Genomic DNA, 54066 nt, shown 5'->3' on the forward strand with positions numbered 1-54066 from the left:
CCTGCAGCTGCCGGACCCGGCTCCCGACGCGGTGCGCGGGGCCGTGCAGCTGCCGGACCCGGCTCCCGACGCGGTGCGCGGGGCCGTGCAGCTGCCGGACCCGGCTCCCGACGCGGTGCGCGGGGCCGTGCAGCTGCCGGACCCGGCTCCCGATGCTGTGCGTGGGGCCGTGCAGCTGCCGGACCCGGCTCCCGATGCCGTGGGCGGTGAGACCCGGCCGCCGCCGGACGCGGCTCCCGATGCCGTGGGCGGACCCGGCCGGCCCCTGACGGTTGGGCAGCTTGATCCGGTGCGGGCGGTGCGCGGGGCCTTTCTGCCGCAGTCGGCGGGGGACTGGCTGGCCGGCCTTTTCGCCCTGGCGCGGGAAGAGGTGCTGCACACCCCCGCCGTGATCGGGCTGCTCGACGAGCTGCTGTCCGGCATGGCCGCGGACGACTTCCTGATCGCCGTGCCGTCGCTGCGCCAGGCGTTCGAGTTCTTTCCGCCCCGCGAGCGGGAGATCATCGCCGGCCGGTTGCTGGAGCGGCGTGGCCTCGGTGGCACCGGGCGGGACCTGCTGCGTGGCGTCGCGGATCCGCAGCTGGTCGCCGCCGGGATGGTGCTGGACGACCGCGTCGACACCGTCCTGCGTCGTGCCGGACTGATGGGTGGGGCACATGACTGACCCGGATCTTGAACGGTGGCGGCTGGTGCTCGGCGCGCCGGCGGCCTCGTTGGGACAGCTCGGGCCGGAGGGAGCCGCCCGCGATGCCGCGCTGGACTGGCTCTACGGCCGCGACGGCGACCTCGACAAGCGGGACGTGCGCCGCGGTGACGGTCGGACCGGTGGCGACGGCCCGTCGGCGCTGACCACAGTGGACTGGCTGGACGACGTCAACCGGCTCTTCCCCCGGGAGACGGTGGAGCGGCTGCAACGCGACGCCATCGAGCGGTACGAGATCACCGACATCGTCACCGACCCGGCCGTGCTGGAGCGGGTCGAGCCGAATCCGGCGCTGCTCAAGGCGGTTCTGCAGACCAAGCACCTGATGAATCCCGAGGTGTTGCGCCTGGCGCGGCGCATCGTGGAGGCTGTCGTCCGCGACCTGATGGCCAAGCTGGCAACCGAGGTGCGGGCCTCGTTCACCGGCACCCGGGCGCGCCGGCCGAGCCGGTGGAAGCAGGCCCGGGACTTCGACATGACCCGGACGATCCGCGCGAACCTCGGCCACTACCGGCCGGCCGAGCGGCGCCTGTTCATCGAGACGCCGCACTTCTTCTCCCGCACCCGCAAGCAGGTCGACCAGTGGCAGGTGATCCTGCTGGTCGACCAGTCCGGTTCCATGGTCGACTCGGTGATCCACTCGGCGGTCACGGCGGCGTGCCTGTGGGGGCTGCCGGGCGTCCGCACTCATCTGATCGCCTTCGACACCAGCGTGGTCGACCTGACCAGTGACGTCGACGACCCGGTGGAGCTGCTGATGAAGGTGCAGCTGGGCGGCGGCACCGACATCGCCCGGGCGGTCCGCTACGGCGCCGACCTGATCGAACAACCGCGCCGGGCGATCGTCGCCCTGATCACGGACTTCTACGAGGGCGGCTCACCGGCGCTGCTGATCCGCACGGTCCGCGAACTCGTCGAGCAGGGCACGAAGGTCCTCGGCCTGGCCGCGCTGGACCGGGACGCCAACCCCAGCTACGACCGCGACATGGCCCAGCGGCTCGCCGACGTCGGCGCCTCGGTGGGTGCGATGACTCCCGGCCAGCTGGCGGCCTTCGTCGCGGAACAGGTGGGCCGATGAGGCGGACGGGAGACACGATGCGGGCCGACCTGCGGGCGTTGACGCCGGAGACGTTGGCGGAGCTGACGAACCGCGGCCTGGTCAAGCGCGCGAGCCGGGAGCTCGAGCGGTCGGTGCCGGCGATCGACGAGAACGGCGACGGCACGGTGCGCGCCACCTACGACGACGGCGTGACGACGGAGCTGCCGGTCGGCGGCCTGGAGCGGGGCACGTGCAGCTGCGGCGCGGCCGGTGTGTGCCGGCACATCGTCGGGCTGGTCCTCGCCTACCAACTCACCGCCGACGATCCCGGCTGCGCACCGAGCGATCCAGAACCAGAGCGTCCCGGGGAGGAGGTCGCGGCTCCGGAGCAATGGTCTCCGGGCGACTTCACCGACGCCCAGCTGGTGGAGCGCATCGGTGAGCGGATGATGGCCGTCGCCCTCCGGACCCAGCGGACCGGTTACCTCGCGCAGGTGCATCGGGCGCGAGCCGGAGATCCGGTGTCCAGTGTGGAGCTGCCGACCGCGACGGTGCGCTTCCTCGTGCCGCGTGACCTCGGCTTCGCGCGGACCGACGCGGTCGCCGGGGTACGCGACGACGTGCTGGCCCTGGCAGTCTGGGCGTTCCGTGAGGCGGACGCGCGCTTCCCGGCCGAGCCCGACGTACAGGTGCAGGTCGGCGGTGGCGGGACGGCGGCGGGCGGCCCGGGTCTGGAGGCGGCCGTGGCGCTCGCGGGCGTCGTGCTGAGCGAGGGCGCCGTGCACGTCGGAGCCGGCATCGCGGCGGACGTGACCACGGTCCGGCGTGCGCTCGAAGCCGGCCGGATGCGGTGGCCCCTGCTCGCCGTGGACGACCTCGTCGCGCAACTGGACGCGTACCGGGATCGCAGCGCCCGCTATCGGCCCGAGGCGCTCGCCGATCACGTGGCCGAGCTGTTCGCCCGCCACCGCTCGGTGACCAGCGCCCCCGCCGAAGCCGAACCCGATCGGCCAGCGCCCACGTCCCATCGCGCCCTCCGATCCCGCGTGCTCGGCACCGACGAAGCCTCCGAGACCCCGCTCCGCCGCGCACGCCTCGACGGCCTGGGTGCCCGGGTGTCGGTCGTCGGGGAGGAGCGGGTCGTCGAGGTTTTCCTCGCCCATGCCAACAGCGCGACCGTGCTCGTCCTGCGGCGTTCCTACGAGACTGCCGACACCGGTCCGCAGCTCGCGGCGCGGCGGGTTGCCGGGGTCAGCATCGGGTCGTTGGCCGGCGGCGCGGTGGTCACCGAATCGGCGGCGCGCAGTGCGAGCCGTGCCGTCCGGCTCGGTGCCCGGCGGTTGAGCCGTACCGAAGCGATGGTCTCGCGGGGGTCCTGGCAGGACCTGCCGCGGGTCCTGCTGGTCGACGACCTCGCCGCCCTCGCCGGGGAGCTTGATGCGCTGCCGCCGCGGCTGATCCGGGCCCGGGTCGAGGCCGAGCTGGTCCGTGTCGTCCCGGTCGCCGCCGTCCACTCGGTCAGCTACGCCCCCGGCGCCCAGCGGCTTGATGCGGTGATCGCGGACGCCGCGGGGGTGACCGCCGTGGTCTCCGCGGTGCACGCGGCCTGTGCCCCCGGCCGGCTCGACAGCATGGCCGCCGCTCTCCGCGCCGATCTCCGGTACGTGGCCGGCAGCGTCCGCCGGGCCGGTGGCGGCATCGTGATCGACCCGGTCGGCTTCGCGCTCGACGGTGCCGTGGTGGTGCCGGATCTCGCCGCCGCCGGTCGTGGCACCGACCCCGACGACGCCCCGGCCCGCACCACGGACGCGCTGGGCCAGGCCCTGGACGAGGCGGCTGCCCTGCTCGCCGAGCTGGCCCACCGCGGCCTGCACCACGCCCCGGCCACCATGCCCGGGCGGCTGCGCGGGTCGGCCGGCCGGTTGCGCAAGGCCGGCCTGCGCCGGGTGGCCGAGACCATGACGGGCCTGGCGGGACGGCTCGGCCCCGATCCCGGCGACGCCGCGACGCAGGCCTGGGTGGACGCCTACCTCCGCGTCAACCTGGCATCCGACATGCGATGAGCACCCCCGGCTGTCGCGTTACATTGCTTCCATGGAATCTAATTCTATGGAAGCGATCGTTCTGGACGCTCCGGGCCCGCCCGAGGCCCTGCACCTTCGCCGGCTCCCCGTCCCCGATCCCCACCCGGGCCAGGTGCTGATCAGAGTCAAGGCCTTCGGCCTGAACCGTTCCGAGCTGCACACCCGGCTCGGTCTCGCCGAGGGCGTCACGTTCCCCCGGGTCCCCGGCATCGAAGCGACCGGCGTGGTCGCGGCCGCACCCGGCGGTGAGTTCGCCGTCGGGCAGCAGGTCTTCGCGATGATGGGCGGCATGGGCCGCACCTTCAACGGCGGCTACGCCCAGTACACGTGCGTCCCCGCCGCCCAGGTGATCGCGTTCCGCAGCGACCTGGACTGGGCCACCCTCGGCGCCGTGCCGGAGATGATGCAGACCGCCTACGGCGCGCTGACCGAGGGGCTCGACGCGCAGCCCGGCCAGTCCCTGCTCATCCGGGGCGGCACGTCGTCCGTGGGCATGGCCGCCGCCATCCTCGCCAAGCGACGCGGCATGACCGTGCTCTCCACCACCCGCAGCCCCGCCAAGGCCGGCGCCCTGCGTGCCATCGGCGTGGACCACGTGCTCATCGACGACGGTGCCGTGGCCGAGCAGGTCCGCGCGATCCTCCCGGGCGGGGTGGACAACGCCCTCGAGCTGGTCGGCACCCCGACCCTGCCCGACACGCTGCGGGCGGCCTGCCGGTTCGGGGTTGTCTGCATGGCGGGCATGTTGTCCAACGAGTGGACCGTTCCTGACTTCTATCCCATCGGTTACCTCCCGCGGGGTGTCCGGCTCACCGGCTACGGCGGCGATGCCGACGATCTGCCGCCGGCCGTGCTGCAGGACTTCCTCGATGCCGTCGCCGCCGGTGAGGCCGTGGTGCCACTCGACCGCACCTACCGGTTCGACCAGATCGTCCAGGCGCACGCGGACATGGAAGCCGGTGTCGCCGTGGGCAAGTTCGTGGTGCTGACCAACGAGGGCGGCTGAAAGAAGCGAACAGAAGCGCGAAATTAGTCGACAGGCTCTTGTGGAGTTCGTCACAGCCGACCTAAGGTCACCTCACCCTCACGGCGTCGTCCCGCCGTGCGCTCGTCCCCGGTCGCGCTCCCGAGAGAAATGAGCTCCTCGATGTCACTGCCTGCGAGGTGGCCCGCCCTGGCCACCGCAACCGTCGTCGGACTGGCCCTGCTGTCCACCGCGGCCGTCCCGGCATCCGCAGCCGGCGAAACCAAGGCCGCAGCCGGCGAAACCAAAGCCGCAGCCGCCGAAACCATGGCCGGAGCCGCCGAAGGCGCAGCCGCCGTCGTGACCCGCGCCGCCCTCGACCCCGCCCTCGTCGCCGGCCGCGGCGCCACGGTGAACTTCGTCGAGCAGGAAGCGGAGAACGCCCGCTTCACCGGTTCCGTGATCGGCCCCGACCGCGCCGCCTACACGCTGGCCGCTGAGGCCTCCGGCCGCACCGCGGTCAAGCTGACCCCCGGCCAGTACGTCGAGTTCGTCCTGCCCCGGGCGGCCAACGCCGTCACGGTGCGGTACAGCATCCCGGACGCCCCCACCGGCGGCGGGATCACCGCGCCCCTCGACGTCGCGGTCAACGGCAAGCGCACCGGGAAGCTGACCCTCACCTCGCAGTACGCGTACCTCTACAACCAGTACCCGTTCACCAACGATCCGACCGCCGACCTGCTGCACCCGGACTGGTGGATCGCCGAGTGTGCCTGCGTGCCGTCCGCCACCACGCCGACGCCGCAGATCGACAAGCCGTTCCGGCCGATGCACTTCTACGACGAGCAGCGGTTGCTGCTCGGCCGGACCTACCGGGCGGGCGACCGGGTGCGGCTCACCGCCTCGGCCGGCGCCGCGTGGACGGTCATCGACCTGCTCGACTCGGAGCTCGTCGCCCGGCCGCACGTCAACCTGGCCGCGGCCAACGTGCTGCTCTTCGGCGCCGATCCGAGCGGACGGCGGGACTCCGCGGCCGCGTTCGACAAGGTGATCGCCTTCGCCAAGCGGGCCCGGCTCAAGGTCTACGTGCCGCCGGGCACATACCAGGTGAACCGGCACATCCTCGTCGACGACGTCACGATCGAGGGCGCCGGCAGCTGGTACACGATCATCAAGGGCAAGCAGGTCACGCTCCCCGAGCCCGCCCCGGACGGCTCGGTGCACACCGGCGTCGGCTTCTACGGCAAGGACGCCGCCGCCGGCGGCAGCCGCAACGTGCACCTCCGGGGCTTCGCGATCGAGGGTGACGTCCGCGAGCGCATCGACACCGATCAGGTCAACGGGATCGGCGGCGCGTTCAGCGACTCCACCATCGACGGTCTGCACATCCGGCACACCAAGGTGGGCATCTGGGTCGACGGCCCGATGCGCAACCTGCGGGTCGGCAACACCATGATCGTCGACCAGATCGCCGACGCGCTGAACTTCCACACCGGCGTCACGGATTCGGTGGTGCGCCACACCTTCGTCCGCAACACCGGCGACGACGGCCTGGCCATGTGGTCGGAGCGGACCGCGGACGCGGGCAACACGTTCGACCACAACACCGTGCAGACGCCGACCCTGGCCAACGGCATCGCCATCTACGGCGGCACCGACAACACCGTGTCGAACAACCTGATCGCCGACCCGATCCGGGAGGGCAGCGGCATCCACGTCGGCTCCCGGTTCGGCGCCGAGCCGTTCGCCGGCGCGCTCACGATCAAGAACAACACCGTGGTACGGGCGGGAACGTTCGAACTGAACTGGAGGATCGGCCTCGGCGCCATCTGGTTCTACGCGCTGGACAAGAGCATCACCGCGGCCATCCGGGTCACCGGCGACCACTACCTGGACAGCACCTACAACGCGATCATGCTGGTCAGCGAGTGGGGCGTGAAGGACCTGTACTCGATCAGCGGCGTGGCCTTCGAGGACATCCGGGTGGACGGCACGGGCACCTCGGTGGTCAGCGCCCGGGTGGCCGGCGGCGCCTCGTTCGCCAACGTCGACGCCCGCAACGTCGGCGCGGTCGGCATCAACAACTGCGGTGCGTTCAACTTCAAGCCGACCGGCTCGGAGTTCACCGTGACGGACCTGGGCGGCAACGACGGCGGCGGCACGACCGGCCCGTGGCTGGCGCCGTGGGAACTGCCGAACACGATCACCTGCGACGACCGCCCGCCGGTCGTCGCGCCGCCGGCACCCAGCACCTGGTGACGGTCGGGTAGGGCACAGGGCGGGCGCCACGGGGCGCCCGCCCTTCCCGTTGTCCCCGCCAGCGTTATTGAACTCATCGGTTCAGTGTCGTAAAGTGAACCACATGGTTCAGCAAGACGTTCTCGATCGGGTGTTCGCCTCGCTGGCGGACCCGCACCGGCGGCAGATCCTGGTCCGCCTCGGCACCGGCCCGGCCACCATCGGTGAGCTGGCGGAGCCCGCCGGGATGAGCCTGACCGGCATGAAAAAGCACGTCCAGGTCCTCGAGGACGCCGGCCTCGTCGTCACGGAGAAGGTCGGCCGGTCGCGGCAGTGCCGGCTCGGGGCGGCGCCGCTGGACGAGGCCATGGCGTGGATCAGCTTCTACCAGCGGCTCTGGGCCCGGCGGCTCGACGGCCTCGACGCCTACTTCACTCTCGAACGCGGCACGGAAGGACACCAGCCATGACCCTCGACATGCGGATGACCCGGCGGCTCCCGGCGACGCCCGACGATGTCTTCGACGCGTACACGGACGCGGAGAAGCAGAAGATCTGGTTCAGCATCCTCGACGAGAAACCCGGCATCGTCGAGATCGAGGTCGACCTCCGGGTGGGCGGTCAGCAGACCGCTGTCTGGGGGCCCGACCCCGACAACCTGTTCCGCGAGACGCAGACGTTCCTGGAGATCGACCGGCCGCACCGGCTGGTCACCGACTCCACCGGGATGAGCCCGGACGGCCGGACGATGACCACCCGGGTCGAGATCACCTTCGAGGCGGTCGACGACGGCACCCTGATGACCGTGGTGCACAGCGGCTTCCCGGAGCCCGAGGTCCGGGACTTCTTCGTCAACGAGGTCTGGGTGGGTGCCCTCGACCGGATCGAGGCCTTCCTGGTGCGGGGCACGGAGCCGGCGGATGCGTGACCGGCTCCTGATCCTCGCGGCCGGCGTCGGGACGGCGGTCGTCGTCAACGAGATCCTGTACGCGGTGGGCCGGGCCGCCGGTGGCACCTTCCGCTTCACTTCGTCCGGTGCGGCGGCGACGGTGGACGGTGTCACAGTGGCCGCCTTCGGCGCCGTACCGTTGCTTGTCGGTCTGGTGGCCGTGGCCCTGCTGTCGCCGCTCGGCGAGGGGGTGGTCCGCACGGCGCTGGTCGTCGGTCCGCTGCTGGCGATCGGCACGATCGCCCTGATGACGGTGCCCACCGACCTCGACGTCACCAGCAAGGTGACGCTGGCGTTCTGCCACGTCACGCTGGTGCCGATCATCCTGGTCGCGGTCCGGGCGCTGGGCCGCCGCACCGCCGCGCGGAGCCGGGCCCGGGTCGGCGCGGGGTGACGACACAGCGGATCCAGGTCGGCCAGCCGGTGCGTCCCGGGTAGGGGCAGACTGGCCGGATGAGTCGAGAAGCGCTCGGGGTGGCCGTCGCCGGCTTCGGTTGGATGGGACGCGTGCACACCCAGTCGTACCTGCGGGTGCTGCACCACTTCCCGCAGCTCGGCGTCCGGCCCGAGCTGGTCGCGGTCGCCGACGAGGTGCCCGGGCGGGCCGCCGAGGCCGCCGCGCAGTACGGCTTCACCGCCGCCACCCTCGACTGGCGTGAGCTGGCCGCCGACCCGCGCATCCGGGCCGTCAGCATCGCCGCGCCCAACTTCCTGCACCGGGAGCTGGGCGTGGCGCTGGCCCGGGCCGGCAAGCACATCTGGATCGAGAAGCCGGTCGGCCTGGACGGGGCCGACGCCCGGGCGGTCGCCGCCGCGGTCCACGAGTCCGGGGTGCAGGGCGCGGTCGGCTTCAACTACCGCCACGCGCCCGCGGTGGCCGCCGCCCGCGAGCTGATCACCGGCGGTGAGCTGGGCACCGTCACGCACGCCAGGTTCCGGCTCCTCAGCGATTACGCCGCGCATCCGCAGGGCGCGCTGAGCTGGCGCTTCGAGCGGGCCCGGGGCGGCACCGGCGTGCTCGGCGACCTGGCCGCACACGGCGTCGACCTGGTCCGGCACCTGCTCGGCGAGATCACCGCGCTGGTCGCCGACACCGCCACCTTCGTGACCGAGCGGGCCCGGCCGACGGGTGCGACCGCCGGGCACATCCGGGCCGCCGGGGGAGAGCTGGGCCCGGTGGAGAACGAGGACTACGTCTCCAGCCAGCTCCGGCTCGCCTCGGGTGCCCGGGTGGTGCTGGAGGCCAGCCGGGTCGCGGTGGGCCAGCAGAACAACTACGGCTTCGAGGTGCACGGCACCCGGGGCGCGGTGGCGTGGGACTTCCGCCGGCTGGGCGAGCTGAGCGTCAGCGTGGGGGACGGGTACCAGGACCTGCCGACCCGGACCGTCCACGTCGGACCGGGGGACGGGGAGTATGCGGCGTTCCAGCCCGGTGCGGGGATCGCGATGGGGTACGACGACCTGAAGGTGATCGAGGCGTACCACTTCCTGCGGTCGGTGGCGGAGGGCAGGCCGTACGGGGCGACCCTGGACGATGCCGTGCACAGCGCGCGGGCGCTGGACGCGATGGCCGAGTCGGTCGGCACCGGCGGCTGGGTGCGGCTGCGCTAAGTGGCGATCCGGCCCAGCCACTCGTCGAGCAGGGCCCGCTCGGCGGCCGACAGCCCGGCGAGCCGCGGCACCGCCGCCCGTAACGCGATCGCGTTCCCGGTCACGCCGTCGGGGCCGGCGGCGGGGGCATCCGTCGTGACCGCGGCGATGACCGACTCGCGGGCCAGCGCCGACAGCTCGGGGTCGCGCTGCTCCGGCAGCAGGCCGATCAGCTCGAACGTCAGGCCCGCGCCGGCCGAGTGGATCAGGTGGGCGGCCCGTTCCTCGCTGACCCGCAGGCGGCCGGCCTCGGCGATCCGGCGAACCTGGGCGGCGAGGATGGCCGCGGCCTCCGCGGCGGCCGGGGACCGCACGCCGGGCCGCGGCTCGCCGTAGATGAGGGTGTAGCACGCCGGGTGTTCGACCCCGAAGCCGACGTGCAGATCCCAGCCCCGCCGCAGGTCCTCGACCGGGTCGGCGCTCTGCGCCAGGGCCGCCTTGCCGCGCAGATAGGTGCCGAAGCCGTGGCTCGCGACCGCGTCCAGCAGGCCCTGCTTGTCGCCGAAGATCCGGTAGATGGTCGGCGCCTGCACGCCGGCGGCCGCGCCGACCGCGCGGGTCGACACCGCCTCCCGGCCACCCTCGGTGAGCAGGGCGGCGGCCGCCTCGATGATCCGGTCGCGGGTGGTCGCTGTCATGTAACGACGATAACACTCTGCCGTTAGCGGCTTGACGGTAGCGATGCTAACGTGATGACGTTATCAACGTCAGCACCTGAGTGAAGGAGTCACCATGACCGGCAACCAGCCCCGCGTCGCGATCGTCACCGGCGGATCCCGCGGCATCGGCCGCGCGGTGGCCGAGCGGCTCGCCGCCGACGGCCAGCACGTCGTCATCGTCTACGCGGGCAACAACACCGAGGCCGAGAGCGCGGTCGCGGCCATCGAGGCCGCCGGCGGGTCCGCCGCCGCGATCCAGGCCGACGTGGCCGACGAGACCGCGGTCCGGGCGGCCTTCGACCTGGCCGAGCAGCGGTACGGCGGCATCGACGTGGCCGTCAACGCGGCGGGCATCATGCTGCTCGCCCCGGTCACCGAGCTGAGCCTCGTCGACCTGGACCGGATGCACCGCACCAACGTCCGCGGCACCTTCGTGGTCGACGGCGAGGCCGCCCGCCGGCTGCGTCCGGGCGGCGCGATCATCAACTTCTCCACCTCGGTGACGCGGCTGCACCTGCCGACCTACGCGGCGTACGCGGCGAGCAAGGCGGCCGTCGAGGCGATCGGCCCGATCCTGGCCAGGGAACTCCGCGGCCGCGACATCACCGTCAACGCGGTGGCGCCCGGCCCGACCGCGACCGCGCTGTTCCTGGACGGCAAGGACGAGGCGACGATCGAGCGGATGGCGCAGCAGAACCCCATGCAACGGCTGGGCCGCCCGGCGGACATCGCCGAGGTCGTCTCCGCGCTGGCCGGCCCGGCCCGGTGGATCAACGGCCAGACGATCTACGTCAACGGCGGGGTGGCGTGACGCCACCGGCCCGCGCCAGGATCGCCTCGGCATAGGCGGCGCACTCGGCGGGGAAGTGCGCGAAGAACTTCACCGGCGCGACCATCTCGACCTCGAGCAACAGCAGCCCGGCCGGCGAGTCCGGCGCGATGATGAAGTCCAGCCGCACCGCCAGCGGTTCCCGCGTCAGCAGCCCACGCAACGCGGCGTAGCTCCGGGTGATCACCTGCTCCTGCCGCGGGGTGAAGCTCCGGTACGGCTGCGGATCGGGATGGAAGGCCCGGGTGGCGTCCCCGGGCCGGAGGATGGCGGCCTTGGTGATCGCGTGCGAGACGCGCCCGTCCAAGGTCAGCACGCCGAGCTCGCGGTGGGTGTCGATGGCGTGCACGTACGGCTGGATGATCGCCGTGCCCAGCTCCGCGGCGTAGGCGACCAGCTGGGGCAGCTCGTTGATGGTGAACTCCCGGGCGCCCAGCGCGCCGCCGGCGGCCACCGGCTTGGCGACCACTGTCCGCCGCGGCGAGCCCGCCGGCGGGAAGGCCTCCCGCAGCTCGCCGGCCGTGGGCCGTTCGACGACCAGGGTGGGCACGATCGGGACGCCGGCCGCACCGAGGCGGGGCAGATACCGCTTGTCCGAGCCCAGCGCGACCGCGTCCGCCGGGTTGAGCAGCCGGGTGCCCTCCGCCTGCCGGGCCCGCAGCCAGGCCGCGAACCGGGCTTCCTGCCGCCACATGCTCCACGGCGACTGGAGCACCACGGCGTCGTAGCCGGCCCAGTCGACCGATTCGTCGCCGTCCCAGGTCACCACCGCCGCCGTCGCCCCGCGGGCGGTGAGCTGCTCGGCCACCAGCGGGGTGTCACCGTCGTGCCAGTTGGCCTCGGGGAAGGACCGCGAGGTCACCAGGGCGATGCGCATCGGTTCAGACGGCGGCGGGCACGCGGCGGGCGTTCGGGGCCTGGCGGACGCCGGCCGGCAGGGCCTCCCGGGCCGATCCGGCCAGCGCCTCGGCGGCGGCGACCTCCAGACGCAGGCTGCGGACCGCCGCGGTGGCGATGTCGGAGGCCTGCCAGGCGGCGTTCTCGGCGTCGAGGCTGCGCTGGTATGCGGCGAACCGGTGGCTGACCGCCGCCCGGGCCAGCACCAGCTCCTGCTCGACCGGGTGCAGCGCCGGGTCCCAGCCGTTGCGGTGGGTCAGCGCGTCCAGCAGCTGGGTGTCGGAGAGGTTGCCCCGGCGGTACGCGGCCTGTGCGGAGCGGCGCAGCGCCTGGGCCCGGTCGGCGCGCTCGTCGTCGGAGACCGGGGTGGCCGGGACGCCGTACGCGGCGGCGCGGCGGGCGCGGGCCAGGGTGGCGTCCGCCTGCTGGTACGCCTGCCAGGCGTCCTCGACGGCGGCCTGCGCCCACTGGCACTCGTCGCGGCGGCGCTCGGCGGTGTTGGCCGCCCCGCTGGCCGCCACGGCGATCTCGTCCGCGTACCGGATCGCCTCGGCGGCCTCCGCGGCCCGGCGCTCGGTCTCGGCGCGCTTCTGCGCCGCGTTCTCGGCCAGCCAGGCGGAGATCTGCCGCGGGCGGTGCACGCCGCGGGGCAGGGCCAGCGCGAAGAGGGCGACGACGGCCAGCACGATCAGCGCGAGCCAGATGGCGGCCACCCGGCCGCTGTTGCCGACGAGAAGTGCCACAGCAAAGTTCATGATCTATCCCTTGTCCACCGCGAGAGGTCGGTAATCGAGCACCCTCGAACTTCCGTGAGGGCGTGACGAGACGTTCAGGCGGTGCGGGGCGGACCTCGCGGCGCGGTGGCGGCACTGCTGACCTGGTCGGTCAGGAGGGGAGCGGCGAGCCGGACCGGCCGGGCCGACGACGCCGGGGCGGCCGGCGGCGCGGTGACGATCGTCTCGGCGACGGCCGGCGCGGGAGCCGAGGCGGCCGGGGCGGCGACGGCGGCGGCGGTGGGCACCGGAAGGGGATCGGTGACCGGGCCGGCCGCGGTCGGCGCGCCGAGCAGCGCGGCGAGGAACAGGGACACGACGAGCGGCAGCCGCGTACGGCGAACCACACCCCTCATATCCACACCGGACAACCTATCGGGGAACCGGACCCCGACGCATCTCCGCGGCTCGATCAGGTGACCGAGGCAACTCCCTAGAGTTGTTCCATCCGCCGGATCTCGCTGCCCTGCTCGACGGCCATCTCGTTGGCCACCTCGTGCAGCGCCTGATCGGTGCCGCCGGCCAGCACGTCGCCGGCCATCCGCAGGGCGCCCCGGTGGTGTGCCGTCATCATCGTGACGAACGTGTGGTCGAACTCGGCGCCTCGGGCCGCGGTGAGCGCCGCCAGCGCGGCCGGCGTCTGCATGCCCGGCATGGTGCTGTGGTCGTGCCGCGGGTCGGACTCGGGCAGCTTGCGGGCCCGCAGCCACTGCTTCAGCCAGTTGATCTCCGGTGCCTGGGCGGCGTCCATCCGGGCGGCCAGGGCGCGCAGCCCGGTGCCACCGGCGCGTTCCGGGGCCAGCCGCGCCATCTCGACCGCCTGGGTGTGGTGCACGATCATCATCTGCACAAAAGCGACATCGATCGTGTTGTAGGTCGAGCCGTCGGGTGCGCGTACCTGATCCGAGTCGGTGACCCGGGCGGACTCGCCGGGCCTGCCGGGCAGCACCACCCGGACCGGCGGCGCCGAGCTCACGGCCGGCCGCGGCGCGGCGGCCGGGTCGCCGTCGCCCGAGCGGGCCGCCCAGGCCCCTCCGCCGGCGGCCAGCAGCACCGCTGCCACGGTGACCAGCGTCAATGTCCTCTGCCGAGTCATCGGGTCCTCTCGTGCGGATAACTGTGCCCCCGCGTGCCGCCTCCGGCCACTACTGTAACGACCAAGGTGAATGCGCACCGACCGTGACAACATCCTGCCCCTTGGTGCGCGAGCCGGAAGGAGCTCCATGAAGCACACTGCCTCACGAGGGCGGCAGCTCAAGCGCACGGCATGCCTCAGCGCGGCGGCAATCCTCATCGGACTGTTGGCATCCCCCTCCAGCGGTGCGGCACAGAGCCCCGTTCCCGACCCGGGCACACCGCCCGGCGTCGACGAGGTCGCCAGCACCCCGAACCTCAACCAGGTCGCTTATCTGCCGAAGACGGGCCCGTTCGCGAACTCCACCAACTCGGACTGGGCCTTCCAGGGCGATTACGCATACGGCGGTAACTACAACGGCTTCACGGTCTACGACATCAGCAAGCCCAAGGCGCCGACCGTCGCCGCGCAGGTGCTCTGCCCCGGCTCGCAGAACGACGTGACGGTCAAGGGCAACCTGCTGTTCCTGGGCACCGACTCACAGCGGACGAACGATTCCTGCGACAACGTCGGCTCGACCAACGCCGCTCCCGGCGACCGCTGGGAGGGCATCAAGATCTTCGATATCAGCGACCCGCTGACGCCGAAGTACCTCAAGGCGGTCAAGACGGACTGCGGCTCGCACACCCAGACGCTGATCCCGGGCAAGCGCGGCGACAACTCGATCTACCTGTACGTGTCGTCGTACAACCTGGCCGGCACGGACCTGCCGAACTGCCCGCTGCCGCACGACAAGATCTCCATCGTGCGGGTGCCGGTGGGGAACCCGGCCGCGGCCGCCGTGGTGGCGACCCCGGTGCTGTTCCCGGACGGCGGCTACCCGGGTGGCGCCGAGGGGCAGTCGCCGACGACCGGCTGCCACGACATCACCGCGTACCCGGAGAAGGACATCGCCGCCGGCGCCTGCATGGGTGACGGGGTGCTGTTCGACATCTCGGTCCGGAGCGCGCCGAAGGTCATCACGAGCGTCCGCGACACGGTGAACTTCTCCTTCTGGCACTCGGCCACGTTCAACAACAAGGCCACCAAGATCGTCTTCACCGACGAGCTCGGCGGCGGCGGCGCGGCCACCTGCAACCCGGAGATCGGCCCCCACCGCGGCGCCGACGCCGTTTACGACATCGTCGGCAAGGGCAAGCGGGCCAAGCTGGAGTTCCGCAGCTACTTCAAGATCCCGCGGACCAACACCGACTTCGAGAACTGCGTGGCCCACAACGGCTCGCTGATCCCGGTGCCGGGGCGCGACATCATGGTGCAGGCGTGGTACCAGGGCGGCATCTCGGTCTGGGACTTCACCAACTCGCGCAAGCCCAAGGAGATCGCGTACTGGGAGCGCGGGCCGCTCTCGGCCACCCAGTTCGTCGGCGGCGGTTCGTGGTCGGCGTACTGGTACAACGGCTTCATCTACTCCAACGACATCGTCAAGGGCGTGGACGTGCTGGAGCTGAAGGACCGGCGGACCAACCCGGCCCGCCGCGCCGAGACGGACGTTTTCAACGCGCAGACCCAGGACGACTACCGCAAGTGGTGATCCGGGAATGAGTGTGGGCCCGGTCTCTTCCCGAGACCGGGCCCGTTCCGTCTGGCAGTGTGCTGTCACGTGGACAACCTCTGGCTGCAGCAGATCGCGGCGAACCCCGGCCATTCGCAGTGGTACATCGAACGCTTCCGCACGATGGCCCGCAACGGCGCCGACCTGGGCGGCGAGGCACGGCTGATCGATAGCATGGTGCCGCGCGGCGCCCGGATCCTCGACGCCGGCTGCGGCGCCGGCCGGGTGGGCGGCCGGCTCGCCGCGCTCGGCCACGAGGTCACCGGCGTTGATCTTGATCCGGAGCTGATCGCCGCGGCCGGCGAGGACCACCCCGGGCCCGACTGGCGCGTCGGTGACCTGGCCGAGCTGGACCTGCCGGACCGCTTCGACGTGATCGTCTGCGCCGGCAACGTGATGACCTTCGTCGCCCCGGACACCCGGGCCGGGATTCTCCGCCGGATGCGGGCCCACCTCGGCGAGCAGGGCCGGGTGGCGATCGGCTTCGGCGCCGATCGCGGGTACGCGTTCGACGACTTCCTCGCCGACGCGACCGCCGCCGGGCTGAACCCGGACGTGCTGCTGGCCACCTGGGACCTGCGCCCGTTCGGACCCGGCGCGGATTTCCTGGTCGCCCTGCTGCGGGCCGCCTGATCAGCGGTCGTTCATGCTGAAGTGCATGTCGTCCTTGAGGCTGCGCCACCGCCCGCCCCAGTAGAAGCCCTGGTCGGTGAAGGCCCGGACGGCCCCGGCGGCGTGCATCATGCCGCGCCGGTAGACGTCGCGCCGGAGGAACGCGCGGCCGCCCACCGGGTCGATGGACGAGCCGCGGACCATCGGGTTCTGCACCGGGTTGACGTCGATGGCCAGCCCGTACGCATGCTGCGACCAGGTCTTGCTCCCACCCACGACCCGGCAGTTGTACCCCGAGGTCACCGCGCCCATGTCGGAGATGTACGGCGCGTTGAGCGTCATCGGGCTCATCCCCTGGATCCGGAAGCGCATCCGGTACAGCGCCTGGAAGGCCCGCTGGGTCCGGGTTGCGATGGTCCGGTGCACGACGATGCTGCCCTGCTGGGCGGCGCCGTAGAAGTCGATGTAGGTGACCCAGACCTTGCGCAGGTCGGCCGGCGGCACCGGGCACTTCTTCGCGACGGTCCAGTTCACCGCCCCGGCCGTGACGGTCTCGATCCGGGAGCGCCAGCCGGTCAGCCCGCCGGTGACCGGCCGGGCCAGGTTGAGCACGCCGTCGGTGCTGGGCTGGTGCGGTTTGCGGAGGCCGTTCCAGGCCCGCAGGTCACGCCGCCGGATGCCGTAGGCCGCGGCGATGCTCTTGATCGTCTCGCCGGGCCGGACCACGTGGTAGGCGGGGGCGGCCTCGGCCGGGGTCACCGCGGCGGCCGGGGTGGCCGGGGCGAGAGCGGGGGCAACGGTCAGGATCAGGGCGCTCAGGAGCGCGGACAGACGTTTCACATGGCCTATTACGCCCGAGAACGGCCCGGCGAATCAGGCGAATCCGGAAAAAGTCTCGCTTTTACCGATGGCCCGCCCCGGGACCGGGACGGGCCGTCTCGCATGTCGGGAGGTCAGCGGCGGCTGCGGCGGATCAGCACCAGCGCCACGGTGGTGGCGGAGGCGACCGCCGCGATCACGGCGACCGGCACCGGGCGGCGTACCGCGTCGGCCAGGGCGGCGGCCCGTCCCCGCAGGCGGGCCCGCACGTCGGTCCTGGCGGCCAGGGCGGCGGCGGTCACGCCCAGGTCGTCGCGGGTGCGGGCGATCTCGGCCCGGAGCTCGGCCGGGTCGGCCGGCGCCACGCTGCCCGGCCGGGTGGTGGTGTCGCTGCTCATCCGTGCCTCCCGTGCCGGACGGCGGCCTTCACCGCGTCCACGTCACGCCTGGCGCTGTCGACCGCGGCCGTCGGCGCCGGCGGCACGGCCTGCTGCACCTGCTTCTTGCCGAGCAGCGCGGCAACCGCTGCGACGGCGAAGACCACCACGGTGACCACGAGCGCGGCCAGCCACGTCGGCCATACGGTGGCCAGGGCGGCGCCGATGGTGACGAGCAGGGCGCCCACGCCGTACATCGCCAGCACGCCCGCGCCGCCGAGCAGCCCGGCGCCGGTGCCGGCCCGCTTGCCCTTCTCGACCATCTCCACGCGGGCGAGCGCCAGCTCGTCCCGGACGAGGGTGGACACCTGCTCGGACATCTGACTCACGAGCTGCGCGGTTGACGCCTCCGCCGGCCATGCGGTGCGCGACTGGGTATCGGTCATGATCATCTCCGTTCCTCATCCGACGCCGACCCGTTCCGACCAGCGCGTCTCCCTCTCCGGTACCCATCACCCCGGCGGCTATGCGAAATGCCGCCAACCGTCCCTGATCGGGTGTGCGCCCGCCCCGGCGGGCCGGCGCGCTACCGTTCGGAGGGCTGCCGCTGGAGAAAGAGGTGTTGACGATGACCGCCGAGAAGGCCGTGCTCGCCGGAGGCTGTTTCTGGGGGATGCAGGACCTGATCCGCAAGCGCCCCGGGATCCTGGACACCCGGGTCGGCTACACCGGCGGTGACGTGCCGAACGCGACCTACCGCAACCACGGCAGTCACGCCGAGGCGATCGAGATCAGCTACGACCCGGCCGTGACCTCGTACCGTGACCTGCTGGAGTTCTTCTTCCAGATCCACGACCCGACCACGCTGAACCGCCAGGGTGGCGACATCGGCCTCAGCTACCGGTCGGCGATCTTCTACCTGGACGACGAGCAGAAGCGGGTCGCGCTGGACACGATCGCGGACGTCGAGGCGTCCGGGCTGTGGCCGGGCAAGGTCGTCACCGAGGTGACCGCCGCCGGGCCGTTCTGGGAGGCCGAGCCGGAGCACCAGGACTACCTGGAGCGCATCCCGAACGGCTACACCTGCCACTTCCCGCGGCCCGGCTGGAAGCTGCCGCGCCGTTCCGGCTGATCCCTCGCACGCGCGCGCTCTGCCGCGCGGGCCGGCGCCCGGCGGGCGGATAATCTGCCTTCCGGATTCCCGCCCGTGCGGTCAGAGTGGAGAGCTGTGAAGCTGAGTCTCAACAAGCGTCAGATCATCATCGGGGCCGCGGTGATCGTGGTGGTCCTGGTGGGGCTGGCGGTGGGCAGGTCCGCCCGCGACGAGCAGGGCGCCGGGCCGCTCGACGCCCCGGCCACCCAGGCCTGTGACGACTTCGCGGACGGCTACCCGCAGGCCCGCTCCGCGGCCACCCGGCTCGCGCTGGCCGACACGGTGAGCAAGTCGGCCGCCGGCACCGACAACGAGGTGATCGCCGACCGGGTCCTCGCGGTGGGCCGCAGCGCCAACGACAGCACCACCGAGTGGAAGTCCGCCGCAGACGCGCTCACCCAGGCCTGCCGCGACGCCGGCTGGAGCTGACCCCGGGCCCCCGCTACCGCCGCGGTGCGAAGCCCTGCACCGCGGTCAGGTACGCGGACGTGAACACCCGGCCCCCGCCCACCGCCACGGCGCCGCTGCTGTAGCCGTCGCTCAGCGGCACCTCGGCCAGCCTCGCGCCGGTGCTCCCGCGCAGCGCGACCAGCCGGGTCGGCCGGTCGACGGGATGCGGCAGCACCGGGCCGTCCATCGGGTAGTGCTGGAAGTAGACGACGCCGTTGGAGACGGTCAGCGGCCCGGTCGGGCTCGCCGGCACCGACCACCGGGCCCGGCCGCCGGTGGTGCGGGCGTCCACCCGTTCGTCGCGGTCGGCCACCTCGGAGTCGGAGACCGTGTAGAGCCCGCCGTCCGCGACCATGACGTCGTGATACCGGCGGTCCCTGACGCACCACCGCGTGCTGCCGTCCGCCGCGCGCAGCGCGCAGAGATCGCCGGCGGCCAGGTAGACATGGCCCGCGTCGGCGGCCACCGGGCCGGCCGTGAGCCCCTTGCGGGACCACACCCGGTGCCCGGTGGCGACGTCCACGGCGGTGAGGGCGGCGACGCCCGGACCGGTCGAGGTGCTCACGGTCAGCCGCCCGGCCGCCGCGGTGAGCTGCGGCGCTCCACCCGGTACGGTGCGCTGCCAGGCCGGCTTGCCGGTGGCCGCCGACCACGCGGCAACAGTGGTACGCGCACAGCCCGCCTCAGGCTCACGGTCGCAGTCGAGCTCGCCGGCCGCGATCACCAGGCGCCCGGCGACGACGACCCTCGGCAGGAACTGCTCACCGGGCACCCACCGCGCCCAGGACGACCACCCGTCCAGCGTGTACGCCCGGATCCGCGCCACCGGCCCGGCGTTCTCATAGGCGCTGATCGTGAAGACGCGCACACCGTCGCTGGCCGGTTCGCCGAGGAACAGCGCCTTGATCGCGGGCGCGGCGAACGGCAGCGACCGGCCGGTCACCGCGTCACGCCGGGAGATCCGCTTGCCGCTGCGCGGGTCGCCGGCCGGCCAGGCGTCCTCGGTGTAGTAGACCGAACCGTGCACATAGGTGGGACTCGACCCGATGGCGCCCTGAGCCGCCGGCGCGGTCCAGGAACGGGCGAGCCGCTCGGCCTCCCGCGGCGACGGGCCGGCCGGGACGGGGCGGGCGACGGCCGCGCCGGGCGTGACGACGAGGGCGGCAATCATCGCCACCACCACGGTTCTGCTGCGCATGGCCGTACTTTCCCCGCGGGCGCGACGGCCCGCCCGGACAACACGCGCCGGGTCACCCGAGGGTGGCTTGACTTCTCCGGCCGGTGCGCGAGCATCCCAGGATGACCAAGCTGACCGCACAGGAGATCGCCGAGCAGGCGCCGGCCGGGTGGGCGTACCTGCTCGGCGGGTTGCAGACCAGGATCAGGACCGGGGACTTCAAGGCCGGGCTGGCCCTGGTCGACGCCATCGGCGCCGCCGCCGAGGCGATGGACCACCACCCCGACCTGGACCTGCGCTACACCCATGTGGATGTGCGACTGACCAGCCACGACGTGGGCGCGGTCAGCGCCCGCGACCTCCGGCTGGCCGGCACCATCTCGACGCTGGCAGCCGACGCCGGCGCCGCGACCGAATGCGCGAGCGTCGCCCGGCTCGAGTTCGCCCTGGACAGCCCGGACTTCGCCGCGGTGCGGCCGTTCTGGGGCGCCGTGCTGGCGATGGAGCCCGACGGCGACGAGCTGCGCGACCCGTACGGGGTGCTGCCGACCCTGTGGCTGCAGCAGTCCGGCAGCCAGGAGCCGCGGCAGCGCTGGCACCCCGACCTCTGGCTGGACCCGGCGCAGATCCAGCCCCGGATCGAGGCGGCGGTGGCCGCCGGCGGCACGCTGGTCAGTGACTCGGAGGCGCCGAGCTTCTGGGTGCTCGCCGACCCGCAGGGTAACAAGGTGTGCCTGTGCACGTGGCAGGACCGCGGCCCGTCCTGACCCGGGAATGCGGCAGCCCCGCCGGAACCGAGGTCCCGGCGGGGCTGCCCTACCGGCTCAGCCGACGCCGAACCAGAAACGACCGACATCCATGGGTACTGTCGTGTGTGCGCTCCCACCAAAAGCCGGCCGCCATCACGGCGGTCCTCGTCCTGGTACTGGCCGGCCTGGGCGGCTGGCTGCTCGCCGGCTCCGGCGATGCCACCCGCCGGCACGTCGTGGTCGGCGGCGTGCCGCTCGACGAGGTGCACCCGCCGGCCGGGGGCCGCCGCCCCGGCGTGGTGGTCGCCCACGGCTTCGCGGGCTCCGCGCGGTTGATGGCCCAGTTCGGCGACGTGTTGTCGGCGCAGGGCTACGTGGTCGTGCTGCTCGACTTCTCCGGGCACGGTGCCAACACCCGTCCGCTGCCCGACGGCACCGCGAGCACCGACAGCTCCACCGCCGCCCTGCAGCGCGACCTCGACGTCGCGGCAACGCATCTGCGCGGCCTGCCGGATGTCGACCCGTCCCGGATCGCGCTGGTCGGCCATTCGATGGGCGCCGCCGCGGTGACCCGTTACGCGGTCGCGCACCCCGAGGTCGCGGCCACGGTCGCGATCTCCCTGCCGGACTCCTCGACGGTCCTGCCGGACCGGCCGGCGCGGCTGCTCCTGCTCGTCGGCGCGCTGGAATTCCCCGGCTTCCGGTCCGAGGCCGCCCGCGCCGCCGCGCCGGCCGGCGCGAACCGATCGATGGTGGTCGTGCCCGGCGTCGAGCACATCTCCATCCTGTACGCGCCGCGCACCCATCGCGAGACGGCAGCCTGGCTGGCCCAGAGCTTCGGGGACCCGGCAGCCGTGGCCGAGTTGCCGTCACCGATCCGCCGGGTGGGCGGCGCCGCGATCCTGCTGCTGGCGCTGCTGGCCGGTCTCTACCCCGTCGCTCGGCTGCTGCTCGGTGACGTCCGGGCCGGCTGGCCGCCCCTGCGCGGGCCGCAGCTCGGTGTCACGTTTGCGGTGGCGGCGCCGGCCGCCGGGCTCGCCGCGCTGGCCGCGCCGCTGCTGCCGACCAGCCGGCTGCCGCTCGCCGTGGGCGGCTACGTGGTCGGGCTCACCGGTGTCGCCGGCGCCGCGCTGCTCGGCTACCGCCGGTGGCGCGGGGCCACCTTCCCGGCCGCGGAGCCGGTCACCGCGCCGGGAAGGCTGCGGCTGGCGGTCGCCACCCCGGTGCTCATCGGGTACGCGGCGACGGTGATCGCCGTACCGATGCACCTCGGCCTCACCCACGCCCTGCCGGTGGGTGTCCGCTGGTGGCTGCTCGTGATCGTCTGGGCGGGTTTCGCCGTGCTCGCCTACGCCGCCGAGCGGGTCACCAACGGCAACAGCCTGGGTGTCCTGGCCGTCTCGACGGTCGCGGTGATCGCGCTGACCGGGGCCGCCGTCGTCGGGCTCACCTCGGGCTTTGTGCTGCTTGTCGTGCCGTTGCTGGCGGTCCTGCTGGTGTGGCAGGCGGGCTGGAGCGCCCTGCTGCACCGGTTCGCCGCGCCGCCGTGGCTGATCGCGCTCGTCGGATCACTGGTCGTGGCGTGGCCGATCGCGACCACACTCCCTGTGATCGGCTAGGCCGGACGCGTGGAGAACTCCAGGGTTCGTGCCACTGTGCACGGCGGCAACGCGCGGGCACCCATAGATCGACAAGCATGGGCCGGGTCGGACGTACATCGATCTGGAGGAATCCCGTGCGGAATCGTCGTACCACCGTTCTCCTCGGCGTCCTGGCCGCCGGCGCGCTGCTCAGCCAGCAGGCCTGCACCCCCGTCGACCGGACGTCCGGCGGGCCGGTCGCCTTCACCACGCCGCCCGCCGAGAGCCCGACGCCGGTCGCCGCATCGTCGGCCGGGAGCAAGCCGGCCGGCAAGAAGGCCGGCGGCAAGAAGGCCGCGACCGGCAAGGCCGAGGACCCGATCCTGGCCGGCAAGCGGCAGATCGTGATCAAGCCGGTCCCCAGCTTCGAGTCGATCGTCGTGGTCGACGACCGCGGCCGGCTCACGCTCACCGACGGCGAGGCCGAGCACGGCCTGTTCGTGCTCACCCCGTCCGGCGGCAAGCACCTGATCAAGACGGCCAAGGCGGGCGCGAGCGGCGAACCCTCGTGCCTGGGCATCAAGAACAACGGCACCGCCCCGCTGACCGTCGAGGCCGCGGCCTGCGACGCCGGCCGGGCCGGCCAGCTCTTCACGATCACCCGGCAGCGGGCCAAAACCAAGACCGGCGAGCCCACGTACGCGATCAGCAACCAGAGCGCGTTCCTCCAGGTGTTCCCGCAGTCCGGCCTGATCGCCGAGGAACTGGGCGACGCGCCGCTGAAGACGACGTACGCGTTCGTCGACAACGGCCCGTCCACCCTGCCGATCCTCGACTAGAGCTGGTATCCGATCGCCCGCAGGAACGCCTGGGCGATGACGGCGTGCCCCGGCCGGTTGGGGTGGATGCGATCGTCGGCCCAGTCCGCCGGGGTGGTCGACCGCAGCACCTCGTCGAACGCGTCCTGGGTACGCACGACCACCGCCCGGAACTCCGCGCCGATCTCCCGCGCGACCAGGCCGTACCGGTCGCTGGCGGCGCGCTGCGGCTCGGCCCGGTCCGGCTCGATGATGTACGGCTCGGCGACGATGAGCCGGCAGCCGGTGCGGTCGACCGCCCGGCGCAGCAACGTGCGCAGCGTCGTCGCGTACTCGTCGAGAGGCACGGCCTTGCGCGGCTGACTGCCGAAGGCATGCCAGACGTCGTTGATGCCGATCATGACGGAGAGCCAGTCGGGCGCGGTGCCGATCGCGTCGGCCTCCCACCGGGCCGCCAGATCCCGCACGGTGTCACCGCCGACGCCCCGGTTGACCCAGCTCAGCCCGAGCTCGGGATGACGGGCGACAACGAGGCTGCGCACCAGCTCGACGTAACCGTCGCCGTAGGGCGGCGCGGCGCCCCGGCGGTCGCAGTCGGTGATGCTGTCGCCGATGAAAACGACCCGCTGTCCGGTGGAGAAGATCATGCCGCCATCATGGCCGACCGATAATCGCTGGCGCATCCGCGCCGGGTCGCGCAAGCTATGACCACCAAGCCCGAGGGGAGTGAACCGTCATGTCGCAGCAGCCCGCTATCGCGTCCGGCTATCCGAATATTCTGCCCCTCATGCCGGTTGAGCTTGACCTTCGACGTCCCACGCGCAGTCGTGGACGGCGGCGGTGGAGCGGTTAGCGCAGCATTTCCTGCGTCTTGAGCCGCCCACCTCACACCGAGGCACGGGCGGCTTCTTCGTTTCCGGAAAAGACGCCTGTCCACCTTTTCAGAAAGTGCCAGCCCGGGTAGCCCAACGGAAGAGGCGTCCGATTCAGGGTCGGAAGGTTGAGGGTTCGAATCCCCCTCCGGGTACGCAGGTCAGATCGTCTCGCTGTAGCTCAGCCGGTCGGAGCGTCGCCCTGATAAGGCGAAGGTCGGTGGTTCGAATCCACCCGGCGAGACTGTTGTTCCCATGGCGCAGTTGGAAAGCGCGCGACGCTACGAACGTCGAGGTCGCAGGTTCGAGTCCTGCTGGGAACGCGCAACGGGTTGTGGCGCAGCCTGGTCAGCGCGCTCGGTTTGGAACCGAGAGGCCGCCGGTTCGAATCCGGCCAACCCGACGCGGTCCGGCGTCGCCCAACGGCAGGGCAGCGGATTGTTAATCCGTACGGTGGTGGTTCGAATCCACCCGCCGGAGCACCTGGACACCCCGTTCCCGCGGTAGCGCCGACGCTGGAGAGTCGGACCTGCCTGTAAAGCAGGTGCATCGCTGAGAGGGTTCGAATCCCTCCTACCGCACAAACTCGGCCGCAAACGAGCAGGCAGGGTGGCATTCGGCCGAACGCCGCCGCCCGCCACACACCTGCCTGTACGAAGGACAAGACGGGGCAATTCCGAGCGCCAGTCGCCGGGACGCTACGGTAGCGTCGCTCCTTTGACTGTCCGGAGGCTCAGCGTGCAAACAGATCGATCCCAGGCCACCTGGCGCCGCAGCGCGCGCTGCGTGAGCGACCACCATTGCGTCGAGATAGCTGATCTCGGAGAATTGGTCGGCCTCCGGAACTCGCAGGTGCCCGACGCCTCCCTCGCCATCTCCCGGCCGGCGTGGCGCCATCTGGTCGCAGGAATCAAGGCCGGCGAGTTCGATCAGGTCCGGGACTGATCAGGTCCCGCTCTGCGGTGGAACGCCGGCGCGGTTCATACCGTCGCGCCGGTGCCCCGCGTTTCTCGGCGCGCAGATACTCGTCGTTGACCAGCTCGAGAAACCGCTCGCGCCGGGTCTTCGGCTTAGCCCGCAGAGATCCCGGAGCTCCCAGGCGCGTTTCCAGGAATTCAGCACCTTGTTGCAGTAGTAGAAGACGTCGGCGCGCGAATGCGGGGCGAGCCGGATCGGCTCGCCCCGCATTTTGGCTGGCGGCTTGTTCAGCCGACGCCCTGCACCGCGTCCTTGTGCACGTGGACGCCGGCGCCGATTCCCAGCATGTCCTGCTCGCTCAGGCCCAGCCCTTCCCAGAACTGCACCAGCAGGTAGACGCCGTTCGGCTGCTTGACCCACAGGGTCGCGCCGTCGTTGGCGTCGTCCTCCACCAGGAACGGGGCCGCGGACGGGCCGCCCTTGGCGATCGCCTCGCGCTTGGCCTCCTCGCGGAGCCGGAGCGTCGTGGGGTCGGTGACCTCCTGTTCCGGGACCAGCACGCCGGTGAGGTCGCCGACCCTGACCTTCTTGCCCTGCGGCGCCTCGTGCTGGTCCTTGGACTGGAGCATGATGCCGATCTTGCCGACGAAGCTCTGCGGGTCCTGGTCGAGGGCGTCCTTCGGCGCGAGGATCAGCGCGTACTCGTTGTCGGCCTGGATCTCCCAGCCGTCCGGGACCTTGTCGATGGTGTAGCCCTTGGGCTGGCTGCCCTTGTAGGCGACGAGCCGGGTGGCGACGGCCGTCGTGCCCTGGGCCTGCGGCGGCGGCGCCGCGGTCGGCGCGCTGTCGGTCGGGGCGTTGATGCCGGCGATCGCGAGGCCGGCCGCCAGCGCGGTCGCGGCGAACGCGGTTCCGGCGACCTTCTGGACGGTACGGCGCTTGCGCAGCGCCCGCCGTCCGCGGTCCAGGTCGGCGTTGATGTCATCCATGGTCGGCGTGACCTCCGGGCCCGCGAGGGTGTCGAAGTGGCGGTGCAGGTCCATTTTGTTCCTTTTCAGCGAAAGGCCGGAACGGCCGGTCGGATTTCCAGTGCGGTACGCAGGCGAACCAGCGCGCGGGAGGTCTGGCTCTTCACCGTGCCCTCCGAGCAGCCGAGCACCTCGGCGGTCTCGGTGACGGTGAGGTCGTGGAAGTAGCGGAACACCACGGCGGCCCGCATCTTCGGCGGCAACTCGCGCAGGGCGGTCCGCAGGCCCTCTTCCATCGGCTCGCTGTGCCGATCGGTACGGGGCAACTCCGGCAACTCGGCCGTCGGTCGCTCCCGTCGCCGCCACAATCGCCGGCGCTCGTCACTCAGGGCGTTGACCAGGGCGCGCCGCACGTACCCGTGGGGGTTGTCGGCGCGCTGGAAGGACGGCCAAGCCACGTACAGCTTGGTCAGGGTCGACTGCACCAGGTCCTCGGCCAGGTGACGGTCGCCCGCGGTCAGCAGCGTGGCCGTACGGAGCAGACCGGCGCGCTGTGCCAGCACGAATTCGTGGAACTGCTTGTCTCGATCGCCTCTCACACCCCCATGACGGATGCGCCGGCGCCAAGGTTGCACGGGCCGTCCGGGCCGGCCCGGCCGTGCAATTTCGCTGGCTGCTGAATACAGGCAATTGACCGCACCGTGTCGGCCGGCGTCAATGCGCTCCAATGAGGACTTTGTCGATCGATGATGTACAGTTTTGCCACCAGCAGGTTCGTCGCCGGGGGCGGCGGTACGAACCGGGCGGACTGCACGAAAAACCTGAACAAAGACCTTCACCTGCCGGCGGCGCACCCTGGCGCGCAGGTGAGGACAGGAGTTTGGGCGATGCTCAATCGGACCGTCACGTTCACCAAACAGCACACCCCCAATTCGCTGCGGGTGGTGGCCCGCCGGGTGCTGTGCGATGCCCATAACGCGCGGCTGCGGTTCACGGTTCCGGTGACCTCGCGCAGCGAATTCGACAACGTCTACCACTGCGCGGTGCGCAAGACGGCCAGCCAGTGGATAAAGGCGATATTCAGCGATCCGGTGGTGTACCGCTATTCGGGGCTGCTGCCGTACGATCCGCGGCCGTACAAGTGGCGCCACCCGCAGCCGTTCCCGCCGGACCGGGTGATCTCCTCGCTGTTCCTGTCGCACCAGAAGTTCGCGGCGATCCCGAAGCCCGACCGGTACCGCACCTTCTTCGTCCTGCGCGACCCGCGTGACGTGATCGTCTCGAGCTACTTCTCCACGCGCAGCTCGCACACGCCGATGGGCGACATCCCGCAGGTGCGCAAGGTCCTGCAGGAGCGGTCGATGAAAGAGGGGCTGCTCTACGTCATCGGCCAGCAGTCCCGCAAGGGCACCTTCAAGGCCCTGCGCTCCTGGGCGACGGCGCCGGAGGCGGACGCGGTGCGGCTGGTCCGGTACGAGGATCTGACCGGGCAACGCCAGGCGCAAGAGCTGGACGAGCTGCTGCGGCATTGCGGGATAACGCTGCCGCCGGCGGAGCTGGCGGGTCTGCTCGCGCGGTACAGCTTCTCCAGAATGCGCAAGGAACCGGCCGGGACGGAAAAGGTCTCGCACTACCGGAAAGGGAAGTCCGGCGACTGGCGCAACCACTTCGACGACGACGTCTACGAGGCCTTCGACGCGGCGACCGGAGACCTGGTCGAGCTGCTCGGCTACCCCGCCCGGTGAATATTGCTTTGCGGTCCGCCACGGGTGACCAGGCAGCATGGTGCCCATGGATTTACGGGGACCCGCGCGTTACCTCTGGTGGTTGGCCAAGCAGCTGAAGGGCCGGGTCCTGCTCGGCGCGATGTTCGGTTCGCTCTGGTTCGCCAGCCTGGCCTTCATGCCCTACCTGTTGTCCCAGGCCATCGACCACGGTCTGGCCCCACGGCGGCCGGCCACGCTGCTCGCCTGGACCGCCGCGGTGCTGGTGGTCGGCTCGGCCAGCGCGGGCCTGGGCATCATGCGGCACCGGTCGATGACCAAGTTGCGCCTGGCCGCGGCGCTGCGGGCCGCCGACGCGGTGATGACCCACGCGACCCGGCTCGGGGCGGCGCTGCCCCGCCGGGTCACGTCCGGCGAGGTGGTCACGATCGGCATCGCCGACGTGTGGGCGATCGGGCGGGCGATGAACGTGGGCGGCGTCGGGGTGGCCAGCGCGCTCGCGTACGCGGTGGTCGCGGTGCTGTTGTTCGACACCTCGCCGCTGCTGGCCGTCGTGGTCCTGGCCGGCGTGCCGGTCCTCGCGCTGGTGGTGGGTCCGCTGCTGGGCCGCGTGCAGGCCGCGGGGGCGCGGTACCGCACCCGCCAGGGCGCCCTGGCCGCCCAGCTCGTCGACGTGCTCGCCGGGCTGCGGATCCTCAACGGGCTCGGCGGCAAGGAGGGCCACCTGGCGCGGTACCGGGGCAACTCCGCCGAGCTGCGCGACCTGGGTTACCGGGTGGGCCGGGTGAGCAGCTGGGTCGGCGCGCTCGGTGAGGGCCTGCCCGGGATCTTCCTCGCGGTGGTGGTCTGGCTGGCGGCCCGGGAGGCGGCCGTGGGCAAGCTGACCGCCGGCGAGCTGATCGCGGTGTACGGCTACACCGCCATGCTGGTCATCCCGGTGAGCGTCATGATCTTCTGCGGCTTCGACATCACCCGCGGGCTGGTCGCCGCCCGGCACGTGGTCGCGTTCCTCCGCCTCCCGCCGGAGAGCCCCGACGGCGACCCGGCGCCGGCCGGACCCGCGGCCCTGCACGACCCGGTGTCCGGGGTGTCGGCCGAACCGGGCCGGCTGACCGCGCTCGCCGGCGCCAAGCCGGCCGACGCGACCGCGGTGCTCGAACGCCTGGGCCGGTACGGTCCCACGGACGCGACCTGGGGCGGCGTCCGGCTCGACAGCATCGCCCGCGAGCAGGTGCGGGCGCGGATCCTGGTCGCCGAGCACGAGGCCGACCTGTTCGCGGACCCGCTGCGGGAGGTGGTCGCCGGCCGCGACGCGCCGCGGGACGGGCAGCTCCGCGAGGCGATCGAGGCCGCGGTGGCGCGGGACGTCGGCGAACCGGACCACCCGGTGGAGTGGGGCGGGCGGAACCTCTCCGGCGGCCAGCGGCAACGCGTCCGGCTGGCCCGGGCGCTGTATCAGCAGCCGGAGATGCTGCTCGCCGCCGAACCCACCTCGGCGGTGGACGCGCACACCGAGGCGGCGATCGCCGGCCGGCTGCGCGCGGCCCGGGCCGGCGGCGGCACGGTGGTGGCGACCACGTCACCGGCCCTGCTCGACCGCGCGGACGTCGTGCACTACCTGGTCGACGGGCGGGTGGCGGCCACCGGCTCGCACCGTGAACTGCTCGACACCGTGCCGGGCTATGTCCGCCTGGTCGCCCGGGTGTTCGGGGAGGACGAGGCATGAGCGCCGCACTGCCGATCGCGGACCAGCGGCTGGTCGGTCGCGCCGCGCTCCGGCTGCTGGCCGCCGACCGCCGGACCGTGGTGACGATGATGTCCCTCAACGCCCTGGCCGCCCTGGCCGGGCTCGGCGGCCCTTGGCTGCTCGGCCGCATCATCGACACCGTCACCAGCGGAGACGGCGCGGGCCAGGTGGACCGGCTGGCCCTGGCCGTGCTCGCCTGCGCGGTGGCACAGACCCTGCTGTCCCGGTACGCGCTGGCGGTCGGCTTCCGCTTCGGCGAACGGACCGCCGCCCAGATCCGCGAGGACTTCCTGCAACGGTCGCTGGGCCTGCCCGCCGCGGTGGTCGAGCGCGTGCCGGCCGGCGACCTGACCGCCCGCGGCACCACCGATGTGGACGCGGTCGCGACAACCCTGCGCGACGTCCTGCCGGGCATCTTCATCGCCGCCGTGCAGATGCTGCTGATCGTGGGCGCGGTGGTGGTGCTGAGCCCGCTGCTCGGCGTGGCGGGCCTGCTGGGCTTCTCCGGCATCTGGTTCGTGACGCGGTGGTATCTGCGCCGGGCCCGGGACGCGTACCTGCTCGAGGGTGCCGCCAACTCGGTGATGGCCGACGAACTGGCGGCGACGACCGCGGGCGCCCGTACCATCGAGGCTTTTGACCTGCGGAACCGCCGCCTGGCCAAGGGCCATGCGGCGATCGCCGAGACCCGCCGCACCCGGCTGGCGACGCTGAGCCTGCGCTCGGTCTTCTTCCCGCTGGTGGAGATCTCGTACGTGGTGCCGGTCGTGCTGGTGCTGCTGCTCGGCGGCTGGCTCTTCTTCACCGGGTCGGTCACGCTCGGCACGGTCGCCGCGGCGGTGCTGTACCTGCGGCAGCTGGTCGGCCCGCTCGACAGCATCATGCTCTGGATCGAGCAGCTGCAGAGCAGCGGCGCGTCGTTCGCCCGCATCGAGGGACTGGCGGCGGTGCCCGCGGAGGCGGCCCGCGCGACCCGGGCGCCTGACGGCGACCGGATCGAAGTGCGCGGGGTGCGCTACGCCTACGACTCCGGCCAGGACGTGCTCCATGATGTGGATCTGACGGTACGGCCGGGAGAACGGCTCGCGATCGTCGGCCTCTCCGGGGCCGGCAAATCCACCCTGGCCAGACTGATCGCGGGCGTGGACCGGCCGGACCACGGAACGGTGACCGTGGGCGGGATCGCGATCGCCGACCTGCCACCGGACGAGCTGCGCCGGCAGGTGGTCTTGGTGACCCAGGAGCACCACGTCTTCCGGGAATCGCTGCGGGAGAACCTGATGGTGGCGGCGCCGGACGACGTGTTGCGACGGGCATTGAAGACCGTCGGTGCGGATTGGGCCGACGACCTCGACCTGGATCTCGGCGAGAATCCGCCGGACGGCGGCCAGGCACAGCAGCTGGCGCTGGCCCGGGTGGTGCTGGCGGATCCGCACACGGTCATTCTCGACGAGGCGACCGCGCTGCTGGACCCGACGGCTGCCCGAAGCGCGGAAAGGGCACTGGCCGCGGTGCTGCACGACCGGACGGTCATCGCTATCGCGCACCGTTTGCAGACGTCGCGGGATGCCGACCGGGTGGCGGTCATGGACGGCGGACGGATCATCGAGCTGGGCAGCCACGACGAACTGGTGCGAGCCGACGGGCCGTACGCGGCTCTGTGGCGTTCCTGGCACGGCACGTGAGGACTGTTCTGATGACCAACCCCTGCACCTGCGGTACGGCCGCCGAGGCCCGCAAGATCCTCGACGGCCTCCGCCGGGGAACGAGCCTGGTGGACGGCCTCGCCGAGAAGGTCGTGCACGACGGCATCACCTGCGCCGGCACGCCGGAATGGCTGGGCTCGTTCGTGGCGCTGCTGCCGTCCCTCGACCCGGCGGACCGGGTGGCGGCACTGCGCCTGCTGTGGGAACTCACCGTCGACCCGGCCGTACCCGCGTCGCTGGGCCGCAAGGGTCTGCTGGTCGACCCGCCGCTGCCCGACGGCCCGTGCGGCAGCCCGAGCGACAACGCCCGGGCCTGCCGCCGGATCGTCGGCCCGTCCCTCACCGCGATCACACCGGCTCCCGACGCCGACACTGTGGAACTCGACGCCTGGGCCGCGCTGCTCTCTGCCGTGCCGGAGGGCTTCGAGATGTTGCCGGGCCTCGGTGTGCGAGGGGTGCTCCCCTTGGCCGTGCTCGCGGGCAGCTACGAGCGGCCCGAGCTGATTGCATGGTTCGCAGCCCGGCTCGCCGAGGAGACGACCCGGGTCGCGGCGGCCATCGGGCTCCGCAACGCCGGATTCCCGGACCAGCCACCGTCCGCGGCCGTAGCGGTCCTGGCGGCTGAGGCCGTCGCGCCGACGCTGGATCTGTGGCCGTGGATCCGGCACAGCGAGGCGGTCGACACGTACGGCAGGTTGTTGCTGGATTGGCCGTCGGCTCATCGGGAGGTCGTGGGGGCGGCGCTCGCCGCCGAGGATGAGGAGGTTCGGTATCAGGGGATCGGTGAGGCCGGACGGGGATTGCGGTGCTGGCGGGCGAGCGGGCTCGTACCGCTGTTGGTGGCGGCGGTGGACGATCCGGAGCCGGATGTGGCCGAGCAGGCCATTGTGGAGCTTTCCCGCGGGCGGTTGGCGGGGGACGTTCTGCTTGCTGTGGTAGGGGATCCGGGGATGTGTCGGCGGGCACAGGCCAGTGCTTTACGGGCGCTCGCTCGGGACGGTGACGAGCGTTGCCTTGAGCCGTTGCTGGGTGAGCTTCGGACGCCGGCGCTGATCGCGGATATGACTGTGGCGGTGCAGGGTATGCGGCACTTCGCGGATCGGATCGTGCCGGCTGTCGGGGAGTATCTGCGGGGTGCGGCTGCTCGGAGTCTGTGGCCTCGTACGCGGAGCGTTGTTCGGGCTGTTTCCGGGTGGCCGGAGAGTATTGAGTTGGTGGGGGAGTTCACGGCCTTTCTGGAGGGTGAGGCCCGGGTTGAGGCGCTCTACGCCCTCGGCGACCTCGGCGTGCCGGTGACGGGGCTTGGCGCGGTGCAGGAGCCTGAGGCGAGGGCGGCTGCCGCCTGGGCACTGTGGCGGTGTGCCGGCGAGCTCGACGCGGCGCTTACGTTGCTGGGTGACCTGCTCGGCGGTGAATCACCCGGGCGTCGTGCGGCTGCCCTCTGCGCGATCCGCTTCGGACCGGCGGCGGAGGCGTTGCGCGATCCGCTCCGCCGGCTCACCGAGATCGGCCGGGACGCCGCGACCTATGCCGGGACCGAGCGGCTGGACGAGGCTGTCGCGGCTTGCGGGGCTCTCGCCGCGATGGGCCGGCCGGGGGAGGCGCCGCCGGCGGTGCTTGCTGCGGCTTTGCGCAAGCGGCGGGACGTTGATCTGGTGCTGACCGCGCTGGAGCGGGGCGCCGGGCGGGGGGATGGTGTCGAAGCCCTGCTGACGACGCTCGCCACGGACGAGAGGCGCTTCACCTGGCCGGCGGATGCGGGCGACAATGACGTCGCGGACGACGAACGGTGGCAGGCGACCGCCCGTCGGCTCAGTACCCTGCCTCTATGAGCGACATCGATGCCGCCGAGGAATGGCTGGATTCCTGGACCTCCCAGGTGAACGCGCAGGCGGAGCGAAGCGTCGAGTTGTCCCGCCGGGTTGCCACACTCACCGCTTCCGCGGAAGGCCGCAACGGCGCAATCCGCGTGACCGTCGGCTCGGCCGGCCAGGTGGAGCGTCTCGAGCTCGACGACCGCGTGCACGAACTGGCCGGCCCACGGCTCGCCGATGAGATCATGTCGGTGATCCAGCGCGCCCAGGCTGTGCTCTCGCACCGGGTGGCCGACCAGGTGCGGGCGACGGTCGGCGAGGATTCCGAGACCGGCCGCGCGGTGATCCATTCGTTCGACTCCCGGTTCCCGGCCCCGAGCGAGGACGAGAACCGGTGAGCGCCGGCCTCGAATTTCCCGCCGAGTCCGTGCTGCGGCACGCCGCCGCGGTGAGCGATGCCGCTGACCGGATGACGCAGGCCCGGGCGGCGGTCGGCGAGGTGACCATGGACAGTCAGGCGTACGGCCAGCTGTGCCAGTTCCTGCCGAACCTGCTGAGCCCCGTCTTCGACAGCGCTGTCGGGGTCATGAACGACGCGGTGGACGCACTGGAGGAAACAGCGCTGAAGCTGCGGGCAACCGCGTCGGACATGGATGCCACTGATGCCGGCAGCGCCAGCCGTCTGGACCACGCCGCCGGCTCGGGCCTCGACCTGCCGTTGTGACCGACAACCCGCTGGTCGCCGAGGCGCACAGCTCCACGACCTGGTACACCGGTCTCGGCCTGGCCGAGGACGCGGCGCAGATCAGCAGCGGCATCCACAACAACAGCTGGGTGGACGGCACACTCGGCGGAGTCGGCGGCGCCCTCGACGTCCTCGGCCTGGCGATCGACCCGCTCGGCTCGCTGGTCGCCTGGGGCGTCAGCTGGCTGATGGAGCACGTCCAGCCGCTGAAGGACGCACTGGACTGGCTGGCCGGAAACCCCGACGAGGTCGCCGCGCACGCCGCCACCTGGCGGAACGTCGCAGCCGCGACCACCGGCACTCTCCAGCAGTTCGCGGATGCCGTCCGAGCGCAAACCGCGGAATGGACCGGTGCGTCCGGCGACGCCTACCGCAACCACGCGGCCCAGCAACTCGACGCCATGGGAGGCATCGCCACGGCGTCGGAGGCCATCTCGTACGCGGTGGAAGGCGCCGGCCTCCTGGTCGGCCTGGTTCGTGGCATCGTCCGCGACCTGATCGCCCAGTTCGTGGCCACCCTCGCCGCACGACTGCCGCAATGGCTGGCCGAAGCGGGCTTGACCCTCGGCGTGGCCACTCCGGTAGTGATCGGCCAGGTGGCCGCCCTGGTTGCCAAATGGGTCAACAAGATCCAGCACTTCATCAGGGCGCTCCTGAGCAGCCTGCGCCGGCTGAACGGCAAGCTCGACGACCTGACCGGCGTCCTGAACGACCTCAAGCAGGCGCTCCGCCGGCTGAGCCGTTCCGACCCGGCACCGGGCGCGGAGTTCTTCAGCAAGAGCCCGGCACGGACCAACCGCGACGTTCTCGACAACGGCCCAGGCACCCCGATGACCCTCGACAACGTCCACGACATCGCCGGCCGCATGGACATCGACCTCCAGGACGTCGACGTCGTCATCATCAGCGACCCGGAGGAGATCCGCTACCTCGACCACATGGACGCGGGTGCATACACACCATCCGAACTCCACGGAACCCAGATCCGCCTCGGCCCGGCGAGCTTCGCCGACGACGAAACGTTGGCGGCTACCATCGCCCACGAACACACGCACGTGGTGCAACAGCAGGCCGGCGAGCACCTGCACCGGCCGCTGAAGGAACTGGAAGACCAGGCATACGACAGCGAGATACCAGCCCTCGAACGGTATAGGAACACCCCGCCATGACAGCAGTGCAGTTCCTCATCAACGAGGTCTTCGACATCCCCACCCGCGGCGGCCTGATCGCGGTCGGCTCCACCCGCAACGGCGAATTCATCGGCATCCCACGGCTGCGGGACGAAGCCAGTGGTCAACCGATCCACGTCCTGGGCGTCGACCACCCGACGCCGCGAACGCAGCGCACGGGGGAGACCATCCTGGTGGTGGATCGCAAGGACGCCGAGCTGGTCGCGGTCGGGCGGCTGTGGACCGCAACGGACCACTGACGAGCTTGCCCCCGGCGGCGGCGCACAATCGGTAATCTGCCTTCGTGCGCCGCGTTCGTCCAGAATGGTTTGTCGCCGCCGCGCTGCTGGTGCTTCTGGTTCTGACCAGTTCCCGCTACGGCTGGCACCGCGACGAGTTGTACTTCGTCGTGGCCGGGCGGCATCCGGCGTGGGGTTACCCGGACCAGCCGTTGCTGACTCCGCTGCTGTCGGCCGGGCTGTTCCGGCTCGGCGGCGGCTCCCTGGTCGTGCTCCGGCTGGCGTCTGCGCTGGCTGCGGCTGCGACTGTGGTGCTGGTCGGCGTGATCGTCGGTCTGCTGGGGGGATCGGACCGGGCGCGGCTGCTGGCGTCGAGCATGTGGGCCGTCGGCGTGGCCGCCCTGCTCACCGGTCATCTCGTCAGCACGGCCACCTTCGAGGTGCTGTTCACCGCGGGCGTGACTGCTTGCCTGCTGAAGGCGCTGGTCGGCGGCCGGCCCGGCTGGATGCTCGCGGCCGGCGCGGTGCTCGGTGCCGGCCTGCTGAACAAGCTGCTGATCGGGGTCGTCGCCGTGTTGATCTGCGCGGCGCTGCTGATGCTCGGACCACGGCGACCGTTGCTCACCTGGCAGGCCCTGGCCGGCGGGATGCTCGCGGTGCTGGGCGCGCTGCCGTACCTGGCGTGGCAGGTGGTGCACGGATGGCCGCAGTCCGCGGTGGCGGAGTCCATCGCGGGTGAGGACAACCGGATCGCGGTGATCCCGATCCAGCTGGTGCTCGTGTCGATCTTCTTGGCGCCGTTCCTGGGTGCCGGCCTCGTGCGTCTGCTCCGGCGGGACGCCGGTCCGGCCCGGGCCTTCGGGTACGCGTACCTGGCGCTGCTCGCGCTGGTGCTCGTGACCGGTGGCAAGGGGTACTACTCGGCAGGGCTGCTGCCGGTGATCGTGGCCGCTGCCGGGATCTCCACCGACAACTGGCTCGCCCGCGGCCGGCGGTGGCTCCGGACCGCGCTGGTGAGCGCCGCGCTCGGGGTGTCGTTGGTCCTCAACGCCATCAACGGGCTGCCGATCACACCGGTCGCGGACCTCGAGCAGAGCGGCATCAACGAGCTCAACCCGGAGGCGGGCGAGCAGGTCGGCTGGCCGGAGTTCCGGGACGCGGTCCGCGCGGCGGTGCGGACACTGCCCCCGGATCAACAGGGCCGGGCGGTGGTGTTCGCGTCGAACTACGGCGAGGCCAGCGCGGTGCGGCTGGGTCGTGGCCTGCCGCCGGCCTACAGCGGGCACAACGGGTACGCGTTCTGGCCGCCGCCTGCCTCGGCTGCCGGCCCGGTGATCCTGACCGGGTTCGCCCCCGGCGACCCGACCAGCCGGCATTTCACCGGCTGCCAGGTGGCCGGCCGGGTGGACAACGGGTACGGGTTGAACAACGACGAGCAGGGCGCGATCCTGCAGGTGTGCACTGGCCCCGCCGGCACCTGGGCCGCGGTCTGGCCGGCACTCATCCACTACGACTAGTTCGCGGCTGGCCCTGCCAGGATGCTGCGGGAAGGAGCACGGATGCGCGCCGTCTGGATCACCAAGGCGGGTGGGCCCGAGGTGCTTGCGGTGCGCGAGAGCCCCGACCCGCAGCCGGGCCCCGGCGAGGTGCGCATCGCGGTCCACGCCGCGGGGCTGAACTTCGCCGAGGTCATGGCCCGGCAGGGCCTCTACCCGGACGCGCCGCGGCCGCCGTGCGTCGTGGGGTACGAGGTCGCCGGCGTCGTTGATGCCCTCGGCGCCGAGGTCACCGGGCTCGAGGCCGGGCAGCGAGTGCTGGCCCTGGTGCGGTTCGGCGGCCACGCCGACGCCGTGTGCGCGCCGGCCGAGCGGGTGCTGCCGATGCCCGACGACCTCAGCTTCACCGACGGCGCCGCACTGCCGGTCAACTACGTCACCGCGTACCACATGCTGTTCCGCGTGGCGAACCTCCGGCCGGGGGCCCGGGTGCTGGTGCACATGGCCGCCGGCGGCGTCGGCATCGCGGCGCTGCAGCTGTGCCGCACGGTGCCGGACGTCGTCACGTTCGGCACGGCATCCGCCGGTAAGCACGCGATTCTGCGTGAGGAGGGCTGCACCCACCCGATCGACTACCGCACCGAGGACTACCCGGCGCGGGTGCGGGAACTGACCGGCGGCGAGGGCGTCGACCTGGTCCTCGACCCGCTCGGCGGACGGGACTGGAAGCGCGGCCTCGGCCTGCTGCGCCCGGTGGGGCAGCTCATCGCGTACGGCTTTGCGAACCTCAGCACCGGCGAGCGGCGCAGCATCCGTCGACTGATCGGCCAGTTCACCGGCGTGCCGCTGCTGACCCCGTACACGATGATGGGCCGCAACCAGACGGTCAGCGGAGTCAATCTCGGGCACCTGTGGGGCCGCGCCGACCTGCTCCGCGAGGAGCTGACGTCCCTGCTGGACCTGTGGCGCTCGGGCGCCGTCCGGCCGCGCATCGACGGGGTGTACTCGTTCGAGCAGGCCGCGGCAGCGCACCGCCGCCTCGGCGAGCGCCGCAACATCGGCAAGGTCGTCCTCGTCCCCCGATAGTGGTGACCCCGAAACTTCCGCTGCTTGCCCGGTAGCCGAGCGGCCTGTCTGACTCGTCGGTTCCGTGGGGTGATGCGCTGGTTAGGGCCGCGAAGGACAAGCGTTCACATGGCGGAAACATTGACGAACGCTGTTCATCCCGCTTAGCGTACAGAGGACTTCCGGCGCGTCCTTTCTGAAACTTTCGGCATCGGCATGATGTGTGCGGCGCGTCCGACGCCCTCAAAGGAGTGATCTTGAGAAAGGCATACCGTGTCGCCGTGGCCGTCCTCGCCACCTCGACGCTGATCGGCCCTGGCATCCAGCCGGCGCAGGCCGGCCCGAAGGCAACCGGCGGCTCGGCCGTCGTGGACCACCACCCCGGCAAGCGGAATCTGCCGCTGCGCTGGGCGGCGCCGCGTGACCTGCACATCGGAACCGCGGTGGCCGGCGGCGGTCACCACCTCGAGCAGGACTACCCCGACCCGTTCACCTACGACCAGCCGTACCGGAAGGTCCTGGCCCGGGAATTCAACTCGGTCTCCCCGGAGAACCAGATGAAGTGGGAATTCATCCACCCCGAGCGCCGCAAGTACAACTTCGGCCCGGCCGACGCGATCGTCAAGTTCGCCCGCCAGCACGGCCAGGTCGTCCGCGGCCACACGCTGCTCTGGCACAGCCAGAACCCGGCGTGGCTGGCCGAGGGCCAGTTCAGCAAGGCGGAGCTGCGGGCGATCCTCAAGGACCACATCTTCACGGTGGTCGGCCGCTACCGCGGCAAGATCCAGCAGTGGGACGTCGCCAACGAGATCTTCAACGAGAACGGCGAGTACCGCCAGGAGAACATCTTCATCCGCGAGCTCGGCCCGGGCATCGTGGCCGACGCCTTCCGCTGGGCACACCAGGCCGACCCCAAGGCCCAGCTGTTCCTGAACGACTACGGCGTGGAATGGCCCGGCGTCAAGGTCGACGCGTACGAGGCGCTGGCCAAGCAGCTGCTGGCCGACCGGGTGCCACTGCACGGCTTCGCGTCCCAGGCCCACCTGAGCATGCGGTACGGCGCCCCGGACCAGCTCGGAGCCGTGCTCCAGCGCTTCGACGATCTGGGTCTGTACACCGCGATCACCGAGCTCGACGTACGCATGGATCTGCCTGAGGGTGGCGTGCCGACCGCGGAGCAGCTGCAGACGCAGGCCGCGTACTACAAGACCGTCCTGGACGCATGCCTCGGCGTCGAAGACTGCAACTCCTTCACCATCTGGGGCTTCACCGACAAGTACTCGTGGGTGCCGGTGTTCTTCCCCGCCGAGGGCGCCGCGACGGTGATGTGGGACGACTTCGAGCGCAAGCCCGCTTACTACGCGCTCCGCGACACCCTGGCCGCAGCACGCCGGAACCGCTGAGGGGGAACGGGGGGAGGCGGCAGCACTCCGGTGCTGCCGCCTTCGTCTGTGTCAGTCCGCCGAGTGCCCAGATCGTGGTCGCCGGTTCACCGTCATACGACGTCGCCGGCCCGAGCCGCTGGCGTAGTTTTCTTGGTCGCGCGGACGATCAACACGAGACCAGTCCTGCCCGACGCAGTGCTGCGCCCGTACCGTCAGGTCGTGACCAACTGCGGGGGACGCGACCACCGCCGCGAAGAGCCCGCACCTCGGCCTAACCGAGAAGCTCGCGGATGTCGGCGGCGCTCAAGGCGGCAGAGGAGAATTCCCCGCCGTCCATGACGCCGGCAAACAATTCGGCCTTGCGTGCCTGCAATGCCATCACCTTTTCCTCGATGGTGTCCCGCGCTACCAGGCGATAGACCATCACGTTGCGGGTCTGCCCGATGCGGTGGGCCCGGTCCACCGCCTGCGCTTCCGTCGCGGGGTTCCACCATGGGTCGAGCAGGATGCAGTAGTCCGCCTCGGTCAGGTTCAGGCCGAACCCGCCGGCCTTCAGGCTGATCAGGAAGACCCCTGCGGCGCCGGTCTTGAACTCCTCCACCACCCGCTTGCGATCGCGGGTGGTGCCGTCCAGGTATGTGCAGGAGATGCCGGCCTGTTCCAACCGATCGCGAGCGTTGCTGAGGAAGCGAGTGAACTGGCTGAACACCAGAGTGCGGTGGCCCTCAGCGACGATGTCGGTGAGTTGCTCGACGAGCAGATCAAGCTTGGTCGAAGAAACTGCGCGGTGTCGTTCGTCGACCAACGCCACGTCCAGGCTGGCCTGCCGCAACAAGGTCAGCGAGCGGAAGATCTCAAAGCGGTTCTTCTCCATGTCACCGAGCAAGCCGAGTACCTTCTGCCGCTCCCGTTGCAGGTAGCGCTGGTAAACCTTGCGATGACCGGGCGACAGGTCGACCTCGACCACCTGCTCCTGTTTGGCCGGCAGGTCGGCGGCAACCTCGCTCTTGCGCCGGCGCAGCACCAGCGGGCGGATCCTGCGGCGTAACTGGGCCAGCCGGTCCTGGTCGCGGTCACGCTCGATCGGATGGCGGTAGTACTCGGTGAACCGATCGAGCCGAGGGAACAGGCCTGGGGCAGCGATCGAACACAGCGCCCACAGTTCGGCCAGATTGTTCTCCATCGGCGTGCCGGTGATGGCGATCTTGAAAGGCGCCGGGAGACGGCGGGTGCACTTGTAGGCCTGCGACTGCGGATTCTTCACAAACTGCGCTTCGTCGAGCACCAGACCAGCCCAGTCCAATGCCGCGTAATCGTCGTACTCCAGGCGGAACAGCGTGTAGGACGTAACCACAACGTCGGCCTGCCCAATCGCCTCAGCGAGATCGACTCCTCGCCGGGCCGCAGTCGACGTGATCGCCCGAACCTCGAGATCGGGAGTGAAGCGGGCCGCCTCAGCCGCCCAGTTGTGCACGACGCTGGCCGGCGCCACGACCAGGAAGCGGCCGTGTTTACGGGCGTGACACAGCAGAGCGAGCGCCTGCAGCGTCTTGCCCAGACCCATATCGTCGGCGAGGATGCCGCCGAGCCCGTTGTCGTGCAACGCGGCCAGCCACCGGAAACCCTCCTCCTGGTACGGGCGCAACTCGGCGTGTACCTCGGTGGGCACCGGCTGGTCGAGGGCCATGCCCGAGTCAGTCAGCGCGGCCACCGTACGCTGCCAATCCGCAGCCTGACCGGCCAACTCGCCTAATTCTCCCAGCTCATCCCAGACCCCGGCCTGGAACCGGCCGACCCGCAGCACGCCCGGCGGGCTGTCGGTCAGCGCACGCGATTCCGTAATCAGATCGCGGAGTTGCTGGAACTCCGGCCGAGCCAAGCCGAAATAGGCACCACTGGGCAGGATCAAGAACTCCTGGTCCCGGGCGAGGGCCACGAACAGTGCCTCGAAGTCGACCTGCTCGCCGCCCACCTCGACGCGAACTGACAGGTCGAACCAATCCTGCTCGCCGGCCTCCGCGGCGCCGGTGAACGTGATTATCGGCGCCGCCCCGGTTTCCTGCAGGTTCCAACCGTCGTCGGGCTCGATCACGGACACCCCGAGTTCGGCCAGCGCGGGGATCACCGTACTCAGGAAGCGGATCATCTCGTCGCCGCCGAGCACCGACTCGGAGGCGAGCCGTGGACCCAGCGTGCCGGGTTCAAGCAGGCTGGGCACGACGAGATCGGCCACCCGTTGAAGGAGATCGGCGCCCTCGTGGGACAGCGTCGGCGACCAGAGCGGCTCGGCATGCCGCCCGCCACCTACCTCGACCACCCACTCCCAGCGCAATTGCAGATGCTGCTGGCGTTCGATACTCAACGTCACGGTCAGGGTTGGCGCACCTACCTCGGGCAAACTCACGGCAGGTCCGGCCGGCACGACCTCCACCTGCTGGACCAGGCCGGGATAGAACTCGGCGAAAAACCGCTCCTCGTGTGCGCCCGGAACCCGGATACTCGGTGCCGTCAGGACCTTACGAGCCGAGCTCGGAAGCGGACGGGCCAGCGGAGCCAGCCTCAAGGCCCGCCCAGCCGGCTCCGCTTCACCGCGGACACCCCACGACGCGATGCCGTGCGCCGGCTCGCCGATGAACATCGCGCTCTCCAGGTCGACCGGCATGCCATCGTCCTGCACCACGGCTTGTAGTGTCAGGTCGCCGTCGACCCGGTCAACTTGCATCGACACCCGTGCCGGGCGGCGTGCCACGATCACCGGCGGGGCGCCGTTGCCGTACTGCACGAGCGGCAGGCCGGACTCCTGCGCCTCCGCCAATAAGTCCCAGATGCGTCGACTGCCGAATTCGTCGAGAAAGACGTTCGCGCTGCTGCTGTAGTACTGCGCATGGGAGCCGGACAGCTTGACGATCTCGGTGAGCAGCCGGCGGTGGTGTTTCAGGTCCGGCGAACTGCCCCCGGCATAGTCGAGCGAGTGCCAGCTGATCCCAGTACGCACCCAGCCCCTGCGGCCCGGCAGCACCGGGCGCATCGAGATCCGCTGCTGGGTCTTCCGCGTCCGGGAAAGGTATGCGTTCACCAGCTCAAACTGCAGCCCGAGACCGGGATCCGCAGGCTGCGGGACCGGCTGCGTCCCAGCCACGTCACGGACCCAGGCGGACAGCTGGGACTCCCATCGGCCGGCCTTCGGCCGCCGCTGGGCCGGGGCTGTGGACGTCTTCCCCCCGGCCTCCTGCTGAGCGGCGATCAGCAGCGCTACGACATGTACGCATTCCGCATCGGCGCAACTGCACGCACCTCTCAAAGTGGGCGTCACGCCGGAAACGACCTCGCCGGTTACCTCCCCGCCGGCGCGAACCTTGCCGACTGCCTGACCGGATTCACCGACGGCCGGGTCGACGATCTCCCCATCGCTCAGCACTGCTCGTGCTTGAAGAAAGGTGCGGACCCCGACCAACTCGCAAAGCACCGCTTCTTCTGAAGTGAGAACCAGCTTCGCCATCGTCGCCTTTCGCGAGAGTCAGCGAACCACTCTAGACGCGCGGCAAGAGGCGCTGCACGCGACGTACTCACAACGAGGGACGCCACAGGGCGCACCGCCGGCGTCTGGGAGCGCGAACGGGTCGAGCGCTGGCGGGCCACCGGCAAAGCGCCGGGCAAGATCATGGTCTGGACCGATCAACTCGTCGCCGAGTTCCTCGACTACGCCGAGACCGAAGCACCCGACCTGCACCCGCTGCTGCACTTCATGGCCTACCGCGGCCCGCGCCGCGGCGAAGCCCGCGGCCTGCTCGACGCCGAGGTCCGCCTCGACAAAGCCGAGGTCAGCATCGTCAACCAGATCGCCGTCACCGGGGGCGCGACCCGCCACAAGAAACCGGAAAGCGAATCCGGCAACCGCGACGTCGTCCTCAACCCGGACACCGGGCTGTTCTTCGTCCGCCGTGACGGCCGCGCCTGGCACCCGTGCTCGGTGTCACAACGCTTCCGGCGACTCATCCAACGCGGCGACTTCCCGCCCGCACGGCTCCACGACCTCCGGCACAGTGCCGCCACTATCGCGCTACAGGCCGGAGTCGACGTCAAGGTCGTTTCGGAGCAGCTCGGTCACTCGACCACTACCCTCACGGTGCTGAATGAAGCAGCCACTGCCGAGGACCTAACTCGCTGGCTCAACGCCGAGACCTTGCGCCGGGTATGGCCGTCTCTGTGGCTTCCTGTTCGGCGGCGGGCGCTGTGGCAAGCTCGCTTTCCGGAACTTGCGGCGCCGCCGCAAGCCGTTGCCAGCTGAACGATGGATCCAAGTCATCTTCGGCTCGCGGAGATCGGGCTCCGAGCCGCCGGGCGTTACGGCTTTGCGCTGGCCGGTGGCTACGCGGTCCAAGCGCACGGCATTCTCGAACGGCCGAGTGAAGATGTGGAGCTGTTCACGGATTGGGAAGCGCCGCGGAGACTTCGCGGCAGCGGTCGAGGCCGTCGTTGACGGCTACCGAGCGGCCGGTTATACCGTCGAGGTCACCAGCAGTTCGATACCTTCGCCCGGCTCGCAGCAACCGATCCCGCGACGCCGGACCGGCCCTACAAGGTTGAGCTGGCCGCGAACTGGCGGTCTCTACCTCCCGTTGTCGCCGGCAAGATGTCCGCGCTGTTCACACGCGCCGAGCCTCGTGACTTTCTCGATGTCGACGCCGCTCTGCTGACCGGCCGCTACACCCGTGAGGGACTCATCAGTGCCGTTCACCACCACCGTGCTCGGCGTAGGGGTCACTGTTAAGAAACTCGACCTCACTGACGACAGCATCGTCGCCGTCTGCGCCCGTGGCCGCGACCGGCAGCGGATCGACCTGCTCGACCTGCCACTACCCACCCCACCACCGGACGGTTCAGTATGGATCGATGCCTACCGGTACTGGGCAGGACGGTAGACCACGGTGGGTGAATACAAGCACCACTCCTCCCACGCCTGCCCAACCCCTGGAACGGCAAGGAGGCCGAAAGGTCGCTGGCTCCATGCGCCGGCTGTCAGGGTTCGAGTAGGCAGAGCGGGATCACCGCGACTCCGTCCGCACGGCGGTACGCCTCGGATCCGGTGGTGATGACCGCCGCGTCGAGTAGATCGTCGCCCAGTTGTCCGCGCAGCCAGGTGAGGTGACGGACATCGTCATCGCTCACCGACGGAGACAGCTTCACCTCGAGCGCCACGATTCGTTGATCGGCGCGCTGGATGATGAGATCCACCTCGTGCCGACTGTCCCAAGTGCGTAGGTGATGAACCGTGGCTTCGGCTGCCTGCGCGTAGACCCGCACGCTGAGCGTCACCAGCGACTCGAACAAGGCGCCCAGCAGCGGACCGGGCCGGCGTACGGCCGCGGCCGGTACTGAATCGTCGAGCAGGGCGGGCACGTCCACACCGAGGAGTCGTGCGGCGAGTGCCGGGTCGGCGAGGTGGTGTTTCGGTGCGGCGCCGAGTCTGCTGAAGGCGCTGCGGCTGGGCAACCAGCCGGGCACGGGATCGAGCAGCCACAGTTGCGACAGCACGTCGCGGTACACGGTCGTGGTCGTCTTGGCGGGCTTGTTGGTCTCGCCCGGGGTGGCCGCGTCCAGGATGGCGTTGTAGGAACTGGTGGTTGCCGTCGCGGCGGCGTACGCGGCCAGCCACCCGCGCAGGGTGTCGGGGCGGCGTACCAGGTGGCCTTGCTCGGGGAAGTCTCGTTCGACGATACGGTTCAGGTAGCCGTCGAGCTGTGCCCTGCGAGCGCGTGGCGGCAGTTGACGGATGGCGGGGAATCCGGAGCGCACGATCTCTTCGGCGTAGTCGACCAGGCTCAACGCAGTGCCTCCGCCCACGGCCGGCCGCCGCCCGGTAAGCAACTCCCCAAGGCTGACGGTCGGCTCCGCCAGGGCCCGCTCGGCAAGGCTCATCGGTCGCATCCGGAGCTGGACAATGCGCCCGGCTCCGGAATGTGTCGGCGCAGACGTGGGGGTGGCGCTGCCGGTCAACAGGAACCGGGCAGGTGCGGGATTACGGTCGACGCTGCGCCGCGCAAAGTCCCAGACTGCCGGTTCGCGCTGCCACTCGTCGATGAGGACCGGCGTCGGTGCGCGGTCGAGGCGCTGCGGATCGGCGGTGAGCAGCTCCCGCTGTGTCGCGTCGTCCATGGCGAAGACGGTGGCGGCGCGCCGCTGGGCCGTCGCGGTCTTCCCGACGCCCTTTGGCCCCTCGAGGCTGATGGCAGGCAAACCGCCGAGAAGCTCATCCAGCTCTTGATCGACGGCCCGCACCTGATATGGCAGCACGTTGCAAAGCTACCGCAGAAGCATCTTAAAGGCTACCGTTCACACATCTGCCAGGCTCCCGTAGGCACGGATCCGAGACTCCCAACGGTCCTGTGACCGACGTCCCCGTCTCACTGAAGTCAACACGCCGTGGTGGCGGAAAGCCACGCGCCGGGCAACTCGGGCGCGAGCTGCCCGGCGACGCTGCGGCAGGAGGCGCACCCCGCGGTACCGGTGCACGAACGATCGCCTGACCCCTCGCGAACATCAAGTCGTGCGCCGAAGATGTTTCCCCAGCCCAGAGGTCGCCGCGAGTGCTCCGAATGTGCTCGGCGAGCGAATGGCACCCGACGTCAGCGCCGGGCGCCCGCGGTCACCGCCGGGCACGCCGGCCCGCTTGTGCGCGGGAATTGCTCCGGACACGCTCCGACCAGCAACGGAATGCCCACCGGTCGACCAGATGGCACCAGTGGGCCCCGGCGGGACTCCCGGGCACTCGTGGGTATCCCCAGGTCGGTACGATGTTGGCCGTAGGCCCTCGTAGCTCAGGGGATAGAGCATCGGTTTCCTAAACCGTGTGTCGCAGGTTCGATTCCTGCCGGGGGCACCTCCACCACCAGCCGAAAAGGCCGTTGAGCAGCACAACAGAACCCGATCGATGGGTTTCGACCCGGGCCGACCTGCTGCGGATGAACCGGCTCCCGGAGGCATACCTGGCACCGCCGGCAGTGCGGGAACTACGCGAGTTGGTGCGGCACCGGGCCAAGCTGGTCGCGTCGCGGTCCGGGCTCAGGGCCGGCGTGCACGCGGTCATAGCCAAGCGGGGCGTGCTGATCCCGGTCAGCGATCTGTTCGGCGTCCTGCCTCAGCCGGCTGGCTGGTCTGGTCAAGGTCCCGCATGGCCGAACGCCGCGACCGAACATCGCCACCGTCGCGGTGGCTCGCAAGCTGTTCAACCTGGTTCTACTGCGGCCTACGCGACGGGCACATCCGCGCCCTCGCCCCGGCCCGGGCTACGGCGTGAGCAGGCCCCCGTGACCGGATGCTAGATCGACAAGGGTCTGACCCCTGCCGGCAGGCGGCGCGGTCGCCGCTCCTGATTGATCCCGTCCGGTCACGGCCGTAGATCACCATGCTGACACGCGGATGGATGACCGGCAGCCGAGCCCTCGGCCTGCCTTCCGGCATGGACCCTGAACACGGCCGCCCCACCACGAGCGCCCCCTCAGCGCCCTCACCTGGCAAACCCCCAGCAAGGGGTTGATCTCTCATCCGCAGCTCTACCCCAGCGCAGCCATCCCAGCCCAGCAAGCGACCAAAACCCCCAATATTCCGCCACGAAGGACTTGACCGGCATTTCGAATACAAATACCTCGTTGAGATCAGCTCAATGCCCACCGGCATTTCCATAGGGGGTGAACAAGGAATGGAGGTCGGCAGCGAACTCCGGGCGACGGCCGACATCGCGGCCGAGGCGGGCCGACTGCGGGACAATCGCCCCGGCCTCGTAACGCTATGGTCGTGCGGTGGTCGACTCGGAGAGTTCAGTGCTGCCGTTCCGTACCCTTTTCCGTGGATCTGCGGTGCGCCAAACTCTGAACGGTCTGTTCGTGGCCGATGAGGCCGGGCTGGTGGAGGGGTTCTGGCTTGCCGCCACCGGGGTTTTTCCCGTCCTGCCGGGACAGCCGGAGATGGATCTGACCGTCGAAACCATGGTGGTGCTCACCCTGGGACGCCGGCCGGTACTCGGTTACTCGGTGTCCATCGACCGGCTCCAGCTCCGTGGTGACACCTTGATTGTCGAGGCCACCGAGCGGCGGCCCGGCAGGTCCGGGCTCGACCAGATCGAGAGTCCCGCTCATCTGGTGGCAGTGCGCAAACGCGGCCTTCGCAACCAGGACATGGACCTGCGGCTTCGCATCGTGCCTGCCATATGAGTCCACGATAGTGACGGTGCAGGTACCCGAGCTCCCGGCTGTTCCTGGCCGGTCGACCTTCAACAGATGGGACGGCGACCTCCGGGTCTGCCGGCCGAGCCAGCAACGCCGCGGTTCGCAGCCTCTGGTCAAGCGTGAGCGATCCCGCACCTCGGAGAGCCGCTGTATCGCCCGCTCATCAGGCCGCCGTAGCCAGGCAGGAAATCCTCACTACCACGCTGCGCCTTCATCAGCAGCGCATCCACCGGCTCACGGTCGTCGAAAGCAAGTAGCCCGGGTCGTGGTAGCCGATCGTTTCATCGTTTCATCTCAGCCATGCAGTTCAAAAGCGTTCACACTGATTCGTAGCGTTCACGGAACACAAGTCCGAGATCCCGGCCGGCTTTCCGGCCGTCGCCATAACCGCGGGTCGCGGGAGTCGACCCGGTGGATCTCACGGCGCAAGCGGGGCCGGCCGAGCCGGTTCGCATCAGCGAGGGTGGGTCACGGTTGGGCCGCCACGCGTTCGACCGGGTTTCGCGATGACCACTCCGAACTCGGCCCGCCCAGGACGGCGGGTCAGCAGGGGGCCACCAATCCGACGGTATTCCTCCGTGCCTTTGCCACGATCGGTTGAGGGATTCGTCATCGGGCCGCAACCAGCCCCCCGTCGCGTACGTTCTCTGAACCGTGCGTTCCCGATCGAGGCAGGGCGAGGGCAGCGTGAATGTGATTGATCTGGACCGGCCGGCCGTCGTACCTCCTGCTCGTAGCCGCAAGTTGCACCTGCTCGTCGCCTCCGCGCTGGTGATCGGCGCCGTGCTCGGTGCTTCCGCCACGTACGGCTGGTCCGCCGGTCGGTTGGCCGCGGACCGCGAGCGCCAGGTTTCCGTCTTCGTCTTCGCCGAGGCGAGCCCTTTCGTTGACGGCTCGCCGGCCGACAGCGTGGTGCTCAACGGCCGCGTTGCCACAGTCACCCTCACCCGCCGCGTCACGCTCGTGAATGCCGGCCCGGTGCCGATCAACATCCGTGATCTTTCCGCGTCAAGGCCCGGCGTCAGCGTGCGCGGTGTTGACAAGCAGCGGTGGGTTGCCGCCGGTGCGACTGTGCAGGCCGATGCCGATGTGTCCGTCGATTGTGTTCACGGGCTTCCGCTCGGCCGGTTGCCGATCACGCTGTCCGTGCAGACCTTTGATGAGCACGACCGGGAGACCCGGCTGCGGGAGGGCTTCGACGGCACGCCCTGGAGTGAACAAGCCGAGGTCGCCTGCACCGCCAACGGGCCCTAGCCGAACGCCTCCCGGCACTCGGTCAGCAGCTCCCGCACCACCGGGCTCTCGCCCTTGCGCCACACCAGGGCCAGCATCGCCGGCATCGGGATGTCATCGATCGGCACCGCTTTCACACCCTCGTGCCCGGCCGTCATCGATGCGCTCAGGACCGCCACGCCCAGGCCCCGGGCCGCCAGGTCCAGCACCGTTGCCGGCGCTGTGGCCTGCAAGGCCACGGTTGGGCGCACCCCACCGGCCGCGCAGGCCTGGTCGAGCACCGCGCGGATTCCGGTGCCCGGCGGCAGGCAGATCAACGGGTACGCGGCCAGTCGCCGCAACGGCACCGTCTCCTGGCGGGCCAGGTCGTGTTCGGGGGGCACCGCCGCCACCAGGCCCTCGCTCATGATCGTCAGGGATTCCAGCCCGTCCGGCACCCCGCCCGCCAGCGCCGCCAGCGCGACGTCCGCGTCGCCCGAGCGGACGTTCTCGATCAGGGTTTCCGAGTTCTCCTCGGCCAGGCTGATCTCGACGCGCGGGTACCTGCGGTGGAGCGCGGCCAGCGCCTCGAACAGGGGCGTCACCGTGCAGCCCGTGACCATGCCGATCCGGAGCTTTCCCCGTACCAGTCCGGTCACCTCGTCGCAGGCGGTGCGGATCGCCCGGGCCGCCGCCAGGGCCATCCGGGCGTGCGGCAGCGCCGCCGCCCCGGCCGGGGTGAGGCGCACCCTGCGGGCGGAGCGGTCGAACAGGTCTGCGCCCAGTTCGCGTTCGAACTGGCGGATCTGGGCGCTGACGCCGGACTGGGTGATGTGCACGCGGTCCGCCGCCCGGGTGAAGTTGGCCTCTTCGGCCACCGCTACGAAGTACTCGAGCTGCCGCAGATCCATGAGCGGTGATGATAGCTACGACAAGAACTATCTGTTGGACTTGTCACTCGGTCGAGTCAAGACTTGTTGCATGACCGATCGCGAGAAAGCCACCAAACCGGAGGATCTCACCCGGCTGTTCGTCGAGCGGGCCAACGCCAAGGACGCCGAGGGCATCTCGTTGCTCTACGAGCAGGATGCCGTCATGGCCTACCCGCCCGGCCGGCAGACCGTGGGACGCGCGGCCATTCGTGAGCTGTGGGAGGAGGCGCTGGCGCACCTGCCCGCGTTCGAGCAGGAGCCGCCGCTGCCCACCCTGATCAGCGGCGACCTGGCGTTGACCTCGACGCCGCCCAGGGACGGCGCCGGCGCCCGCGCCCAGGTGGTCCGCCGGCAGAGCGACGGCACCTGGTTGCGGGTCCTGGACCAGCCGGAGTTCGTTACCCCCTGAGGCGGGCGAGGATCGCCTGGCCCGCGGCCTCGGCCGAGGCCGGGTTCTGCGCGGTGATCAGGTTGCCGTCGACGACCACGTGCGACGACCACGCGGGGGCCGACTCGAACACCGCGCCGCCCGCGCGCAGCCGGTCCTCCAGCAGCCACGGCGCCTTGTCCGCCAGGCCCGCCTGCTTCTCCTCGTCGTCCGTGAACGCCGTCAGCTTGCGGCCCTTGAAGAGCCAGTTGCCCTCGGCGTCGCCGGCCGCCAGGAACGCCGCCGGACCGTGGCAGAGCGACGCCACGAGCTTGCCGGTGTCGGGCAGCATCGCGGCCAGGATGCGGGCCACGTCCGGGTTGACGGCCAGGTCCTGCATCGGGCCGTGGCCGCCCGGGATGAAGACCGCGTCGTACGCGGCCGGGTCGACGTCCTCGAGCCGCACCGGCGCCTCCAGCACGTCCTTGACGCCCTCCAGGTACGCCCGCAGCTCCGCGCCCGACTCGTCAGCCAGGCTCGCCTGGTCGACAACCGGCACCCGGGCCCCCGGGGTCGCGATCGTGACCCGATGCCCCGCCCCGATCAGCAGGCGGTACGGCGCGACGAACTCGTCGGCCCAGAACCCGGTCGGGTGCTGGGTGCCGTCCTTGAGACTCCATACCCGGGCGCCGGAGAGCACCAGCAGGACAGATGACATGTCTACCTCCACGAGTCGACTTCGTGACCACCGTATGCCGGACGGCTGTAACCAACCACGCGGGCGAGGCTCAAGTGTTAGGACCGTCTCCCGTTAGGCTGGAACAATGCAGCAGTGCGACTCCGGCACCCTCCTCGTGGGCTTCGCCAACAGCGGGGCCGGGCTCGCCGCCTGGCTCACCCGTCACGCCGGCGAGCCGGCCGTCGACGAGGCCGATGTCGTGGCCGCCCGGGATCTGCGGTCCGCCCTGCTGACGCTGCTGCGGGAGCATTCAGGCTGTGTTGCCGATGAGGCTGAGGTGCCGGCGGCGCAGGCCTATCTGGGGCGCGTCGCGGGCCGGTATCCACTCGTTCCGCAGATCAGTGCCGGGGGCTGCACGCTCGCCCCGGCGCAGGGTGGGGTGCTCGGCGTCTTCGGCGCGGTGCTGGCGGCGGTGACCGATCTGGCGTACCGGGGTGAGTGGCCGCGGGTGAAAGTCTGCAAGAACAGTGCCTGTCACGAGGCGTTCTTCGACAAGACGCGGAATTCCTCGGGGCTGTACTGCAGCGCAGCGTGCAGCTCGCAGGTGGCGATGCGGGCGTACCGCAGCCGGCAGCGGGCCGAATGACAAGCCGCCAGGTCTCCGGGGATCGCGCGTCGCTGAGTCGTACGCCTCATGTGCGAGCAGCTGACCTCCCGGTTCGCCGCCGTACTGACCGCAGAACCTGCGGTGTTCGGCCGACCGGTGAGCCCGCCTGGCGACTCGTGTGTCAGCCTACACGGGTGGTGCGAATCGGCAGTCCGCGAAAAATGAGGTGGGCCCGGCGGGAAACGGATTCGTGCTACGGTGGTTGTGTTCCCGTTTTGAAATCCGTTGACGTTTTCCGCGCCTGATGGGTAATACGCACCCGTCCGGCGCTTTTTCGTTTTCGCGACGTCACGACACCTCATCCAGACGGGCCAGACATGATCATCCAGAAGAGCGCCATCGTTGCCAAACTCCGCGAGCGCGGGCTGACCGCCCGGGCGGACTGGGTCGACCGGGAACTTCCCGACGACGTCGACCCGTTCCTGCACAGCGGCTTGCTGTCCACTCTGCATCTTGATCTCAAAGAGCTGGAGAGCCCGCCCTCGTCCGCCCCCACCCCATAAGAGCATCGGATCGGTCAATGAACTCCACGGACAACAACGACGCCGACCTGTTCCTCGCACCGGCCGGAAGTGCCGCGCCCGAGGACAAGTCGGAGGTAGCGGACAACAGCGCCGAGGCGATGACCCGGCTGCGCGATCCGTTCGCGGTCGAGGGCGCCGAGCCCACCACGCGCGGCGAGCGCCAGGCCACGGCCGAGGCGCACTAGTCGCTCGGAAGGGCCGGCCATGATCGCCCAGCGGATGGCGTTCTCTGCTGCCACCGGCACCACTTCCCTAGCGGTCGTGACGGTGGCATCCGGGCCGGTCACGGTGATCTGCGCCACCGGCGACCTGGACATGGACACGGTGCAGCAGTTCGGCCGGCACCTCGACCGAGTGGTCGCGGCACACGCGCCCGAGCTGCTGATCGTCGACCTGAGCGGGCTGGGCTTCCTCGGCGCGGCCGGGATCGCCGCCCTGCTCGCCGGCGCCGACCGGGTCGGCAACGGCGGCGGGCGGCTGCGGCTGCGGCGGCTGTCCGAGGCGGCCCGGCTGGCCCTGGAAGCCACCCGCACACTGGACCTGTTCGACGTCGAGAGCGGTTCCGGTACGCCCTGACGTGGCCGGACGCCGCCATGGTCTGTCGCGGAGAACGAGTGATGGCAGACTGGCCCGGTGCAACGCCGATACCCGGGGTTGTCCGTTGGGCGTCCGGGACTGCCTCGCCCACCGTCTGCCGCTGGTCCGCTGGATTGACGTTGCCACCTTCCACCCCTCCGGAGCACTTCGCCGGCGGCTGCCTCGCTGTCCTGGACGACGTCCCGGCCACCGGTTCGGCCTGCGGGGTGGGGCGCCGGTTCGTCGCCGAGACCCTGCGCGGCTGGGGTGTGCCGGAGCCGATCGTCGAGGTCTCGGTGCTGGTCACCAGCGAACTGGTCGCGAACGCGGTCAACCACGCCGCGCCGCCGGGATACCTGCAGGTGCGCGCCGACCACAAGCTGGTCCGGATCGAGGTCAGCGACGCCAGCGAGCGGGAGCCCCGGATGGTCCTGCCCGGCGCGGCCACGGCCGGCGGCCGAGGGCTGCTGCTCATCGACCGGCTTGCCTCCCGGTGGGGCTGGGACGCCCGGCCACCCGGAAAGGTGGTGTGGTGCGACGTGCGCATCATGCTGCCCCCGGACCGGCTGTAGGCTGCGATTTGTGGGTGGTTCGCACGCTCCGGACGATCGGCGGAGGGTCAGGGCAGACAGCTTGGACGAGTGGGAACGCCGCCTCGACGAACGGGAGCGCGCGGCGGACGAGCGTGACCGGCGTGCCGACCAGCGCGAGCGCGAGGCCGACCGGCGCGAGCTGGACGCCGACACGCGGGAGGCCGAGGCGACCGCGCGCGAGCGCCGGCTCGACGAGGACGCCCAGCACCAGGACGATCGCACGGTCGACCCGATCGGGCGGTTCCGCGACGCGATCGAGCGGACCTCCGCCAAGACCGACCGCAGCAACGAGTTCCTGCAGCGCTCCCGCGCGGCGGTCCAGCGCGGTGTCGACCGGATCGAACGCGTCCGCCTCGAGACCTCGGGTGCCCGTGAAACCGGCGACGGAGACCCGGAGCAGCCCGCCTCCTGACCCGGCGGCGCCCGGCTCAGCGCACCTCGATCTCCAGCAGTGAGTAGCCGTACTGGGTCGAGCGGGCGGTGCCGTACACGCGGACCAGGCGGGCCGGGAGCTTCGGCACCTGCACGGTCACGTCGCCGCCGGAACCGGCGTCGGTGCCGTAGACCCGCTTCCACTTCTTGCCGTCGGTCGACAGCTCCACCCGGTACGCCGTGGCGTGGGCGTTCTCCCAGCGCAGCAGCACCTCGCTGATCTCCCAGCTCTTGCCGAGATCCACCGTGAGCCACTGCGGGTCGCTGAACCCGCTGCTCCACCGGGTCGCGGTGTTGTTGTCGACGGCGTAGGCCGGCCCCCACGCGGACCCCTCGACGCTGGAGGCCGTGGCCCGCGCACCGAGGGCCAGGTTGCGGCCGGACGGGTTGGCCGCGGCACCGACCGGCGTCCGCTCGACGGTCCTGGTCGCGCCGCCGGCCGCCGGGGAACCGCCGGAGGACGCACGCCCGGGAGCGGCCACCGACGCGGCGGCGGACGGGGCATCGCTGCCCACCCCGGCCGACGCGCCCGTACCCGGAGCGGTGATCCGCATGGTCGGCGCCAAGGCCGGGGCCGGCGCCGCACGCGGCGCTTCCGGGGCCGCACGGTCCCGCGACCACCAGAATCCGCCGGCCACCAGGATCAACGCGGCCACGGCGGCGGGCAGCACCCACGACCGGCCCGACCGGCCCGCACGCTCCGGCTCGGCGACAACCGGCGGGGCGGCGGGAGCTCCGGTCGCCGGGGCGCGGCGGGGGATGCCGGTCACCCTCGGCAGCGGGGTACGCGGCAACCGGCCGGCCG

Annotated in this window: 56 protein-coding genes, 7 tRNA genes and 2 pseudogenes (1 of these 65 cut by a window edge); 48 read left to right on the forward strand and 17 right to left on the reverse strand. The window is 71.1% G+C overall.

The window, feature by feature from the left end:
- The 9 genes from ACIBQZ_RS01905 to ACIBQZ_RS01945 all read left to right on the forward strand — a co-directional run.
- Positions 1–664 (forward strand): DUF5682 family protein (locus ACIBQZ_RS01905; RefSeq protein ID WP_396086559.1); only part of this gene is annotated, 664 nt, incomplete at its 5' end.
- The gene (locus ACIBQZ_RS01910; protein ID WP_396086560.1) at positions 657–1781 is read left to right on the forward strand and encodes a VWA domain-containing protein; all 1125 of its coding nucleotides are present in this window, start codon (positions 657–659) and stop codon (positions 1779–1781) included. The genes ACIBQZ_RS01905 and ACIBQZ_RS01910, both read left to right, overlap by 8 nt.
- Entirely contained in the window at positions 1778–3805 is a 2028-nt protein-coding gene (locus ACIBQZ_RS01915; protein WP_396086561.1) for a hypothetical protein, read from the forward strand. Before ACIBQZ_RS01910 ends, ACIBQZ_RS01915 begins: the two co-directional genes overlap by 4 nt.
- Before the next feature lie 46 nt (positions 3806–3851).
- Positions 3852–4832 carry a zinc-binding alcohol dehydrogenase family protein gene (locus ACIBQZ_RS01920; RefSeq protein ID WP_396086562.1) on the forward strand — a complete coding sequence of 327 codons (981 nt, stop codon included), beginning with the start codon at positions 3852–3854 and terminating at the stop codon, positions 4830–4832.
- A 141-nt stretch (positions 4833–4973) separates the two neighbouring features.
- Positions 4974–7049 carry a glycosyl hydrolase family 28-related protein gene (locus ACIBQZ_RS01925; RefSeq protein ID WP_396086563.1) on the forward strand — a complete coding sequence of 692 codons (2076 nt, stop codon included), beginning with the start codon at positions 4974–4976 and terminating at the stop codon, positions 7047–7049.
- A gap of 103 nt (positions 7050–7152) precedes the next feature.
- Positions 7153–7497, forward strand: coding sequence for an ArsR/SmtB family transcription factor (locus ACIBQZ_RS01930; RefSeq protein WP_396086564.1), 345 nt, complete (start codon positions 7153–7155; stop codon positions 7495–7497).
- A complete protein-coding gene (locus ACIBQZ_RS01935) occupies positions 7494–7955 on the forward strand; it encodes an SRPBCC domain-containing protein (RefSeq protein ID WP_396086565.1) in 462 nt (153 codons plus the stop codon). Before ACIBQZ_RS01930 ends, ACIBQZ_RS01935 begins: the two co-directional genes overlap by 4 nt.
- Complete coding sequence (locus tag ACIBQZ_RS01940) at positions 7948–8370, forward strand: DUF6069 family protein (RefSeq protein WP_396086566.1); 423 nt, start codon at positions 7948–7950, stop codon at positions 8368–8370. The genes ACIBQZ_RS01935 and ACIBQZ_RS01940 overlap by 8 nt, the downstream gene beginning before the upstream one ends.
- Before the next feature lie 59 nt (positions 8371–8429).
- Positions 8430–9587: a Gfo/Idh/MocA family protein gene (locus ACIBQZ_RS01945; RefSeq protein WP_396086567.1), complete on the forward strand. Its 1158-nt coding sequence runs from the start codon at positions 8430–8432 to the stop codon at positions 9585–9587.
- Here the strand turns inward: ACIBQZ_RS01945 and ACIBQZ_RS01950 are convergent.
- Positions 9584–10264 carry a TetR/AcrR family transcriptional regulator gene (locus ACIBQZ_RS01950; RefSeq protein ID WP_396086568.1) on the reverse strand — a complete coding sequence of 227 codons (681 nt, stop codon included), beginning with the start codon at positions 10262–10264 and terminating at the stop codon, positions 9584–9586. The genes ACIBQZ_RS01945 and ACIBQZ_RS01950 overlap by 4 nt on opposite strands.
- 94 nt (positions 10265–10358) lie before the next feature.
- On the opposite strand from ACIBQZ_RS01950, the gene ACIBQZ_RS01955 reads away from it, so the two are divergent.
- Positions 10359–11096, forward strand: a complete 738-nt coding sequence (locus tag ACIBQZ_RS01955) for an SDR family oxidoreductase (protein ID WP_396086569.1) — start codon at positions 10359–10361, stop codon at positions 11094–11096.
- Here the strand turns inward: ACIBQZ_RS01955 and ACIBQZ_RS01960 are convergent.
- The 4 genes from ACIBQZ_RS01960 to ACIBQZ_RS01975 all read right to left on the reverse strand — a co-directional run bounded on the left by ACIBQZ_RS01960 (position 11077) and on the right by ACIBQZ_RS01975 (position 13880).
- Positions 11077–11991, reverse strand: a complete 915-nt coding sequence (locus ACIBQZ_RS01960) for a RimK family alpha-L-glutamate ligase (RefSeq protein ID WP_396086570.1) — start codon at positions 11989–11991, stop codon at positions 11077–11079. The two genes, ACIBQZ_RS01955 and ACIBQZ_RS01960, sit on opposite strands and share 20 nt — an antisense overlap.
- A gap of 4 nt (positions 11992–11995) precedes the next feature.
- Complete coding sequence (locus ACIBQZ_RS01965; protein ID WP_396086571.1) at positions 11996–12766, reverse strand: hypothetical protein; 771 nt, start codon at positions 12764–12766, stop codon at positions 11996–11998.
- Between the two features lie 74 nt (positions 12767–12840).
- On the reverse strand, positions 12841–13140 hold the full coding sequence (locus ACIBQZ_RS01970; RefSeq protein ID WP_396086572.1) for a hypothetical protein: 300 nt from the start codon (positions 13138–13140) through the stop codon (positions 12841–12843).
- A 77-nt stretch (positions 13141–13217) separates the two neighbouring features.
- On the reverse strand, positions 13218–13880 hold the full coding sequence (locus ACIBQZ_RS01975; protein WP_396086573.1) for a DUF305 domain-containing protein: 663 nt from the start codon (positions 13878–13880) through the stop codon (positions 13218–13220).
- A 127-nt stretch (positions 13881–14007) separates the two neighbouring features.
- Here ACIBQZ_RS01975 and ACIBQZ_RS01980 point away from each other — a divergent pair, with 127 nt between their 5' ends.
- Positions 14008–15450: an LVIVD repeat-containing protein gene (locus tag ACIBQZ_RS01980; RefSeq protein WP_396086574.1), complete on the forward strand. Its 1443-nt coding sequence runs from the start codon at positions 14008–14010 to the stop codon at positions 15448–15450.
- 144 nt (positions 15451–15594) lie between these two features.
- Positions 15595–16104, forward strand: a complete 510-nt coding sequence (locus tag ACIBQZ_RS01985) for a class I SAM-dependent methyltransferase (RefSeq protein ID WP_396086794.1) — start codon at positions 15595–15597, stop codon at positions 16102–16104.
- Here the strand turns inward: ACIBQZ_RS01985 and ACIBQZ_RS01990 are convergent, their stop codons facing one another.
- The 3 genes from ACIBQZ_RS01990 to ACIBQZ_RS02000 form a co-directional block, all read right to left on the reverse strand.
- On the reverse strand, positions 16105–16923 hold the full coding sequence (locus ACIBQZ_RS01990) for a M15 family metallopeptidase (protein WP_396086575.1): 819 nt from the start codon (positions 16921–16923) through the stop codon (positions 16105–16107).
- 113 nt (positions 16924–17036) lie between these two features.
- On the reverse strand, positions 17037–17300 hold the full coding sequence (locus ACIBQZ_RS01995; RefSeq protein WP_396086576.1) for a DUF3618 domain-containing protein: 264 nt from the start codon (positions 17298–17300) through the stop codon (positions 17037–17039).
- Positions 17297–17725 carry a phage holin family protein gene (locus tag ACIBQZ_RS02000; RefSeq protein WP_396086577.1) on the reverse strand — a complete coding sequence of 143 codons (429 nt, stop codon included), beginning with the start codon at positions 17723–17725 and terminating at the stop codon, positions 17297–17299. Before ACIBQZ_RS02000 ends, ACIBQZ_RS01995 begins: the two co-directional genes overlap by 4 nt.
- 182 nt (positions 17726–17907) lie before the next feature.
- On the opposite strand from ACIBQZ_RS02000, the gene msrA reads away from it, so the two are divergent.
- Together msrA and ACIBQZ_RS02010 are read left to right on the forward strand one after the other, a co-directional pair.
- Positions 17908–18411 carry a peptide-methionine (S)-S-oxide reductase MsrA gene (gene msrA, locus ACIBQZ_RS02005; protein ID WP_396086578.1) on the forward strand — a complete coding sequence of 168 codons (504 nt, stop codon included), beginning with the start codon at positions 17908–17910 and terminating at the stop codon, positions 18409–18411.
- A gap of 96 nt (positions 18412–18507) precedes the next feature.
- A complete protein-coding gene (locus tag ACIBQZ_RS02010) occupies positions 18508–18861 on the forward strand; it encodes a hypothetical protein (RefSeq protein WP_396086579.1) in 354 nt (117 codons plus the stop codon).
- Between the two features lie 13 nt (positions 18862–18874).
- Here the strand turns inward: ACIBQZ_RS02010 and ACIBQZ_RS02015 are convergent, their stop codons facing one another.
- Positions 18875–20080 carry a PQQ-binding-like beta-propeller repeat protein gene (locus tag ACIBQZ_RS02015; RefSeq protein ID WP_396086580.1) on the reverse strand — a complete coding sequence of 402 codons (1206 nt, stop codon included), beginning with the start codon at positions 20078–20080 and terminating at the stop codon, positions 18875–18877.
- 101 nt (positions 20081–20181) lie between these two features.
- On the opposite strand from ACIBQZ_RS02015, the gene ACIBQZ_RS02020 reads away from it, so the two are divergent.
- The 3 genes from ACIBQZ_RS02020 (at position 20182) to ACIBQZ_RS02030 (ending at position 23227) form a co-directional block, all read left to right on the forward strand.
- Complete coding sequence (locus ACIBQZ_RS02020) at positions 20182–20826, forward strand: 4a-hydroxytetrahydrobiopterin dehydratase (protein WP_396086581.1); 645 nt, start codon at positions 20182–20184, stop codon at positions 20824–20826.
- A gap of 107 nt (positions 20827–20933) precedes the next feature.
- Positions 20934–22427, forward strand: a complete 1494-nt coding sequence (locus ACIBQZ_RS02025; protein WP_396086582.1) for a dienelactone hydrolase family protein — start codon at positions 20934–20936, stop codon at positions 22425–22427.
- A 116-nt stretch (positions 22428–22543) separates the two neighbouring features.
- A complete protein-coding gene (locus ACIBQZ_RS02030; RefSeq protein WP_396086583.1) occupies positions 22544–23227 on the forward strand; it encodes a hypothetical protein in 684 nt (227 codons plus the stop codon).
- Here ACIBQZ_RS02030 and ACIBQZ_RS02035 read toward each other — a convergent pair.
- On the reverse strand, positions 23224–23853 hold the full coding sequence (locus ACIBQZ_RS02035) for an SGNH/GDSL hydrolase family protein (RefSeq protein ID WP_396086584.1): 630 nt from the start codon (positions 23851–23853) through the stop codon (positions 23224–23226). The genes ACIBQZ_RS02030 and ACIBQZ_RS02035 overlap by 4 nt on opposite strands.
- A 307-nt stretch (positions 23854–24160) precedes the next feature.
- Here ACIBQZ_RS02035 and ACIBQZ_RS02040 point away from each other — a divergent pair.
- The 7 genes from ACIBQZ_RS02040 (at position 24161) to ACIBQZ_RS02070 (ending at position 25023) form a co-directional block, all read left to right on the forward strand.
- Positions 24161–24233 (forward strand) — tRNA-Leu (locus ACIBQZ_RS02040).
- A 15-nt stretch (positions 24234–24248) separates the two neighbouring features.
- Positions 24249–24322, forward strand: a tRNA-Ile gene (locus ACIBQZ_RS02045).
- Positions 24323–24327: 5 nt separating this feature from the next.
- A tRNA-Arg gene (locus ACIBQZ_RS02050) sits at positions 24328–24401 on the forward strand.
- Positions 24402–24406: 5 nt separating this feature from the next.
- Positions 24407–24481, forward strand: a tRNA-Pro gene (locus ACIBQZ_RS02055).
- 5 nt (positions 24482–24486) lie between these two features.
- Positions 24487–24558 (forward strand) — tRNA-Asn (locus tag ACIBQZ_RS02060).
- A gap of 20 nt (positions 24559–24578) precedes the next feature.
- Positions 24579–24659: transfer RNA gene (locus ACIBQZ_RS02065), tRNA-Tyr, on the forward strand.
- A 157-nt stretch (positions 24660–24816) separates the two neighbouring features.
- Entirely contained in the window at positions 24817–25023 is a 207-nt protein-coding gene (locus ACIBQZ_RS02070; protein ID WP_396086585.1) for a DUF397 domain-containing protein, read from the forward strand.
- A gap of 260 nt (positions 25024–25283) precedes the next feature.
- On the opposite strand, the gene ACIBQZ_RS02075 is transcribed toward ACIBQZ_RS02070, so the two are convergent.
- Both ACIBQZ_RS02075 and ACIBQZ_RS02080 read right to left on the reverse strand, forming a co-directional pair.
- The gene (locus ACIBQZ_RS02075; protein WP_396086586.1) at positions 25284–26039 is read right to left on the reverse strand and encodes a hypothetical protein; all 756 of its coding nucleotides are present in this window, start codon (positions 26037–26039) and stop codon (positions 25284–25286) included.
- Between the two features lie 11 nt (positions 26040–26050).
- Positions 26051–26563 carry a SigE family RNA polymerase sigma factor gene (locus ACIBQZ_RS02080; RefSeq protein WP_396086587.1) on the reverse strand — a complete coding sequence of 171 codons (513 nt, stop codon included), beginning with the start codon at positions 26561–26563 and terminating at the stop codon, positions 26051–26053.
- A 288-nt stretch (positions 26564–26851) separates the two neighbouring features.
- Here ACIBQZ_RS02080 and ACIBQZ_RS02085 point away from each other — a divergent pair, with 288 nt between their 5' ends.
- The 11 genes from ACIBQZ_RS02085 to ACIBQZ_RS02135 all read left to right on the forward strand — a co-directional run bounded on the left by ACIBQZ_RS02085 (position 26852) and on the right by ACIBQZ_RS02135 (position 39072).
- Positions 26852–27709, forward strand: a complete 858-nt coding sequence (locus ACIBQZ_RS02085; protein ID WP_396086795.1) for a sulfotransferase domain-containing protein — start codon at positions 26852–26854, stop codon at positions 27707–27709.
- Positions 27710–27830: 121 nt separating this feature from the next.
- Complete coding sequence (locus ACIBQZ_RS02090) at positions 27831–29414, forward strand: ABC transporter transmembrane domain-containing protein (protein WP_396086796.1); 1584 nt, start codon at positions 27831–27833, stop codon at positions 29412–29414.
- A complete protein-coding gene (locus ACIBQZ_RS02095; protein ID WP_396086588.1) occupies positions 29411–31120 on the forward strand; it encodes an ABC transporter ATP-binding protein in 1710 nt (569 codons plus the stop codon). The genes ACIBQZ_RS02090 and ACIBQZ_RS02095 overlap by 4 nt, the downstream gene beginning before the upstream one ends.
- Positions 31121–31131: 11 nt before the next feature.
- A complete protein-coding gene (locus ACIBQZ_RS02100; RefSeq protein ID WP_396086589.1) occupies positions 31132–32973 on the forward strand; it encodes a hypothetical protein in 1842 nt (613 codons plus the stop codon).
- Positions 32970–33353, forward strand: a complete 384-nt coding sequence (locus ACIBQZ_RS02105; protein WP_396086590.1) for a YbaB/EbfC family nucleoid-associated protein — start codon at positions 32970–32972, stop codon at positions 33351–33353. Before ACIBQZ_RS02100 ends, ACIBQZ_RS02105 begins: the two co-directional genes overlap by 4 nt.
- Positions 33350–33679 (forward strand): type VII secretion target, encoded by a 330-nt coding sequence (locus tag ACIBQZ_RS02110; protein WP_396086591.1) that lies wholly within the window; start codon positions 33350–33352, stop codon positions 33677–33679. The genes ACIBQZ_RS02105 and ACIBQZ_RS02110 overlap by 4 nt, the downstream gene beginning before the upstream one ends.
- Positions 33676–34869 carry a DUF4157 domain-containing protein gene (locus ACIBQZ_RS02115; RefSeq protein ID WP_396086592.1) on the forward strand — a complete coding sequence of 398 codons (1194 nt, stop codon included), beginning with the start codon at positions 33676–33678 and terminating at the stop codon, positions 34867–34869. Before ACIBQZ_RS02110 ends, ACIBQZ_RS02115 begins: the two co-directional genes overlap by 4 nt.
- Positions 34866–35129 (forward strand): hypothetical protein, encoded by a 264-nt coding sequence (locus ACIBQZ_RS02120; RefSeq protein ID WP_396086593.1) that lies wholly within the window; start codon positions 34866–34868, stop codon positions 35127–35129. The genes ACIBQZ_RS02115 and ACIBQZ_RS02120 overlap by 4 nt, the downstream gene beginning before the upstream one ends.
- A gap of 44 nt (positions 35130–35173) precedes the next feature.
- The gene (locus ACIBQZ_RS02125; protein ID WP_396086594.1) at positions 35174–36625 is read left to right on the forward strand and encodes an ArnT family glycosyltransferase; all 1452 of its coding nucleotides are present in this window, start codon (positions 35174–35176) and stop codon (positions 36623–36625) included.
- A 42-nt stretch (positions 36626–36667) separates the two neighbouring features.
- The gene (locus tag ACIBQZ_RS02130) at positions 36668–37690 is read left to right on the forward strand and encodes a medium chain dehydrogenase/reductase family protein (protein WP_396086595.1); all 1023 of its coding nucleotides are present in this window, start codon (positions 36668–36670) and stop codon (positions 37688–37690) included.
- Between the two features lie 230 nt (positions 37691–37920).
- Complete coding sequence (locus ACIBQZ_RS02135) at positions 37921–39072, forward strand: endo-1,4-beta-xylanase (protein WP_396086596.1); 1152 nt, start codon at positions 37921–37923, stop codon at positions 39070–39072.
- A gap of 253 nt (positions 39073–39325) precedes the next feature.
- Here the strand turns inward: ACIBQZ_RS02135 and ACIBQZ_RS02140 are convergent, their stop codons facing one another.
- Positions 39326–42553 (reverse strand): SNF2-related protein, encoded by a 3228-nt coding sequence (locus ACIBQZ_RS02140; protein ID WP_396086597.1) that lies wholly within the window; start codon positions 42551–42553, stop codon positions 39326–39328.
- 162 nt (positions 42554–42715) lie between these two features.
- Between ACIBQZ_RS02140 and ACIBQZ_RS02145 the strand changes: the two genes are divergently transcribed.
- The 3 genes and pseudogenes from ACIBQZ_RS02145 to ACIBQZ_RS02155 all read left to right on the forward strand — a co-directional run.
- The gene (locus ACIBQZ_RS02145; RefSeq protein WP_396086598.1) at positions 42716–43342 is read left to right on the forward strand and encodes a site-specific integrase; all 627 of its coding nucleotides are present in this window, start codon (positions 42716–42718) and stop codon (positions 43340–43342) included.
- A gap of 3 nt (positions 43343–43345) precedes the next feature.
- Positions 43346–43783: pseudogene (locus ACIBQZ_RS02150) on the forward strand (hypothetical protein); the annotation flags it as partial.
- Positions 43779–43976 (forward strand): annotated as a pseudogene (locus ACIBQZ_RS02155) (hypothetical protein); the annotation flags it as partial. The pseudogenes ACIBQZ_RS02150 and ACIBQZ_RS02155, both read left to right, overlap by 5 nt.
- Before the next feature lie 97 nt (positions 43977–44073).
- Here ACIBQZ_RS02155 and ACIBQZ_RS02160 read toward each other — a convergent pair.
- Positions 44074–45348: an ATP-binding protein gene (locus tag ACIBQZ_RS02160; protein ID WP_396086599.1), complete on the reverse strand. Its 1275-nt coding sequence runs from the start codon at positions 45346–45348 to the stop codon at positions 44074–44076.
- A 513-nt stretch (positions 45349–45861) separates the two neighbouring features.
- On the opposite strand from ACIBQZ_RS02160, the gene ACIBQZ_RS02165 reads away from it, so the two are divergent.
- The 3 genes from ACIBQZ_RS02165 (at position 45862) to ACIBQZ_RS02175 (ending at position 48533) form a co-directional block, all read left to right on the forward strand.
- Positions 45862–45934: transfer RNA gene (locus ACIBQZ_RS02165), tRNA-Arg, on the forward strand.
- 919 nt (positions 45935–46853) lie between these two features.
- Positions 46854–47264, forward strand: coding sequence for a protease complex subunit PrcB family protein (locus tag ACIBQZ_RS02170; protein ID WP_396086600.1), 411 nt, complete (start codon positions 46854–46856; stop codon positions 47262–47264).
- A gap of 702 nt (positions 47265–47966) precedes the next feature.
- Positions 47967–48533, forward strand: a complete 567-nt coding sequence (locus tag ACIBQZ_RS02175; RefSeq protein WP_396086601.1) for a hypothetical protein — start codon at positions 47967–47969, stop codon at positions 48531–48533.
- Here the strand turns inward: ACIBQZ_RS02175 and ACIBQZ_RS02180 are convergent.
- A complete protein-coding gene (locus tag ACIBQZ_RS02180) occupies positions 48530–49402 on the reverse strand; it encodes a LysR family transcriptional regulator (RefSeq protein WP_396086602.1) in 873 nt (290 codons plus the stop codon). The two genes, ACIBQZ_RS02175 and ACIBQZ_RS02180, sit on opposite strands and share 4 nt — an antisense overlap.
- A 70-nt stretch (positions 49403–49472) precedes the next feature.
- Between ACIBQZ_RS02180 and ACIBQZ_RS02185 the strand changes: the two genes are divergently transcribed.
- Positions 49473–49832 (forward strand): YybH family protein, encoded by a 360-nt coding sequence (locus ACIBQZ_RS02185; RefSeq protein ID WP_396086603.1) that lies wholly within the window; start codon positions 49473–49475, stop codon positions 49830–49832.
- On the opposite strand, the gene ACIBQZ_RS02190 is transcribed toward ACIBQZ_RS02185, so the two are convergent.
- Entirely contained in the window at positions 49822–50508 is a 687-nt protein-coding gene (locus ACIBQZ_RS02190) for a type 1 glutamine amidotransferase domain-containing protein (protein ID WP_396086604.1), read from the reverse strand. The two genes, ACIBQZ_RS02185 and ACIBQZ_RS02190, sit on opposite strands and share 11 nt — an antisense overlap.
- A 106-nt stretch (positions 50509–50614) precedes the next feature.
- Here ACIBQZ_RS02190 and ACIBQZ_RS02195 point away from each other — a divergent pair, with 106 nt between their 5' ends.
- The 6 genes from ACIBQZ_RS02195 to ACIBQZ_RS02220 all read left to right on the forward strand — a co-directional run bounded on the left by ACIBQZ_RS02195 (position 50615) and on the right by ACIBQZ_RS02220 (position 53241).
- Positions 50615–51115: a CGNR zinc finger domain-containing protein gene (locus ACIBQZ_RS02195; RefSeq protein ID WP_396086605.1), complete on the forward strand. Its 501-nt coding sequence runs from the start codon at positions 50615–50617 to the stop codon at positions 51113–51115.
- A gap of 338 nt (positions 51116–51453) precedes the next feature.
- Positions 51454–51639, forward strand: coding sequence for a hypothetical protein (locus ACIBQZ_RS02200; protein WP_396086606.1), 186 nt, complete (start codon positions 51454–51456; stop codon positions 51637–51639).
- Between the two features lie 17 nt (positions 51640–51656).
- Positions 51657–51845: a hypothetical protein gene (locus tag ACIBQZ_RS02205; RefSeq protein ID WP_396086607.1), complete on the forward strand. Its 189-nt coding sequence runs from the start codon at positions 51657–51659 to the stop codon at positions 51843–51845.
- Between the two features lie 76 nt (positions 51846–51921).
- The gene (locus tag ACIBQZ_RS02210) at positions 51922–52236 is read left to right on the forward strand and encodes an STAS domain-containing protein (protein ID WP_396086608.1); all 315 of its coding nucleotides are present in this window, start codon (positions 51922–51924) and stop codon (positions 52234–52236) included.
- Positions 52237–52376: 140 nt separating this feature from the next.
- On the forward strand, positions 52377–52808 hold the full coding sequence (locus ACIBQZ_RS02215) for an ATP-binding protein (protein ID WP_396086609.1): 432 nt from the start codon (positions 52377–52379) through the stop codon (positions 52806–52808).
- 61 nt (positions 52809–52869) lie between these two features.
- Entirely contained in the window at positions 52870–53241 is a 372-nt protein-coding gene (locus ACIBQZ_RS02220) for a hypothetical protein (RefSeq protein ID WP_396086610.1), read from the forward strand.
- Positions 53242–53257: 16 nt separating this feature from the next.
- Here the strand turns inward: ACIBQZ_RS02220 and ACIBQZ_RS02225 are convergent, their stop codons facing one another.
- Positions 53258–54066, reverse strand: the 3' portion of a protein-coding gene (locus tag ACIBQZ_RS02225) for a discoidin domain-containing protein (RefSeq protein WP_396086611.1). 136 nt of this gene lie beyond the right edge of the window; only the last 809 of its 945 coding nucleotides appear in the window; the start codon falls outside the window, past its right edge; its stop codon occupies positions 53258–53260.

Origin of the sequence: Actinoplanes sp. NPDC049599 (genome assembly GCF_044465625.1) — a bacterium.
Classification (GTDB): Bacteria; Actinomycetota; Actinomycetes; order Mycobacteriales; family Micromonosporaceae; genus Actinoplanes.

Excerpts from the sequence above, each read along its gene's own strand:
- ACIBQZ_RS01920 (WP_396086562.1), top strand. The coding sequence starts at position 3,852 with ATGGAAGCGATCGTTCTGGACGCTCCGGGCCCGCCCGAGGCCCTGCAC.
- ACIBQZ_RS01930 (WP_396086564.1), top strand. The coding sequence starts at position 7,153 with ATGGTTCAGCAAGACGTTCTCGATCGGGTGTTCGCCTCGCTGGCGGAC.
- ACIBQZ_RS01935 (WP_396086565.1), top strand. The coding sequence starts at position 7,494 with ATGACCCTCGACATGCGGATGACCCGGCGGCTCCCGGCGACGCCCGAC.
- ACIBQZ_RS02020 (WP_396086581.1), top strand. The coding sequence starts at position 20,182 with ATGACCAAGCTGACCGCACAGGAGATCGCCGAGCAGGCGCCGGCCGGG.
- ACIBQZ_RS02130 (WP_396086595.1), top strand. The coding sequence starts at position 36,668 with ATGCGCGCCGTCTGGATCACCAAGGCGGGTGGGCCCGAGGTGCTTGCG.
- ACIBQZ_RS01965 (WP_396086571.1), bottom strand. The coding sequence starts at position 12,766 with ATGAACTTTGCTGTGGCACTTCTCGTCGGCAACAGCGGCCGGGTGGCC.
- ACIBQZ_RS01925 (WP_396086563.1), top strand. The coding sequence starts at position 4,974 with ATGTCACTGCCTGCGAGGTGGCCCGCCCTGGCCACCGCAACCGTCGTC.
- ACIBQZ_RS02075 (WP_396086586.1), bottom strand. The coding sequence starts at position 26,039 with ATGGACCTGCACCGCCACTTCGACACCCTCGCGGGCCCGGAGGTCACG.
- ACIBQZ_RS01970 (WP_396086572.1), bottom strand. The coding sequence starts at position 13,140 with ATGAGGGGTGTGGTTCGCCGTACGCGGCTGCCGCTCGTCGTGTCCCTG.
- ACIBQZ_RS01915 (WP_396086561.1), top strand. The coding sequence starts at position 1,778 with ATGAGGCGGACGGGAGACACGATGCGGGCCGACCTGCGGGCGTTGACG.
- ACIBQZ_RS01975 (WP_396086573.1), bottom strand. The coding sequence starts at position 13,880 with ATGACTCGGCAGAGGACATTGACGCTGGTCACCGTGGCAGCGGTGCTG.
- ACIBQZ_RS01955 (WP_396086569.1), top strand. The coding sequence starts at position 10,359 with ATGACCGGCAACCAGCCCCGCGTCGCGATCGTCACCGGCGGATCCCGC.
- ACIBQZ_RS01940 (WP_396086566.1), top strand. The coding sequence starts at position 7,948 with ATGCGTGACCGGCTCCTGATCCTCGCGGCCGGCGTCGGGACGGCGGTC.
- ACIBQZ_RS02200 (WP_396086606.1), top strand. The coding sequence starts at position 51,454 with ATGATCATCCAGAAGAGCGCCATCGTTGCCAAACTCCGCGAGCGCGGG.
- ACIBQZ_RS02190 (WP_396086604.1), bottom strand. The coding sequence starts at position 50,508 with ATGTCATCTGTCCTGCTGGTGCTCTCCGGCGCCCGGGTATGGAGTCTC.
- ACIBQZ_RS01995 (WP_396086576.1), bottom strand. The coding sequence starts at position 17,300 with ATGAGCAGCGACACCACCACCCGGCCGGGCAGCGTGGCGCCGGCCGAC.
- ACIBQZ_RS02000 (WP_396086577.1), bottom strand. The coding sequence starts at position 17,725 with ATGACCGATACCCAGTCGCGCACCGCATGGCCGGCGGAGGCGTCAACC.
- ACIBQZ_RS01910 (WP_396086560.1), top strand. The coding sequence starts at position 657 with ATGACTGACCCGGATCTTGAACGGTGGCGGCTGGTGCTCGGCGCGCCG.
- msrA (WP_396086578.1), top strand. The coding sequence starts at position 17,908 with ATGACCGCCGAGAAGGCCGTGCTCGCCGGAGGCTGTTTCTGGGGGATG.
- ACIBQZ_RS02180 (WP_396086602.1), bottom strand. The coding sequence starts at position 49,402 with ATGGATCTGCGGCAGCTCGAGTACTTCGTAGCGGTGGCCGAAGAGGCC.
- ACIBQZ_RS01945 (WP_396086567.1), top strand. The coding sequence starts at position 8,430 with ATGAGTCGAGAAGCGCTCGGGGTGGCCGTCGCCGGCTTCGGTTGGATG.
- ACIBQZ_RS02095 (WP_396086588.1), top strand. The coding sequence starts at position 29,411 with ATGAGCGCCGCACTGCCGATCGCGGACCAGCGGCTGGTCGGTCGCGCC.
- ACIBQZ_RS01950 (WP_396086568.1), bottom strand. The coding sequence starts at position 10,264 with ATGACAGCGACCACCCGCGACCGGATCATCGAGGCGGCCGCCGCCCTG.
- ACIBQZ_RS02090 (WP_396086796.1), top strand. The coding sequence starts at position 27,831 with ATGTTCGGTTCGCTCTGGTTCGCCAGCCTGGCCTTCATGCCCTACCTG.
- ACIBQZ_RS02100 (WP_396086589.1), top strand. The coding sequence starts at position 31,132 with ATGACCAACCCCTGCACCTGCGGTACGGCCGCCGAGGCCCGCAAGATC.
- ACIBQZ_RS02140 (WP_396086597.1), bottom strand. The coding sequence starts at position 42,553 with ATGGCGAAGCTGGTTCTCACTTCAGAAGAAGCGGTGCTTTGCGAGTTG.
- ACIBQZ_RS01985 (WP_396086794.1), top strand. The coding sequence starts at position 15,595 with ATGGCCCGCAACGGCGCCGACCTGGGCGGCGAGGCACGGCTGATCGAT.
- ACIBQZ_RS01980 (WP_396086574.1), top strand. The coding sequence starts at position 14,008 with ATGAAGCACACTGCCTCACGAGGGCGGCAGCTCAAGCGCACGGCATGC.
- ACIBQZ_RS02120 (WP_396086593.1), top strand. The coding sequence starts at position 34,866 with ATGACAGCAGTGCAGTTCCTCATCAACGAGGTCTTCGACATCCCCACC.
- ACIBQZ_RS02205 (WP_396086607.1), top strand. The coding sequence starts at position 51,657 with ATGAACTCCACGGACAACAACGACGCCGACCTGTTCCTCGCACCGGCC.
- ACIBQZ_RS02185 (WP_396086603.1), top strand. The coding sequence starts at position 49,473 with ATGACCGATCGCGAGAAAGCCACCAAACCGGAGGATCTCACCCGGCTG.
- ACIBQZ_RS02145 (WP_396086598.1), top strand. The coding sequence starts at position 42,716 with ATGGTCTGGACCGATCAACTCGTCGCCGAGTTCCTCGACTACGCCGAG.
- ACIBQZ_RS02105 (WP_396086590.1), top strand. The coding sequence starts at position 32,970 with ATGAGCGACATCGATGCCGCCGAGGAATGGCTGGATTCCTGGACCTCC.
- ACIBQZ_RS02015 (WP_396086580.1), bottom strand. The coding sequence starts at position 20,080 with ATGCGCAGCAGAACCGTGGTGGTGGCGATGATTGCCGCCCTCGTCGTC.
- ACIBQZ_RS02195 (WP_396086605.1), top strand. The coding sequence starts at position 50,615 with ATGCAGCAGTGCGACTCCGGCACCCTCCTCGTGGGCTTCGCCAACAGC.
- ACIBQZ_RS02035 (WP_396086584.1), bottom strand. The coding sequence starts at position 23,853 with ATGATCTTCTCCACCGGACAGCGGGTCGTTTTCATCGGCGACAGCATC.
- ACIBQZ_RS02085 (WP_396086795.1), top strand. The coding sequence starts at position 26,852 with ATGCTCAATCGGACCGTCACGTTCACCAAACAGCACACCCCCAATTCG.
- ACIBQZ_RS01960 (WP_396086570.1), bottom strand. The coding sequence starts at position 11,991 with ATGCGCATCGCCCTGGTGACCTCGCGGTCCTTCCCCGAGGCCAACTGG.